The sequence below is a fragment of the Mesorhizobium sp. WSM4819 genome, from assembly GCF_055811215.1.
In genome coordinates this window covers 1-42,264 of sequence record NZ_JBVVQO010000051.1, presented here as the reverse complement: position 1 = coordinate 42,264, position 42,264 = coordinate 1, and the positions used below count along the sequence as shown (strand labels likewise).

The window sequence follows — 42,264 nt, the reverse complement described above, 5'->3', positions numbered from 1 at the left end:
CCAGCCAGCATCTTGAATCACAAAACAGACAAATCTGGAATCCCCTCGATTCCGTCAAATCTGGAAACGCTCTAGTCGACCTTTCGGCCGACGATGCGGTTGGCGGCGGAAACCACGGCTTCCAGCGAAGCGGCGACGATATTGGTGTTGATGCCGGCGCCGAACAGCTTGCCGCCGGGATGCTCCATCTCGACATAGGAGATGGCCGAGGCATTCGAGCCGCGCTGCATGGAGTGCTCCGAATAGTCGAGCACCGACATCGGCACGCCGACATAGCGCGACAGCGCGTCGACAAAGCCGTCGATCGGGCCGGTTCCGGAGCCTGATATCGTCACCTCCTTGCCGCTGTCGAGGATGATCGCCTCCACCGCGCGCCGCCCCTTGATCTCAATGTCGGGATAAGTGTGGTGGTCGAGGAATTTCAACCGCGCGCCGGGCTGATCGACGTAGGTCTCGAGAAAGCGCTCGTAGATGCGCTTGGCCGGCACCTCCTTGCCTTCGGCGTCGGTGATCGCCTGGATCGCTTGACTGAACTCGATCTGCAGGTTGCGCGGCAGATTGAGGCCGTAGTCCGCCTGCAGCACATAGGCGATGCCGCCCTTGCCGGACTGCGAGTTGATGCGGATGATCGCCTCGTAGTTGCGCCCGACATCGGCCGGGTCGATCGGCAGATAGGGCACTTCCCAGTACGGCGTGTTGGCCTTGCGCAACGCCTTCATGCCCTTGTTGATGGCATCCTGGTGCGAGCCGGAAAAGGCGGTGTAGACGAGCTCGCCGACATAGGGATGGCGCTCGGGGATCTTCAACTGGTTCGAATATTCGTAGACGTCCTTCATCCGGTTGATGTCGGAGCAGTCGAGCTCGGGATCGACGCCTTGCGTGTACATGTTGAGCGCCAGCGTGACGATGTCGACATTGCCGGTGCGCTCGCCATTGCCGAACAGCGTGCCTTCGACGCGGTCCGCGCCCGCCATCAGGCCGAGTTCGGTGGTGGCGATCCCGGTGCCGCGGTCATTGTGCGGATGCAGCGAAATGAGCAGGTTCTCGCGGTTGTCGAGATTGCGGCACATCCATTCGATGCGATCGGCATAGATGTTGGGTGTCGACATCTCGACCGTGGACGGCAGGTTGATGATCAGCTTGTTTTCCGGCGTCGGCTTCATGATTTCGGTGACGGCGTTGCAGATTTCCAGCGCCACTTCCAGCTCGGTGCCGGTAAAGCTCTCCGGCGAATATTCGAAGCGATAGAAGCCGCCGGCTTTCGCTGCCATGTCGGTGATCATCTTGGCCGCATCGGTGGCGATCCGCCTGATGCCGGCGACGTCCTTCTCGAAGACGACGCGGCGCTGCAGTTCGCTGGTCGAATTGTAGAAATGCACGATCGGGTTGGTGGCGCCCTGCAGCGCCTCGAAAGTGCGGGAGATCAGTTCCGGCCGGCACTGCACCAGCACCTGCAGCGAGACATCGTCTGATACATTGCCCTCTTCGATGCACCAGCGGGCGAAATCGAAGTCGGTCTGCGAGGCCGACGGGAAACCGATCTCGATCTCCTTGAAGCCCATGTCGAGGAGCAGGGCGAACATGCGCGCCTTGCGCTCGTGGCCCATCGGATCGATCAGCGCCTGGTTGCCGTCGCGCAGGTCGACCGAGCACCAGATCGGGGCCTTGTCGATGACTTTCGAAGGCCACACGCGGTCGGTGAGACCGACGGTCGGGTAGGGTTGGTATTTGCGGGCTGCCTCCGGCATGCCCCGGGCATCCTGGCCCATCTCCCCGCTGTCTGAGCGGATCTCTTCTCGTGCGTTCATTGTCGTCTCTCCCGGCGGCTCGCGGGATCCGCCTTCAGGCGGATTTGGTGCCGAGCGGCGCCTTTTACCAGATGTTCATTCGCTAGATGTGACTTGCCAATTTTGAGACTGGCCAAGGAGCATGCGCGTGAGCGGCGGTTCGACCGCCGGGCGCTCCTTCAGCGAACCCGGCGATCGCCGATAAGGCCGAGCAGCAGCAGAGCGGAAGCAAGCGCGCGCACGGTCTCGCCAGCAAAGCCGGTCTGACGGGAAGCGACGGAGGTGGCGCGGTTGGTCATGGCGGTTTTCATACAGGAGCAGCCAAAGCGAGGCAAGTGGGGCCGAACGACAGTGTCGTAAGCAGATGAGTTGTCCGGATTAGGTAGCACAGGAGTTGTCCGGTTTTATCGCCAGCCAATGGAGGCTGGGGATGAAACGGACAGCATGGCAACCCGGCGTCGAACACTCGCCGTCCACAGCGACATCGGCCGTCTCTCAATCGAACCTGGCGCCGACTGGAACAAAAAACGTTCCTGCGTTGTTCTCCAACCGTCCCGGTGTTCGAAGGGGCTGGGTTATACGCCGGCCAGAGGCGATCCTTGCGGCAGGCGCTCGGCGGGCACGCAAAGCCAAGGGATGGCGAGGCAAATGGATCCTGACGATCTCAACACAGAACGGATCGTCACTGTGTTCGGCGGGACAGGTTTTCTCGGGCGCCGGATCGTGAAGCGGCTCCTGGAAAGGGGTTTCACGGTCCGCGCCGCATCCCGCCACCCGGCTCGGGTGGGCCAGGTTTTTTCCTCGACGGCAAGGCCGCCCGAAGCCGTCGAGGCGGACATATTGGATGCGTCCTCGATCGGCACGGCCATTGCCGGATCACAGGCGATCGTGAACGCCGTCAGTCTCTACGTCGAGCAGGGCGCCCAGGCGTTTGAGCGGGTGCATGTGGAAGCCGCAGCTGAACTTGCCGCCGCGTCGCGCGCTGGCGAGGTCGACCGGTTCGTCCAGATTTCGGGGATCGGCTCCGATCCTCAATCGGATTCGAACTACATCAGGGCACGTGGGCGCGGAGAAGAGGCGGTGGCGAGCGCATTTCCCGGCGCCATCATCGTGCGTCCCGCCGTCATGACGGGACCTGACGACGTTTTCCTCACGACGATTGTCAGGCTGATACGTCTGCTGCCGGTTTATCCGCTGTTCGGCGATGGGGGCACACGGCTTCAGCCGGTCTATGTGGAAGACGTCGCAGACGCAGTCTGCCGGCTGATCGGCGGGCGAAACCACAAGGGCTCATCGATATTCGAATTCGGCGGCCCGCGCATCTACACCTATAAGGAACTGCTGCGCGAGATCGCCCGACAGCTCGATACCCACATCAGGCTGATGCCGGTGCCGTTTGCGGCGTGGGACGCCTTGGCCGGCGTCGCGGAACTCCTTCCGGGAGCGCCGATAACGCGAAACCAGGTCGATCTTATGCGGCACGACAATATGGCCGCAATCGGCGCGCCGGGCCTGAAGGAACTCGACATCGCGCCGCGCGACATCGAGGAGGTGATCCGCTTGATCGAACGGCGCGCGTGAGGCTGCTCGGGTCCGTCTCCTGCTTATTTAGCAAGACTCTCCTGCTTGGCAGGACTCTACGATCCTGCCGGGAACCTATCGCCATGCGGCGGGTTGGTCGAGCTTGAACCAATGAAGAAGAAGGAAAAGTACCATGGCCAGATGCGATCAATGCGGGAATGACTACGACAAGGCTTTCGAAGTGACGCTGGCTGAGGAAAGCTATACGTTCGACAGCTTCGAATGCGCGATCCAGAAACTTGCTCCACTCTGCCCGCATTGCGGGTGCCGGATCATCGGACATGGTGTCGAACAAGATGACATCATCTACTGCTGCGCACATTGCGCCGCGGAGGAAGGTGCAAGCGCGCTGACCGATCGCGCGCCTTGATCGCCCGCATTCCCAGTAGCAAGCGACGGTGCCGGTCGTCGAGCCTAGCTGTCCTTCCTCGGTCTCTCGGCGACGATATTGCCGCGCTTCTTCCACTCCGAGAAGCCGCCGCGCAGGCTGCGCGCGTCAAGTCCCATCTCCTGCGCGATCTTGGCGGCGAGCAGCGAGCGCCAGCCGGACGCGCAGTAAAACACAAAGGTCCTGGGCTCGGCGAATATCGGCTTGTGGTAGGGGCTTTCCGGGTCGATCCAGAATTCGAGCATGCCGCGCGGCGCATGGAACGCGCCGGGGATCATGCCCTCGCGCTCCAGTTCCCGCGGATCCCGGACGTCGACCATGACAACGCCGTCGGGAATGGTCGCCATGTCCGCTGCCTCGACCGAGCGGACGACCGCATCGGCGTCGGCCAGCAGGTCCTTGTATCCCTTCGGCATGGTCAGCGCCCCATCGCGTAGAACTCGTCGTTCGGCCTCATGCTGGTGACGTTGGCCAGCCGGTTTGACATGGCGAAGAAGGCGGCGATGGCCGCGATGTCCCAGGCGTCCTCGTCGGTGAAGCCATGCATCTTGAGGTCGGCGATGTCCGCGTCGCCGACCTCGTAGGCGCGCGCGGAAACCTTCATGGCGAAATCGAGCATCGCCATCTGGCGCGGGGTGATGTCGGCCTTGCGGTAGTTGGTGGCCACCTGATTGGCGATCAGCGGGTTCTTTGCGCGAATGCGCAGGATCGCGCCATGGGCGACCACGCAGTACTGGCACTGATTGGCATTGCTCGTGGCCACGACGATCATCTCCCGCTCGGCCTTGGTGATCGGGCCGGGCTTGTCCATCAGCGCGTCGTGATAGGCGAAGAAGGCGCGGAACTCGTCCGGCCGATGCGCAAGCACGAGGAAGACGTTGGGCACGAATCCCGACTTCTCCTGCACGGCGAGTATCCGTTCGCGGATGTCGTCGGGAAGGCCGGCGATCTCGGGAACGGGGAAGCGGCTTATGGCGGGCGCGGTCATCTGTGCTCTCTCCCTTGCATCAATGCGACCAGCTTTAGGCCATCGAAGGCTTTTCGGCGAGCCTCATGGAAGGGCTGGAAGAGGGCGTTGAAGAGGATGCGGTGGTCTCGCAGTCGCCGCGCGAGTTCCAATCGCTGTGGACGATGCGGGACGCCTGCGCCGACTATGTGCGCACGCGCGATCACATCATCGGCGGGGTGGAGGCGGTGTATCGCATGGTTGCGGAGAGCGGCGGGTCGATCGCGGCCGAACATGGCGCAGCGCGCACTAGCGAGGATGACAGCTATCGCTATAAAGTCGGAGCGGCCAGCCGCCGGCCAGGTTGAAAAGCGCCACCCCAGGACCATGGCTGCGAAAGTCGGGAACATTGCTCGACACGGGCTTATTGGCAGGCACGCAACCGTGCTAGCAAAACCGTGACCAGCGAAAGCAACAAAACGGCGGTTTGGCCGTTCTGATCAGCCGCACAAGCGGCGGGGCATCCGAAGACATGACTACGCCGCAAATTCTGTCGTTCGCCGTTATCTTCGTAATGATGGCGGCGCTCGTATGGGGTCGGTATCGATATGATCTGGTTGCAGCCGCGGCACTGTTGTCCGCACTCGCGGTTGGCATCGTGCCTTTTGACGAGGCCTTCAGCGGGTTCAGCGACGATATCGTAGTCATTGTCGGCAGTGCCCTGCTGGTGAGCGCGGGCATCGCACGCTCGGGCATCATGGAAGTCGCCATCAGGCGTTTCGCTCCGAACCTGTCGGGTGTTCGCTCGCAACTGGCGCTGCTGGTCATCGTGGTCACGATCCTGTCTGCCTTTGTAAAGAATATCGGTGCGCTCGCGATCATGATCCCGATAGCCTTCCAGTTCGCGCGCCGGTCGAGCGTTTCACCGTCGATATTCCTGATGCCTATGGCGTTCGGGTCGCTGCTCGGTGGACTCATGACGCAGGTGGGGACATCTCCCAATGTCGTTGTGTCGCGGGTGCGGGAGGAACTGACCGGCACCGCCTTCACAATGTTCGATTTTACACCTGTTGGAGCCGCCCTGGCCGCCGCAGGAACGATCTTCCTGGTGTTTTTCTATTGGCTGTTGCCGGTGCGCGAAAAGCTCGGCGGGTCGGTGAATGAAGCCATCGATATCAAGAACTACCTGACAGAGGCCAAAATTGTCCGCGATTCCACTGTGCTCGGCAAAACCGTCGCAGACCTCATGAAGCTTTCCGGCGGCGATGCCATCGTGACGTCGATCCTGCGCAACCGGACCATGCGGATGACGCCACTGCCCGACGTTGTCCTCAAGATGAACGACATTCTGCTGCTCGAGGGCGACCCTGGGGCGCTGGATCGCCTTGTCTCCCAGGGCAAGCTCAGCGTTACCGGCAACAGGGTCGGCGGTGACGTCACGGCCAGCGAGATGGTCGCCATCGAAGCCGTCATCGGTGAAAGCTCGCCTTTGATCGGCTGGACGGCTCAGCGCCTTGCCCTCTATCACCGCTTCAATGTCAACCTCCTGGCCGTCAGCCGTCACGGCGAGCGCCTCGACCGCAGGCTGGCCGAAGTCCAGCTGAGGCTGGGCGACGTCGTCGTGCTGCAGGGCAATGCAGCGACGATACCCGATGTACTGCGTGAACTCGGCTGCCTGCCGCTGGCAGAAAGGGCTATCCTGCTTGGCAGCGTCCGCAAAGGTGTTGTGCCGGTAACCATCCTTGCTCTCGCCATGGTGGCGACCGCGCTCGGGCTGCTCCCGGTCTCCGTCGCTTTCTTTACGGCCGCGGTCGCGATGGTGCTTTTCAAGGTCATCCCGGTCCGGGACGTCTACCAATCGCTGGATGGGCCAATCCTCGTCATGCTCGCCGTTCTCATTCCGGTGAGCGATTCGCTGCGCAGTACAGGGGCGACCGGCGTCATTGCCGGCGAGCTTGCCAAACTGGGGACCATTCTTCCGGCGCCCGGCGCTTTGATGCTCATCCTTGTCGCCGCGATGGCCGTTACGCCATTCCTCAACAATGCCGCCACCGTTCTGGTCATGGCGCCCATCGCCGCCGCGTTTGCCGGCGATCTCGGCTACAGGCCGGAAGCATTTCTGATGGCAGTCGCCATTGGCGCCGGCTGCGATTTTCTCACTCCGATCGGCCACCAGTGCAACACGCTCGTGATGGGGCCGGGCGGCTACCGTTTCAGCGACTATCCACGCCTGGGGCTGCCGCTATCGTTCCTCGTCGTCATTGTTGCCGTGCCGATGCTTATGATCGTTTGGCCGATGAACTGATATGCGGCGGACGGATCAATCCTGGCGAGACTCGGAGCCCCATGGCAGTACGTAGGCCGCTCCCGGTCAAGCAATATGGATCGCTCGTGACAAAGGCTTTGCGCCTATCGAGGATTTTGGCAAAGCGAGACGCCGGAGGGGCTCTGACGAAGTATCAGGCAACAGTCGATGAAGAGCTTGCCACAATGGGCACCTGAAAATTGGGGTCCGCTCCCGAATTTCTTGAAAGCCGGGCAGCCAACGCCGGCACGCTTCGCTGCCCTGCGGCCATAATAATTCTCGCGATATGGATTGGCCCCAAGGCGGACATCTACCGGTAACTATCTGGGTCCTTGGCCTTCCCGGCCTTGCAACTACCTTTACTCAGAAGAGCCTTACGGTAAGCGCCATTAAACACACGGACAGCTCGTTCGAATTTAGCGGGAGGCGCCAAGTGTTTATCTAGCCCCTCGTTCAACAGGAGGGGGACAGCCATCATGGCTTTTCCACTTTCGCTTGGTCTCAGCGCCGGGCACCTTTTCAATAGGCCATAGATGTTACCTGAAATTTCTGCAGCCCGATGCAATTTGCCATCTGCCATACGTGCCAAGTAATTGATGTTTTGCTCTCCCTGCCCGGCCGAAGCAGTCGATATTGTGAAGCAGATTCCTGCGATGACCGTTACCAAAATGCGGCTCAAACGTTTCCCCTCTTCTTGCAGTCAATTCGCCCTACTTATCACGCGTTATCATATCTTGGCCTGATTTCAAAAGCTCACCAATCGGCGCCAGCGGGATTACCACTAAAGCCCAGTCGCGGACCTCGATGGGCGAACAGTTTATTTGGTGGGACAAGCTCAAATTGCTCGGCTCATAGCCATTAATTGCATACAAGCACGGAAATTCTGGGTGCTATTCGTCCATCGAAAATGTGAATCGAACTGGATTTGTTTTGATTCCCGGCGGCCAACACCGTTTCACGCCATGTGCAAGGATCGGAGCAGCCTTCGCCATCGACTCTGAGTGAGGCTCGTAAGCGACCACAGCAACAGTCTGTGCCTTGTCGGCTTTATCCAGCGTGACCTCAAAAGTCATTTTGAACGGCGTCGCGATATCGACCGGAATGACTAAGCAGCCTCCAATTTTCTCGCTGAGAAGAACCTCTAATTCGCTAGCCCGTGCAGTGCCGGCGCAAATAATTAAACCCAATACGACGACTGCGCGCATTCCCTTTGATCAACGGCAGCTTTAAACCATTAGGCGGAGCAGCGCCGTTCTCCACCGTGTCGCGGACTGGAAAAGCGGCAAGGTTTGGGCGACACCACTTCGCGAAATCCATAAGCAGTTCCAGCCTCTCAATGGCGATTTTATCGAGGGCGTTCCCGCTGATCCTGGCGCGGTCGAATGGCACCTAAGCAGGTGACCTGGACTGCCCTACATCAAGAAATTGAAATCTCTGTAAGTAGCTGATTTTGCCATATAAAATAATGTTGGCTGGGGCGCCAGGATTCGAACCTGGGATTGTCGGTACCAAAAACCGATGCCTTACCACTTGGCTACGCCCCAACAGTCGCAACATGCCCGCTGCGCGCGGCCTTATAGGACGAGCCGACGGAAAGCTCAATGCCGAGAATGCGCGGAACTGATCCACCGGTTTCCGCAGATCGCAAATCATCGTCTGCTTTCGGGCGATGGCGTCTATTCACCCCAAACGGCGATTTCATTGCCGGCCGGATCGAAGAAATGGATCCGCCTGCCGCCGGGGAATGAGAAGATCGGCTTGACGATCGTGCCGCCGGCATTTTCGACGGCGCCCAGGGTTTCGAGTTCTCCGGTCAGTCCCATGGCGTTTAGTTCCTGTTTTGTGCTCTTCAACTGGCCGCCCAAACCGCAAGTCTTTTGTCATCGCTTTGTCTTAATCGATTGTAGAAGCCGGCTGGCTTGCCGACGGCTTGCCTTTCGCACTGCAGCATCATATCGCTCGTGCAGGGACACGGCGGAACTTCGGCTTCGTCAATCTTTTCAATCTCCTGCAACCGGAGAGCAAGCATGACCAAATGGGTCTACACCTTTGGCGACGGCGCTGCAGAAGGCCGTGCCGGCGACAGGAACCTGCTGGGCGGCAAGGGCGCCAATCTGGCCGAAATGTGCAGCCTGGGCCTGCCGGTGCCGCCGGGGTTCACCATCACCACCGACGTCTGCAACGCCTACTACGCCAACGGCCGCACCTACCCGGCCTCGCTGGAGGCGGACGTCGCGGTCGCATTGGATCATATCGGCCGGCTGACCGGGCGCCGCTTCGGCGATCCCTCAAAACTGCTTTTGGTCTCCGTGCGTTCCGGTGCCCGCGCTTCGATGCCCGGCATGATGGACACCGTGCTCAATCTCGGCCTGAACGACGAGACGGTCGAGGCGCTGGCCGCCGATTCAGGCGACGCCCGCTTTGCCTATGACAGCTACCGGCGTTTCATCCAGATGTATTCCGATGTCGTCATGGGCCTCGACCATGAGGTGTTCGAGGAAATCCTCGAAGACCAGAAGGGCGGCCTCGGCCATGAACTCGATACCGAACTGAGCGCCATCGAATGGCAGGGCGTGATCGCGCTCTACAAGGCCAAGGTCGAGGAGGAACTCGGCAAACCGTTTCCGCAAGATCCGAACGAGCAGCTCTGGGGTGCGATCGGCGCCGTGTTTTCGAGCTGGATGAACAACCGCGCCATCACCTACCGGCGCCTGCACGACATTCCCGAAAGCTGGGGCACCGCGGTCAATGTCCAGGCCATGGTCTTCGGCAATATGGGCGAAACCTCGGCCACCGGCGTCGCCTTCACCCGCAATCCGTCGACCGGCGAAAAGATGCTCTATGGCGAGTTCCTGGTGAATGCGCAGGGCGAGGATGTCGTCGCCGGCATCCGCACGCCGCAAAACATCACCGAGGCGGCGCGCATTGCCGCCGGCTCCGACAAGCCGTCGCTGCAGAAGCTGATGCCGGAAGCGTTCCAGTCTTTCGTCACCATCTCCGACCGCCTGGAAAAGCACTACCGCGACATGCAGGATCTCGAATTCACCATCGAGCGCGGCAAATTGTGGATGCTGCAGACGAGGTCCGGCAAGCGCACCGCCAAGGCGGCGCTCAAAATCGCCGTCGAGATGGCGCGCGACAAGCTCATTTCAAAGGAGGAGGCGGTCGCCCGCATCGATCCGGCCTCGCTCGACCAGTTGCTGCATCCGACCATCGATCCGAAGGCGGCACGCGATGTCATCGGCATCGGTCTGCCCGCATCTCCGGGGGCAGCCACCGGCGAGATCGTGTTTTCCTCCAACGATGCCGAGGAGCTCAAGACCCAAGGCCGCAAGGCGATTCTCGTGCGCATCGAGACCAGTCCCGAGGACATCCACGGCATGCATGCGGCGGAAGGCATCCTGACCACGCGTGGCGGCATGACCAGCCACGCGGCGGTGGTGGCGCGCGGCATGGGCAAGCCCTGTGTGTCGGGCGCCGGCTCGCTGCGCGTCGACTACAGGGCCGGCACCCTGATGGCGATGGGATCGACGTTCCGCAAGGGCGATATCATCACGATCGACGGCGGCAACGGCCAGGTGCTGAAAGGCGCCGTGCCAATGCTGCAGCCGGAGCTCTCGGGCGATTTCGCCGCCATCATGGAATGGGCCGATGCCGTGCGCCGCATGAAGGTGCGCACCAACGCCGAAACGCCGCTCGACGCGCGCATGGCGCGTTCCTTCGGCGCCGAAGGCATCGGGCTTTGCCGCACCGAGCACATGTTCTTCGAGGGCGACCGCATCGTCGCCATGCGCGAGATGATCCTGGCCGACACGGAAAAGGGCAGGCGAACGGCGCTCGCAAAACTCTTGCCCATGCAGCGCTCGGATTTCCTCGAATTGTTCGAGATCATGGCCGGCCTGCCGGTGACGATCCGCTTGCTCGATCCGCCGCTGCACGAATTCCTGCCCAAGACCGAGGAAGAGGTGGCCGAAGTCGCCGCCGCCATGAACCTGTCGCCCGACAAGCTCAGGCAGCGCACCGAGGCCCTGCACGAATTCAACCCGATGCTTGGCCATCGCGGCTGCCGGCTTGCGGTTTCCTATCCCGAAATCGCCGAGATGCAGGCGCGCGCCATTTTCGAGGCCGCCGTCGAAGCCGGCAGGAAGGCCGGCGCGCTGGTGGTCCCGGAAATCATGGTGCCGCTGGTCGGCCTGGTGAAGGAGCTCGACTACGTCAAGGTGCGGATCGATGCCGTCGCCAGGAGCGTGATGGAGGAAACCGGCGTCAAGATCACCTATCTTACCGGCACGATGATCGAACTGCCGCGCGCCGCGATCCGCGCCCGGGCCATCGCCGAGGCGGCCGAATTCTTCTCTTTCGGCACCAACGATCTGACCCAGACCACTTTTGGCATCTCACGCGACGATGCGGCCTCGTTCCTGGAGACCTATCGCCAGAAGGGCATCATCGAGCAGGATCCGTTCGTGTCGCTCGACATCGAAGGCGTCGGCGAACTGGTGCGGATGGCGGCCGAAAAAGGCAGGGCAACGCGGCCGGATATCAAGCTCGGCATTTGCGGCGAGCATGGCGGCGATCCGGCGTCGATCCATTTCTGCGAGGAGATCGGCCTCGACTACGTGTCGTGCTCGCCCTATCGCGTGCCGATCGCCAGGCTGGCTGCCGCGCAGGCGGCGGTGCAGGCTGCTAAGAACGGTCGCGGGTAAGCGGCCGGCAGGACACCGACTGGTCGGCAGGACAGGGCACCCTGCTCTGCACAGTGATTTTGACAGATCGGCGATCGGCAGCGACCGTCGACAATTCTCTCAGACAATTTCAGTGGCAAATCGCAAACCTCTAGGATTGGCTGAAACATCCCTCCCTTCGTCATCCCAGGGTCTGCGCCGCGTCGCTTCGCTCCTTGCTTCGCCCTGGGATGACGAAGACGTGGTGGCCTGTGGCTAATCCCAAGAGTCAGGGCTGATGGCTGCAGGCCGGCCGGCAGCGACCGACGGTCAAAGAACCAATCCCTGTGCAGAGGAACTAGGCGGCTTCGACCGTCACCTTGTTGGGATAGAACGCGCCGTGATCGCGGATTTCGATCATCTCGTCGAAAGGCCGCTCATAGGCCCACATCGCATCCTTGCCTGCTTCCGCGGCAGGCAGCACGCTCCAATAGCTCGCATCGCCCTTGAATGGGCAATGAGTCGACGAGTCCGTCCTGCGAAGCTGGTCGAAATCGATGTCTTCGAATGGAATGTAGAGGATCCCGGGGTAGGGGGATTCGGTCAACAGCTTGGCCCTCCTGGACGAGGCAATGACCGCGTCGCCGGCGCGCACGGTCACAGTTCCGCTGTAGGGCTCGATGGTAATGACTTTATCCGGGTTGCGCTGAAAGCCGGGTGACGGATTGGCGGTCTGGTCCATGACGGTTCTCCTTGCACGACCTAAAATGTGTAGGGCGTGCGCGCTACGCAAGGGCGCTGTCGAATGCGGGGCTCCATCGCCTTTTGGGGTTGAAGGATCTCTCGTCAAATTGAGCTTGGCTATGACCGATCAGGGCTGATGACCGATCAGGCGGCAGCCTGAAAGGCGTCCATCAGCCCGGCATAGGCGGCGGCGATACCGGCGACAGGATTGGTGCTTCGCGACGCGGTTTCGACCTTGAGCGCACCACCGCCGGTCGGCAAGGTAAGAAGCAGGAACTGGCGGTTGCCGCCATCGCCGACGCAAGCCGCGGCGACGTGCTGGCTTTCGCCTTCGTTCTGAACGCACATCTTGAACAGCAGCGTGCCGCCGACGGCCTCAAGGGCGCCGCCGACGACTTCAACGAATTCGTCCTCGGAAACGGTTTTGGCGTCCGGCACCAAATCGGCCAGGCTTTCGGCAAGCGAATCTTCGAGAGCTTTGTCGTCGAGCTGCGCGTCCATGCGAACCTCTTTCATTCGCCAATCACACCCCTACCATTAATCAAAGTTAATGTCGACAATGGCCGGATTGTGGCGGTTTTCGCTGCCTTTTCGAACAATGGGCTGCTTCTGCCCGGTCATGGCTGGACAATCCGCTTGTTCGTCCCACAATGGAGCGAAAACCAGTGGGGGAACGAAAACCCATGGGAGGAGAAGAATGCTCGGACTGATGCAGGAATGGCCGCTGCTTTGCCACAAGCTAATCGACAATGCAGCCAGGCAGCACGGCGAACGCGAGATTGTGTCGCGCTCGATCGAGGGCCCGATCGTCCGGACCACTTACGTCGAAATTCATCGCCGCGCCTTGCGGGTCGCTGAGCGGCTCGAGCGTGATGGCTTTGGGCTTGGCGACCGCATCGCCACATTGGCCTGGAACACGGCGCGCCACATCGAAGCCTGGTACGGCATCATGGGTGTCGGCGCGATCTATCACACGCTTAATCCGCGCCTGTTTCCCGAGCAGATCGCCTGGATCATGAACAATGCCGAGGACCAGGCGATCTTCGTCGATCTGACATTCGTGCCGCTGCTTGAAAAGATCGCCGGCGCGGTCAAATCGCTCAGAAAGGTGGTCGTGCTGACCGACAAGGCGCACCTGCCGCAGACGGCGCTGCCGAATGCTGTTGCCTATGAGGAATGGCTTGACGAAGCCGACGGCGCCTTCACCTGGAAGACGTTCGATGAAAACACCGCCGCCGGCATGTGCTACACCTCGGGCACGACAGGCGATCCGAAAGGCGTCCTCTACAGCCATCGCTCGAACGTGCTGCACGCCATGATTGCGGCGATGCCCGATGCGATGGGCCTCTCCTCGCGCGACACCATACTGCCGGTTGTGCCGATGTTCCACGCCAATGCCTGGGGCCTTGGCCAGAGCGGCCCGATGATCGGCGCCAGGCTGGTCATGCCTGGCTGCAAGATGGACGGCGCCTCGATCTATGAATTGCTCGACACCGAAAAGGTGACGTTCAGCGCCGCCGTGCCGACAGTGTGGTTGATGCTGCTGCAGTACCTGGAGGAGACCGGCAAGAAACTTCCCTATCTGAACAAGGTCGTTATCGGCGGCTCATCCTGCCCGCGTGCGATCACGGCAAAGTTCCAGGGCAATTACGATGTCGAGGTCATCCATGCATGGGGCATGACAGAAATGTCGCCGCTCGGCACGCTGTGCACCATGAAGCCGGGCTATGCCGGGCTTGAGGGCGAAGCCCGGCTCGACGTCCAGGGCAAGCAGGGTTTTCCGCCTTTCGGCGTCGAAATGAAGGTCACCGACGACGACGACAAGGAACTGCCATGGGACGGCGAGACATTCGGGCGCTTGAAGGTCCGCGGACCGGCCGTCGCGCGTGCCTATTATGGCGGCATCGGATCCGAACAGTTCGATGAAGAAGGCTGGTTCGATACCGGCGATGTCGCCCATATCGACCCGGGCGGCTACATGCAGATCACCGATCGCGCCAAGGACGTCATCAAGTCGGGCGGCGAATGGATCTCGACCATCGAGCTCGAGAATCTCGCGATCGGTCATCCTGATGTGGCGGAGGCGGCCGCCATCGGCATCCAACATTCGAAATGGGGCGAACGGCCGTTGCTTGTCGTCGTCCGCAAGCCGGGCCGCGAGCCGACCAAGACGGATATCCTCGCCTTCATGGACGGCAAAGTGGCGAAGTGGTGGATGCCGGATGACGTCGCCTTCGTCGGCGAAATTCCCCACACCGCCACCGGCAAGATCCAGAAGACAACCTTGCGCCGGCAGTTCAGGGACTATCGCCTGCCGACGGACTGACTGACATGACGTCTTTCGCCTACAAGCCGCCGCTGAACGGCTTAAGCGCCGGTCCGGGGTGAAGCAGTGCTGAAAATGATGAAAACTCCCGAGCGACAGACGTCGAGGGCCGCCGGCTGGTCGCGGCGGACAGGCGCTTTTTCGGCGGTCCTGCTGCTGACCGTTCTCGTCGGCCACCGCTATCAGCTTGTTGAAACGCCGGCTTTCCTTTGGGTGCTCGGCATTGTCGCGCTGCTTGCCGCCTTTGCGCTGTTGTTCGCCGGCCTTGCCTTTTCGAGAATTTGGAATTTCGGCGACCGTGGCGGTCGCGATCTCAGCGTCGGCGCGCTGCTGGCATTGCTGGTGCTTGTTCCTTTTGGCATTGCCGCCTATTGGGCAGCGACTTCTCCGCCGCTCAGGGACATCTCGACGGATTTCGACGATCCGCCGGTGCTCGACACCAGCACCCGGACCGCGGATATGAACGCGCTTTCGCCGCCGACCCCGGGCGAGCGGCGGCTGCAGACCGAGACCTATCCGCTTGTCACCAGTCGCAGCTACAATCTGCCTTTCGATCGGGTCCTGGAAGCCGTCGAAACCGTGCTCGGTCGTCGGGACTGGCAGCTTGCAGCGCCGTTTCCGCGTGCGATCGGGCAAAGCGAGGTGACGATCAACGCCCTGGCCAGGAGCTTCATCCTCAGCCTTCCCGCCGACGTCGCCATCCGTGTGACCGACGATGGCGATGCGGTCCTCGTCGACATGCGTTCGGCCTCGCGTTACGGCCGCTACGACCTTGGCGACAATGCGGCCCGCATCGTGGATTTCCTGGCCGAGCTGGATCAGGAAGTCGCCGGCCAGGTCGGTACGGCCCCGGCCGAGTGACGTCCAGAGCGTTTTTACAGCCAAAGCGGAATCGCTTTGACGCCACAGAAATGCGGCCGATACAATCAGTGGTTGAGTATGCGAACAGGCTATTCGGCCGGCTCGAATTCACCCTTGAGCAAAATTGTCTCCACTGTCCCAAGCGGATTGATGATCCGGCTCTCCAGGACTTCGACAAGCTTGCGTCCGACAGCCGCCATATCGACGGAATGGACTTCGATCTTTGCCGGCAGGAAGCGTGCCAGCCGCGTGCTGTCACGCGTGACAATGTGGACGTCGCTCCCCGGCGCAAGACCTCTTTTGCCAAGAGCGTGCAGCGCCCCCAGAAGGCCCAGTTCGTTGGCGCATGCCAGGCCTGTCGGCGGATCTGAGCAAGCCAGCAAGCGATCGAACCAGGCTGCGCTCGATTCCATGGTGAACATGCCATGACCGATCAGCGCTTGGTCGATTGCAATGCCGACCTCCGCCATTGCCCTTGCATAGCCGGAAAAACGCATGGCACTCGCCTGATCCTCCGGAACCAGAAGTTGCAGTGCAATGCGTCGGCAGCCCTTGTCCATGAGCCGTCGGGTTGCCTCGTAGGCAATCTGTTCATTGTCGACATCGACAAAAGGATATGCGGTATCCAGGTCGGTTCTTCCAAACGCGACGAATGGCATGCGTTGATCCAGCAGCAGCTTGACGCGCGGATCACCCGACACCAGGCGCGTGATGATCAGTCCGTCCGTGCTGCGCGCCTGAAGCTGCCGCTGCACGCTCTCGACGGGATCGTCGTCGGGCGTGGTGGAATAGATGGACAGACTATAACCGGCTTTTCGCGCCGCCAGCGTCATGCCTTCGATCAAAGGCAGCTTCAACAGATCGGACAGATGATTTTGGGTCTCCATCGGGAGTACGGCCATCATCGTCAGCGTTCGACCGGTCTTGAGCGCACGACCATGATGATTTGGCAGATAGCCGACCCGCTTGGCCGCCTCCTTGACGCGGGCAATGGTCGAGGGCTGCACTTCCGGCCCATCCTTCAGAGCGCGGGACACCGTGGTCACCGAGAGGGAAAGTTCCGCCGCGATCTGCTTTAGATTGGCCATTGTTCGCCCGACTTCATTTGCGAAAGCGCCGGCTGACTTGCTGACCGCCATAACGTTACCGGATTCGACATCCCGGTCAATCCGAACGCCCGTCGCAAGCCGCTTGACTCCTGCGTGTTCTGATGCAATCGTAACGTTACGATTACAGATAAATGGCCGTTTCAGGCAATATTTGATGACGTTGGGGAGGAGAACCTATGTCCTGGCTGCGCATTTCCTTAACAGCATTCGCGATCTCGGCTGCCGTGCCCGTCCATGCCCAAACACTCACCATCACGACTGCAGGCGGCGATTATGGCAACGCCATGAAAGAGGCCATGTGGGGCCCTGCTGCAAAAGAGCTAGGTTATGATGCCCGCGAGGAGACCCTGAGCGACGGCCTGGCCGCCTTGAAGATGCAGGTCACCTCGGGGGCAATTGCGACCGACATTATCCACCTCGGCTCGCCGGAAGGCGCCCAGGCCGCCGCACAATCGCTGCTGGAGCCGCTCGACTACAAGACCATCGATGCCAAATCCGTGCCGGAGGGTGCCGCGTCCGACTACTGCTATCCGTTCGATTCCTATGGCACCGTCCTGTCGTGGAACACCAAGACCTATGGCGACAACCCGCCGAAGACCTGGGCCGAGTTCTGGGACGTTGCCAAATTCCCGGGCCGCCGCGCGTTGCGCGCCAATGCGCAGGACTCGATCGAGATCGCGCTTCTCTCCGATGGCGTGGCGCCGGCGGACGTCTATGCCGTGCTCAGCACGCCGGAAGGGCTGGAGCGTGCCATCAAGCGGCTTGAAGCGATCAAACCGGATGTCGCCGTGTGGTGGACCTCGGGAGCCCAGTCCGCGCAGCTGCTGAAGGACGGTGAGGCGGATCTGGTCGTTACCTGGAACGGCCGGGCAGAGACCGTGAAAAAAGATGGCGGCACGGCTGACTACACGTTCAAGGGTTCGGTCATCGGCACGGACTGCCTTGGGGTGCCGAAGGGCGCGCCGAACAAGGAAGCCGCGATGAAGCTCATCGCAGCGATGACGCAGCCCGCGCGCGTTGCGAAGCTGACCGATTTCATCGCCTATGGCCCGGTCAATCCTGCGGCCTATGAGGGTGGCCTGATTCCCGAGGACCGTCTGAAGACGCTTGCGACCGCGCCTGAAAATGCCGGCACCTCGGTGTTTTCGAATTCACAATGGTGGGTCAAGAACGGCGAGGCTGCCCAACAGGCCTTCGACGAGATGATGGCCCGCTGAGCCTCGGCTGACAAGGCTGGAGCAGATGATGAAGTCGCTCCCGATCACCATCGACAGCGTCAGCAAGGCTTACGGGTCCTACGTCGCGCTGGATGATGTCTCGCTCGACATTCAAGCTGGCGAATTCCTCACGCTGCTCGGGCCATCGGGATCGGGCAAGACCACGCTGCTCATGGCCCTGGCCGGCTTTGTCCGGCCGGATTCCGGCAAGCTGTTGTTGGGCGATCGCGACATTACCCGCCTGGCGCCGGACAAACGCGACATCGGCATCGTATTCCAGAATTACGCCTTGTTTCCCCACATGAATGTCCTGGCGAATGTCGCGTATCCGCTGGCGCTGCGCAAGACGCCGAGAGCGGAGGCGCGTCAGCGGGCGCTTGGCACCCTGGCCCGCGTCAAGCTGGACGGCCTGGCGGAGCGCAATATCGCCGCACTGTCCGGCGGCCAGCGTCAACGGGTGGCATTGGCGCGGGCAATCGTCTTCGAACCGCGCGTGATGCTGATGGACGAGCCGCTGTCGGCGCTCGACAAGAATCTGCGCGAAACCATGCAGTACGAGATCCGGCGTCTGCACGATGACCTGGGGATCACCACAATCTATGTGACCCACGACCAGCGCGAAGCGCTGATCATGTCCGACCGGATTGCGGTGATGAATTCTGGCCGCATCCAGCAGATCGATACGCCGCAGCGGATCTATGATCGTCCATCGACCCGCTGCGTCGCCGAGTTCATGGGCGAGGCCAACATCGTGGCGCCGGGCTCGGTGCGCAGGATCGACGGCGCCGAAGCGTCACGCGAGACCCTGATGATTCGCGCCGAAAGCTTCCATCTTGATGCCAAGCTCGTCGGTGCAGACGCAGTGGCTCTCGAAGGCATACTGCGCGCCAAGGCGTTCCGCGGCGAGAACTGGCTTTTGACGCTGGCGCTCGACGGTGGCCAGGAGGTGCTTGTCTGCATTCCGGCAGCGCTGGCCGGCGGCTGCGCCGAGCTTGCCGCCGGTCAGCGGATGACCGCATTTGCACCAGCAGCGAAGGTTCACGCGATACCGGGAGCGCTGGCGTGACCGTCACTGTGGATCCTGCGCTCCTGGCAGATGCGCGCCGCGAGCGGCGGTTTTTCCTTTCGCTTTCGCTGCCGGCGCTGATCATCGTTGGACTGGCGGCGATACTGCCCATCCTTTGGATCATCCGGCAATCTTTTTTGACCACAGGCGGTGAGTACACTGTCGGCAACTACGCGAAAGTGCTTTCGAGCGGACTGACATGGTCGGCGCTCGTCACCACCCTCGAACTGTCCCTCGGCACGCTGGCGATCTGCATTCTTCTGGGCACCCCGCTGGCACTCGCCTTGGCCAGCGCCAGGCCAAGGGTGGCCAATGTGCTGATGGCCTTCGTCATGCTACCGTTGTGGACCGCTATCCTGGTGCGCACCTATGGCTGGCTCGTGCTGTTGCGGCGCGATGGCCTGGTCAACGCGGCCTTGACTGGTTCGGGCCTGACGGCGGAGCCTTTGCCGCTGGTCTATAATTTTACCGGAACGCTGATCGGCATGGTTCACTACATGCTGCCGATCTTTCTGCTGCCGGTCTATGCCGCGATGCGCGATATCGACCCAAACCTCGTTCGCGCGGCAGCGAGCATGGGAGCCACGCTCGGGCAGGTCATCCGCACCGTCATCATGCCGCTTTCGGCCGGCGGCATCTTCTCGGGCTCGGTCATCGTGCTCATCTATTCCATCGGTTTTTTCATCACGCCGGCGGTGCTTGGCGGCGGCAAGATAAATCCTCTCTCGACCCGGATCGAGCGTGCGCTATCGACCTTTCAGGATTGGGGGTCGGCAAGCGTCCTGGGCATTCTGCTCCTCGTTCTCATGGCGCTGATCGGTGTGATGCTGCTGGCGGCACGCCGCCTGCTGGCCCAGAACACGGTGGCAGCCGCCCATGCTTGAAGCCTATCCGCAAAACCGGCTCGCCCGCATTGTCCTGTGGAGCTTTGCTGCGCTTGTCATGGCATTTCTGATGTTGCCGACGCTCGTGGTGGTGCCGCTTTCGTTTTCGGCGTCCAATCTCCTCGAGTTTCCGCCGCACGCCTACTCGTTGCGCTGGTACGAGAATTTTTTCGGCTCGGCGACGTGGATGGCAGCACTCAGGACCAGCCTGATCCTTGGGACATTGACGGCGCTGATTGCGGTGCCGTTTGCGCTGCTCGCCTGCATCTCGATGAATCGGCTGGGCGGCAAGACCGCAGCGTCCATCCAGGGCGTTCTGCTCACCCCCTCTGTCACCCCGGGAATCCTGCTGGCGATCGGCCTGTTTTTTGTGCTGGCGGCGCAACGCCTGGTCGGAACGCTGTTCGGTGTGCTGGTCGGACATGTGGTGCTCGCCGTTCCGGTCGCGTGCATTGTATTGCTGCCCGCCCTGGCTCGCTTCGACTGGAACCAGGTTCAGGCGGCGCGCAGCCTCGGCGCGGACTGGGCCAGGGCAATTGGCGGAATAATCGTTCCGCAACTTCGGCTCAGCCTGTTGTCGGCGACATTGATGGCGTTCCTGACGTCGCTCGACGAGTCCGTGATTTCGATCTTCGTCGCAAGTGGTCGCAACAGCACGATGCCGAAGCTCATGTTCATCTCGCTGCGCGATCAGATCGATCCGACCATTGCGGCGATCTCGACATTGTGGACCGCTATTGTTGTGGTCGTCGTCGTGATCGTCGCCCTTCGTCAAAAATCCTGACCGAGCCAAAAATCCTCACCGAGCCAATATCCTGATCAAGATGGGAAGCATGCCCCAAAATCATCACGCAGCCGGTGCTCCGGCGGACCGATCGACTGACATACCTCAGGTCGGCTTGGCCATCATCACCGGGTCGGCAAACTGGGGGCTTGCCTTCCCGGAAGACGTCGGATTCGAGGGCGTGCGCACGCTGCGGCGTGACATGAGTTTTGAGACGCCTTTCGGTCGTACCGACAACTGGAAGTTGCTCGAGTTCGATGCCTCGATTTCAGCCGAAGGCAGAGCAAAGCGGGCGTTGTGCATGTATTCGCACGGCAATCCCCGCGACCATATCGACCATTCCTGCCATCGCCGCGCGTTCTGGGTGTTGATGAAAGCGGGTGTGCGGCAAGTCCTCGCCTGCTCGACCGTTGGCGCCGTCAACAAGGCGATCCAGCCCGGCGACATGGTGGTGCCCGCCGATATCATCGAACTGACGCAGACCCCGTTTTCACTGCTTCCGGATCGCCAGAGTTTTGACTGTTCGGGCAAGCAGATCGTATGTCCAACATGTGCGGCGGTTCTGGCCGAGACGGCCCGCCGGCATTGGCCGGCCGAATGCCGCGTTCATGGCATCGAACAGCAGCTGGTGGCTGCCCATTGCTATGGTCCGCGGCTGACAACCCCGGCCGAAGCCTTGGCCTATCGCGGCATGGGGGCGGATGTGCTCAACCATTCCATCGCCCCTGAGGCCACCTTGGCGCGCGAGATCGGCGCCTGCTTCGTGCCCTGTGCGTTCGTCACGGCGGGTTTCAACGACTATATGGATCGCAACCGCCAGAAATTGCTGCAGGAGGACGTGCTGCCCAATCTCTCCATGACAGCCTCGCTTGTCGCGCTGGAGACCGCCGCGCGACTTCCGGCCAATCCGCAATGCTCTTGCCAGGGTTTGAAGTCGCCTCAACCGGAAGAGCGTTCCAGCCGGTTCTGAGGTTTGAGGAGGGCGGTGCGAGTTCTGGCGGGATTTTTTAGCCAGGCAGGCTGAAAATGCCGTCGATCGCAGGGTCGCCGTCGGTGCTCGCCAGGCCGCGCGCCACCAGGTCCTCGAGATGGGCAAGCACCGACAGCCCGGCGGCGCCGTGCAGGCGCGGATCGGTATCCCGATAGATCGCCGCGACCATCTCCTCGATCGTCCGGTCGCCGCTTCTGATCCGCTCCAGGATCGCTTGCTCGCGCATCCTGCGATGCGCCTTCAACGCGCGCATGAAGCTGCGCGGCGCTGTCACCGGCCCGCCATGGCCGGGCAGCAGCAGGCGGTCGTCGCGCTCGATCAGCCGATCCAGCGAGGCCATGTAGTCGGCCATGGCGCCGTCCGGCGGCGCAACGATGGAGGTCGCCCAGGCCATGACATGATCGGCCGAGAACAGGATACCGCTTCCTTCCAACGCAAAGGCTGCGTGGTTGGCGGTATGGCCCGGCGTCAGCACCGTTCTGATCGCCCAGCCGTCGCCGTCGACCACCATATCGTTGGCAAGCGCGGTATCCGGATTGAAGGCGGTGTCGGCGCTGGCGTCGAGCGGATTGATTTCGCCTGTGCGCAGCGGCCTCGCCGGCCGATGCGGACCCTCGGCCAGGACAATTGCACCGGTGTGCTGCTTCAGCCGCGCTGCCAGCGGAGAATGGTCGCGATGCGTGTGGCTGACGAAACTATGGCTGACCGGCCTGTCTGCGATCACCTCGAGCAATGTCCTAAGATGCGCCTCGTCATCCGGCCCCGGATCGATGACCGCCAGCGTCTTGCGCCCGACGATGTAGCTGTTGGTGCCGTGAAATGTGAACGGGCCGGGATTTTCCGCGGTGATCCGAACCACGTCGGGCGCAACCTTGACGCCCTGGCCGTAGGCCGGGTCGAAGTCGGTGTCGAATTTCAGCGCCATGGCAGTTCAGCCCTGTTCCAGAGGCGGCAAAACCGATGTCAGCAAAACCGATTGCCGCATAGCACGGAAGCCAATATAGGGAAACGCAAGGCCGCGATCTGCGGCAATCCGCAATGAGGAAGACCATGGCAATTGCAACGACGCCGCTTGTTTCTCTCGCTCTGCCTGAAAAGGGCGCGGCCCGCCTGGCGACCCAGCTTTTGCTGGCGATCGTTGGAACGCTGCTGCTGACCTTGTCGGCCAAGACCAGGGTTTTGCTCGGACCGGTCGACATCTCGATGCAGACCCTGGCCGTGTTCCTGATATCAGCTGCATTCGGCATGCGCCTCGGCGTCGCCACGCTGCTTCTCTACATGGCGGAGGGCGCCATCGGCTTGCCGGTGTTCCAGGGCACGCCGGAAAAGGGCATCGGCATTGCCTACATGCTCGGCTCGACCGGCGGCTATCTCTTCGGCTTCGTGGTCATGGCGGCGATCGTCGGCTGGGCCGCCGATCGCGGCTGGGATCGCCATCCGGTCAAGCTCTTCAACGCGATTCTGGTTGCCGAAATCGTCATGATGGCGATGGGCTTTGCCTGGCTGGCGCTGCTCATCGGCCCGGAAAAGTCATGGCAGTTCGGCGTCGTGCCGTTCATCGTCGGCGACCTGATCAAGGTCGGCCTGGCGGCGAGCCTTGTGCCAGCCGTCTGGTCGCTGCTCAGGCGCCCCTGAGCTCTGGTCGGCGCAATCGCTGGCTGTAATCCTGGCATGATCCTGTTTCAGCGACGGCCCGTCGGAATCGTCAACGCAGGGCGGCTCCAGTTGGCCGGCATCTGCTCCGCAACGATTTGCTAACGATACCGTCACACTATGGTCAAGACTAACGACTAAGGACCACGACAGCCGGCGATTCGTCGCGAGCCGGTGTAACCAGGCGGCTACGCGCAATCGTTCGATACCGCTGGTTGGGTGGCTGAAAAAATAATGCGGCTCGGTAGCTTGTTAGGCACAGCTAAAATTAATGGACAAATAGCAAAAATTCGACCAACCGCCTTGATCCCCGCGACATAGCTGCTCGACCGGTATCGTTGCGCCGTCGCAATCCTTGACATCGACCATGCCGAAGACCGCCGAGAGCGAGACGCGTGATTAGCCCAAAAAAAACAACAGACAAGGCGACTCCATCGTTGCAACGGCCCGCGGTCGGCGCCGCAGCGCGCTGGTATGCCGCCAGCGTTTTTCCGGGAAAGGAAGACGTCGCCGAACGGCATCTCCGGCTGCAGGGGTTTCACCCGTTTGTGCCTCGCCGCGAGAAAACCATACGTCATGCCCGGCGCGTCGAGACGCGACCGGCAGCCTATTTTCCAGGTTACATGTTCATCGCCCTCGATGTCGCGCTGCAGCGGTGGCGCTCGATCAACGGAACGTTCGGCGTGCGCTCCCTCATCATGCAGGGCGAGCGGCCATTGCCGGTCCCCTCGGGGCTGGTGGAGCGGTTCATTGCCCTGACCGGCAAGGACGGCTTGCTTGATTTCAGCGGAGGCCTTACTGCAGGCGCTTCGGTTCGGATTCTTTCAGGCCCTTTCGCGGAGATGATCGGTCGCCTTGACCGGCTCGACCCGGCTGGAAGGGCCCGGGTTCTGGTTGCCATCATGAATGGCGAGGTCCCTGTCGACCTGGATTCAAGGGAACTCGTCGCCATCGCGTAGCCGCCACCATCAAGGCGGCGCGGTGATGTAAATTGTTGTGGTATCCGCTCTCGGGATTCACCCTGGAGTGCGGTAGCCGTCGGTTGATAAGACTTGGCGCTCTGCGACATCGTCTCATCCGCGCTGATTGGGAGTACGCGGCATGCGAATAACAATGATTGGCGCCGGCTATGTTGGGCTTGTCTCGGGCGCCTGTTTCGCCGACTTTGGCCATCAGGTCTGCTGCATTGATCGCGATCCAGAAAAGCTTGCCATGCTCAAGGGCGGCAAGATACCAATCTATGAGCCAGGGCTCGAGGAACTCGTCACCACCAACGCTTTGCAGGGTCGCTTGCGTTTCGACGACAATCTGGCGGACGCGGTTTCTCAATCGGATGTCGTCTTCATCGCCGTGGGCACGCCGTCGCGACGCGGCGACGGTTTTGCCGATCTATCCTTTGTTCATGACGCGGCGGCCGAAGTAGGCCGGGCGCTGAAGGGATTTACGGTCGTTGTGACGAAATCGACGGTGCCTGTCGGTACTGGTGACGAGGTCGAGCGAATTATCCGCGAGCAGAATCCAACGGCCGATTTTGCGGTGGTTTCTAATCCGGAATTTCTTCGCGAGGGATCGGCGATCGAGGATTTCAAGCGGCCTGATCGCATCATCGTCGGGACCGACGCCACAGCGGCCAAGGCAGTGATGGCCGAGATCTACCGTCCGCTCTCGCTGAACGCCGCGCCGATTTTCTATACGAGCCGACGTACGGCGGAGCTTGCCAAATATGCAGGGAATGCATTTCTGGCGATGAAGATCACCTTCATCAACGAAATTGCCGATCTCTGCGAGCGGTTGGGAGCCGATGTGCAGGACGTGGCGCGGGGCATCGGCATGGACAATCGCATCGGCGCAAAGTTTCTTCACGCCGGGCCGGGCTACGGCGGCTCCTGTTTCCCGAAGGATACGCTGGCGCTGGTCAAGACCGCGCAGGACGCGGCAAGTCCGATCCGGCTTATTGAAACGACGGTCTCGATAAACGACCAGCGTAAACGGGCGATGGCGCGCAAAGTCGTCGATGCCTGCGGCGGCTCGGTTCGCGGCAAGACCATTGGCGTCCTCGGCCTTACCTTCAAGCCAAACACGGACGATATGCGCGACGCCCCCTCATTAGCCATCATTCAGGCGTTGAAGGATGCCGGCGCTTCGATCAAGGCGTATGATCCGGTCGGCATGGAGCAGGCGCGCAAGTTGATCGAGGGCATTGAATTCGGGGACAGCGCCTACGCGGTAGCCGACGGCTCGCATGCGATAGTGATCGTCACCGAGTGGAATGCCTTTCGGTCATTGGATCTCAAGCGGCTCCGTGCACTCATGGCGACGCCAGTGATGGTTGACCTTCGAAACGTTTACCGAGGTGAGGATGTCGTGAAGGAAGGCATAGCCTATTCGAGCGTTGGCCGAGAGCGGCATCTTGGTAAGTGAGCGCCAGGTTTTCGCGGGACCCGGTTCGCGAGTGGCAATTTGAGCACCACCACCATCCAACTGCCTAATCGCAGGCATCTCCTGCTTCGGACGCGGTTTCAGCTGCTTGGCGGATTGACATTCGCCATTCTGCTGCCGGCTCTCATCAGGATGTCGGTCGATCCCCGCGTAATCTGGTCATCGAACATGCAGGCCACGATTTTTGCGGCATTCGTCGCTCATACATCGGGCTACATGCTTTACAAGCGGATCGGCAACTTCCCCGGCGTCGCAGCGGCTGGCTACATCTTCCCCACATTCGCGCTGACGTACGGCCTTGTGTTCGTGACCATCTTCTTTTTCAGGTTCGATTATAGTCGATTTCAAGCGGCAGCCAGCTTCATTCAATCGACCTTGTGGTATTTTGGCTTGAGCCTGGCCACGCGGCGGATGGAATCATACCGGCTGGCTATAATTCCGGGAGGCGATGTCGACAGGCTGGAGAGCATCCCGGATGTGAGTTGGCACAGAGTCAATTCGCCCAACACAATTGTCGAGTATGCCAGCGGCGTGGTTGCTGATCTGCGGGCCGATCTTTCCGATGAGTGGGAGCGATACATCGCCGACCGCGCGCTATCGGGAACGCCAGTCTATCATGTCAAACAAATAAGAGAATCGCTCACAGGCCGTGTTGAAATCGAGCATTTGTCTGAGAATACGTTGGGGTCGTTGAATCCGAACCAGGCCTACCTAAAAATAAAACAGGCAATTGACTGGATGTCTGCGTTGTTTGTGCTTGTTGTGTTCTCGCCATTGCTAGTGTTTGTGGTGATTGCCATAAAGATCGATTCACCCGGACCTGCGCTATTTAGACAGAAGCGAATGGGCTACCGAGGAAATCCGTACGAGGTCTATAAGTTCAGAACGATGAAGCTCGGCAGCGCTTCCAATGACGAGAAGGAAGAGGCTATTACGAAAATTGGCGACGCGCGCATCACTCGTGTCGGGCGGTTTTTGAGGACGTCCAGGATCGACGAGTTGCCGCAGGCTATCAATATATTGCGCGGCGAAATGAGCTGGATCGGGCCACGCCCTGAAGCACTCGTACTCTCCAACTGGTATGAGGCGGAGCTGCCGTTCTATCGATACCGGCATATCGTCCGGCCCGGCATCACTGGATGGGCGCAAGTCAATCAAGGTCATGTCGCGGCGGTAAGCGACGTTCTAGAGAAGCTTCACTACGACTTCTACTACATCAAAAACTTCTCCCCGTGGCTCGACATGCTGATCGTATTTCGTACCATCCGAACCATGCTGACGGGATTTGGCGCGCGTTGATATAGCGGCAACTCGCTAATCGACACAGCCAAGCCACTCACGAGCCTCACATCTCAAGTTTTTAAAGAATGGGTATTGTAATGTCTAAAGCCACGCTGATCAGCGTTGAGAAATATCGTTGTATCGACCTCGGAGAAGCACAATGACCAGAAAAACCGCCCTCATTACCGGCATCACCGGCCAGGATGGCGCCTATCTGGCGGAACTTCTCTTGGCAAAGGGCTATGACGTCCATGGCATCAAACGGCGTTCCTCGTCTTTCAATACCGGTCGCATCGACAATCTCTACCAGGATCCGCATGAGAAGGACGTAAGGCTGTCGCTGCACTATGGAGACATGACCGACGCCACCAACCTCATCCGTATCGTCCAGGAAGTGCAGCCAGACGAGATCTACAATCTCGCCGCACAATCGCATGTCCAGGTGAGCTTCGAGACCGCGGAATATACCGCGAATGCCGACGCGATCGGCACATTGCGTCTCCTCGAAGCAGTCCGGCTGCTTGGCCTGACAAAAAAGTCGCGTTTTTATCAGGCATCGACTTCCGAGCTCTACGGCAAGGTGCAGGAAATCCCGCAGCGGGAGACGACGCCTTTCTATCCGCGGTCGCCATATGCGGCGGCAAAGATTTATGCCTACTGGATCACCGTGAACTACCGCGAAGCTTACGATATTCATGCGTCCAACGGCATCCTGTTTAATCACGAAAGCCCGATGCGCGGAGAGACCTTCGTCACCCGCAAGATCACGCGCGCGGCTGCTGCAATCAGCCTCGGTCTTCAGGACAAGCTCTACCTCGGCAATCTGTCGGCTGAACGGGATTGGGGCCATGCCCGCGATTACGTCGAAGGCATGTGGCGAATTCTTCAGCATGACGTGCCCGACGACTACGTGCTTGCAACCGGGGTGAAGAACTCGGTCCGCCGTTTTGTCGAGCTTGCATTCAGCGAGGTGGGGACCGAGATCCAATGGGTTGGTTCCGGCGTCGACGAAAAAGGCATCGACGCGAAATCGGGCGCCGTTCTGATCGAGGTCGATCCGCGCTATTTCAGGCCGACCGAGGTAGAGCTTCTGATCGGCGACCCCTCGAAAGCGGAGGGCGTTCTCGGGTGGAAGGCAACAACCTCGCTCAATGCGATGGTCCAGGAAATGGTTCGGTCCGACCTCGAAACGGTAAGACGGGAATCCGAGCACCGGCGCCTGGATGAGGATCGCATTCGCGTTGCGGCACAGTAAGCGACGTTGGGCTGGGTCGACATGAAAATCTCGGTCTTGACCGTCTGTTGGAACTCCGCGGCGACAATCAGGCATACCATCGATAGTTTCCTGGCCCAGGATCATGGCGACAAGGAACTGGTGGTCATCGACGGCAATTCGTCGGACGAGACGTTGTCTATTGTCCGATCTTACCCTCCGGACCAGATCCGGCTGATCAGCGAGCCTGACAGCGGAATGTATGATGCACTCAACAAGGGGCTGCGTCTTTACACCGGAGACGCGGTAGGCGTGCTGAATTCAGACGATTGCTTTCACGACCGCACAGTGCTGGGACGAATATCCGCAGGGCTCGAGACAGCCGATATCGTGCATGGAGACCTGGATTTTGTCGAAGACCATCTGAGCAAACGGGTCGTACGCCGTTGGCGTGCCGCCGCCCGACCCGCCAAGGGCTTTCGGACCGGATGGATGCCCGCCCATCCAACGTTTTACGTCAAGCGAAAGGTTGCGGACGCGGTCGGTGCATTCGATCTCAGCCTCAAAGTGGCATCGGATTATGATTGGATGCTGAGAGCTGTTGAACTCCACGGATTCCAGACCGTTGCCACTAATAATATCTTGGTGGATATGATGGTGGGCGGAGCCAGCACGCGTAGTCTTGCCTCCCACCTCAAGCACAATATCGAAGCATTGCGGTCTCGACGCCAGTGGCTGCGGTCCGGTCCAGTTGACTATGCACTTGTTGCAAAGCCGGCACGGAAAATCAGGCAGTTCGTATTCACTCGGCGAGGCTAGACAAAGATGATCGGGCTGTACACGCAATATGGGTGTGGTCTGTCGTGCTCTCGCGGATTCGATGCAATTCAAGCATGAGTTCCAATCTGAAGCTGCTTACGAATACGCTGACACTCGGTTTGGGTGCCGCTTCGGCGCAACTCCTTGGCCTTATAGCTGTACCTATCCTGGCCCGTGTTTTCAACGCACAGGATTTTGGCCTGTTCGCTATGTTCTTTCTTGGCAGCCAATTGCTGGGCACATGCTTCGCGGCGCGTTATGAACAGGCGATCATGGTCGCCGAGGAAAGACATGTTCGTGCGCTTACAGCACTGTGTGTCACCCTGGCAATTGTTGCGGCCTTGGCAAGCGCACTCGTACTGATCTTGTTCGCGCGAGATTTGGACCTCATCTTCAATACGTCGCTGGGCCTGGCATGGCCAATGACATGCATTGCGGCGTTTTTCGTCTCCCTTACAGTTACATTTTCCATGTTGGCCTCGCGCAGGCAGAATTACAGAGACATCTCGGTCAGCCGCTTTTGCAAGGCAATGATCGCAATTCTGTTGCAAGCCGCGTTAGGCTTGACCATCTTGCCTGGAGCATGGGGCTTGATGATTGGAGAGACTATCGCGTCAGGTGTGGCCGCAGCGATACTTTTGTTCTCACGTCGACCGCTTTATACGGCTGATCTCCGTCTAAACTTCTTTAATAGCAGGCAGAGACGATCTCTTTTGTTGGTTGCTGATCGGTATCATTTATTTCCGAAATTTGGCCTGCCACATTTTTTGATCAATAGCCTTACTGGGTTCGCGTTGATTGCTATCATCGGAGCGAGTTTCTCGTTAGTCGAGGCCGGACAGTATTTCATGATGCAGCGTATTGTCATGTTGCCGGCTGGAATCGTCAGCGTGGCAATCTCACAAATATTGTACCTTGAGGCTCATCAGCAATTCCAAAAGTTCGGCAGGTTCGATGGCCCTGTAGTTCGGGCTATAGTAGTTCAGATGACAATAGGGGCAATATTGCTCTTAACGTTGCTGTTTTACGGTGCCACCCTCTTTTCTCTAGTACTCGGACCGCAATGGTTGCCATCAGGCCACTTGGCAGAGATATTTGCGCCATACGTCGCTGTTCACCTGGTTTTATCTTCTCTTGCGCCGGTTCCTGTCGTTGCAGGCCAACAGAGATTAGCGTTGGTTCTTTCCATAGTTCAGAATGTTCTTTTTGTCGGTGGGTTTTTTGTGCCGACTTGGCTCGGGATGCCTTTAAACAGCGCCGTGATAACATCGATATATGTTTCAATACCTTATATGATCGGTCTTATAGTTTTGTTTTTTTTAATGTCGCGAACCCCTGGATTATTTTCCGTCGTCGTCAGGAATCCTTTTCGCAACGCCGAAGGGCTAGATCCGTGAGGAAACATCTTGTTCTGTTCACGGGTAGCTACCCGTATTATCACATTGAGCCTTTTATTGGTTTGGAGTTGCCTTTTCTCAGCCAAGCATTCGAGCGCATTTCGATCATTCCAATGATTGGCAGCGGGGCTAAGCGGAAGGTGCCGGACAACGTCACCGTTGAACTACCATTTTGGGGTTCCCAGTGGTCGCGCTACAGATTCTACCTGTTGCAACTCGTGAAATTTCGAACATGGTCGTTCTTCTGCTCGGAGCTTGCATCTCTGACCAGCCGCCAGAGGCGATTTCATATCGCGCTGGCTTACCGCGTCCTTTTGTATTCTATGTATCGCGCGGCGCTCGAGCGGTCCCCTGCGGTGGCCGCGGCTCTTGCCGCACCATTGGACGTGACTGCCTACAGCTATTGGGGGCACACTCCCTCCCTGGCAATCCCCCTGCTGGCACGGGCAGGTATTCCTTGCGCAGTCCGGTATCACGGGTCGGATCTTTACGAAAACGCAGCAGAAAGTGGGCCGTATCTACATCGGAATGCTCGATGTTTTCCCTGGCGGGAGAAGATCGCGTCCGCCGCAACGAATCTGTTTATATCCGAGCATGGTTTGGCATATTTCAGGGCGAAATGGCCAGGCGTGCTCATCTCCAATGTTACCCTCAACCGTCTCGGCGTACCGGACAGGGGGCAGACCGCACAGCGCATGGCTGGAGATACGTCTTTGACGATAGTAAGCTGCTCTAACGTCATACCGCTGAAGAGGGTGCATCTGATCGCTGCACTGGTTGTCGTTCTGGCTGAACATCTAAATGTCACCTGGCACCACTTCGGCGGCGGCGATTTTACAGAGGTTAATTCCGCCCTGCGCAATAAAAACCGCAATCTTGACGTCAAACTGTGGGGGCAGACCGATAATTCGGAGGTGATGAGTTTCTACCGGAAGAACCATGTCGACGTATTTATCAACCTTAGTACGTCCGAGGGGATTCCGGTGTCGATCATGGAAGCTATTTCGTTCGGCATACCGGTCGTAGCAACCGCGGTCGGCGGCACCTCAGAGGCCGTAATAAGCGGCGAGACAGGACTGCTGATCTCTGCCGACGATGCGCTGGATCCAGAGTCCCTGGCCCGGCGCGTGACTCAGGCGCTTTCGCCAGGCGGCGATTTGGCGCGCGCCTCGCCACGTGAGATTTGGCGGACCCGCTTTGATGTAGCGACGAATGCCGGCGAACTGATTGACATGCTCCATTCGATGCAGCCGCGATCTTGCTAGGCGTGTCGAAATTACATCCGACGCTGAGCGGCTACCGTAGGGATGCCGGCTTCGAGTCAATAGATATACTCGATTGGCTCCTCCTCTTCCCACTCTTCACGGTGATTGCCACTTCGATTGAGATTAGCGGCGATCCAAGTGCGGCTGGTGTTGCATTCTTCATCCGCTCGCTGGCTGCGCTGACGTTCCTTTGCGTGATGGTTGTTCGGTTTGGGATTTCTACGTCTTCCGGCAACATCGCAGTAATCTGTGGAATTTTTCTCTACTTCTTTCTCATCAATATCGTCGATTTTTCACGATTTGCAATGATGTCGTTCGTCTTTATGGCGTGGGGCATGTTGTTCGGCATGGTTACGCAAGCGGCTTGGCGAGAGCGACTGGAGTTCCTTCTACGAGCCTATCTTGTTTTCAATGTTGTTGGCCTGGTGCTGGCCCTCTCCATTTTTCTTTTGTCTGGACAAATTGTCGATTTACACGGAATCGTGTTTCCATTCAGCGCCTCTCGCGCGGGTACAATGATGAGTCAGGTTCGCCTTTCTGGATTTCAGATAGAGCCTGGAACTTACTCGAATGTAGTCTATATACTCGTCTTGCTGAGATGCCTTTTGAGGCGGCAGGTCGTTAACCTATTAGATTTTTTTGCAATGCTCAGCACGCTAACGACCTTGGCTGCATGGGCGGTAGTGGGCGCTTCGGTCTATATAGTCTGCTTCGCAATCGAGCTTACAATACTAAATCGTAATGTTCCGAAAATTCTCCGTGTCGCGGTGGTCTTATTTTCGGTGTCTCTGCTATCGATTTCAATACCTTTAGTTCTACCCCAATTTTCCGGATCTAGGTATGTAGAATACTTCAGTAATCGCCTCAGTGTCGATGAGGGGGGAGGATCAGGTTATTATAAAGAACAGGCGTTTGATGCGTGGCAGGATTCTGTCGGCGACGGGATGCTTTTTGGTTCTCCACTTAAAGCAACTTTTTGTGACTACTGCGTATCTATACAAGATCTCGGTGTTGTATTCAATATGTTCTTCTATTTCGGAATAATTCCATGTATTTATCTGTTTGCATTATTGTTTTTTAAATTGTACCGACGATGGGGATGGAATTTCATTATTTGTTTCCTGCCGTTTCTTGTAACAAAATTGTTCTACTATGACCCGATGGTGTGGCTAACATTCGGAATTATAATGTTTAAACCTCGTCGAGATCGATACGCGCAAAAATTAGATATGGATACCAGTTCCGGGCCGAACACGCGGGCTCTTACAAAAGTTGAACTTCATCGGGGGACGATGGCCGAAGTTATCAGGAGAGGCGGAGTAGTTTCGCGGCTTGTGGCCTGCGAGTGAAGCAATCCAGAATACTTGATTTTAGGCTGCGGCAACTTAATGGTTGGGACCATCGCATCGTCGTCGATGAGCATCTATATATGCATCGAGCCAAATCAGCACATCAAAGTTTGACATCGATGCCGCACACATGAAAGCTGGTGGCTTATGAGCAAAGTTTCCAAGATTGGTTTGGTCGTCGCTGCGCTTTCTATATGGCTGACGGCGCTATATGCACCGCAGGCTCGATCGGCTCCGCAGTGCCCGGCCGCGCCCGGCTGGGACCAGGTTCAGGCATTTGGACTTGAAGGTGGACTGAGGGCATACTGGAACGTTGCCGATGGAAGTGGGGGTATCCATGCGGCGGCGGCGCTATGCCACGGCTTTCTGCCTGTGAAGATCCAGAACACCTTCGCTGATTATCCCGGGAAGCAACGGGAGAATATCGTCACATTTCTGGGAGAACTGAATGCGAACCCCTGGCGGAAGCCCGACTTCTTCGAGCGGATCATCAGGCGGAACATCGATATTAACCCTCCCCCTCCCGGTGGAATTTACGTTCACGACATAGAATTTGTATTTCAACGATCGGCCCTGAAGGCCTGGATGATCAACGCTGTCGGCGGGCAACGTTTTCCATCATTTGCCGAGTTCGAGGACTTGTATTTTAAGGAATGGGCGACTTGGTACGCATTGCCGGTCAAGTGGATCCGCGAGCGTTACAAAGACGCAGTCATTGGCATCTTTGGGCCGCAGGCATTTTTCAAAGACACGGCCAAGATTAAAGATTACACTCTCCAGGAGTTCGCCAAGAGGCATAGTTTCGATCTAAAGATGTGGAAGAGCATAGACCCTTACGTGGACTTTATTGTCACCGAAGCATATATCCCGGACGAGAAACCGGATTCAATGTTTTACATAGCGACGCACATTGAGCAAAATTATTATCGATCGGAGCAAATGAGCGGGAAGCCGATTTTTGCATACCTGTGGCTGCGCCACTATCAGGCAGATTTGAAGAAAGCGACCACTTTCGTGGATCCGTTTTTTGTTGAAGCAATGGCATTGGTGCCATATTTTAGCGGCGCTCGCGCCGTCGTGCTTTGGGGGCACGAGTCCGACGTCAAGAAGGGCGATCCGCTGCCATACACGCAGTTGCCACTGTTCACCCATACTCTGTCTCGATTGTCGGCCGTGTCAGGCCTGATGGGCCGGGGGCGCCTTGTTGCGGGAGAACCCGCTAATGTGCTTTGGAGAGAGAGACGGCCGTTGGTGCGTGTGTTCGACGTAGCGAAAGAGGGCTGCGTGGCGCTGGTTATCAACCCTTGGCAGGCGGATAGCGACGTCTCGTCGACAGAGGTCGACTGCCAAGGGCGCACTTATCCTCTGAGGATCAATGGTCGCCACGCCACGCTGGCAAAAATTAGCGGCGACGCAGTCACTTTGTACTGACGCGCGTCGCGTTTAAATGGATTCAAGTGTCACGGCGTCAGCTTTTGTTTTGCGTATCGAAAACCGTTCGTTCCTGTCGAAGCGCGGCGCGGGCCGGTCGAATAGGCAAGAGTCTCTGGTAAGAGAAAAGAGTGCGTTGATCCTCAAAATGCTCGTTGGACTGGAACTGGAGCGCCGCCGCATTCTCAGGATTGCCCAGTGTCTGCTTAGTTCGTTAATCATGGTGGGAACGTGTACACGGTCCGTGGCTCAGGCGAGGCGTTGGATCGACACCGGTTGAAACGGCGCTTCCCTCTAGAAAATTCTGCCGACCTCAAGCTTCAGTGAGCTGGCAATGGCCCTGAACGAACAACAGGAAATAGAGACATGCTGAGATTTGCGCTGGTTGGATGTGGACGAATATCGGTTCGCCACTCGCAATTGCTGGGGGAAAACGCGATCTCCGGAGCCAAACTGGCTGCAGTTTGCGACATCGACATCAACAAGGCGAAAGCGACGGCTGCAAAATACGGCGTGCCGGCCTACGCAGACATGAACGAGATGATGGAGCGTGAATCGCCGGACGTCGCTGTCATCTTGACCGAGAGCGGCAATCACGCTCGCGACGCCATCGCGCTCGCACGCTACGGCAAGCACCTGATCGTTGAAAAACCGATGGCGCTGACGCTTGCCGATGCAGATGCGATGATCCGTGCATGTGATGTCGCCGGCATCAAACTTTTCATCGTGAAGCAGAACCGGTTCAACGTGCCGGTCGTGAAATTGCGCGAAGCTCTGGTCGCCGGTCGCTTCGGCAAGCTTGTCATGGGAACTGTGCGGGTTCGCTGGTGCCGCCCCCAATCGTACTATGATCAGGATTCCTGGCGGGGCACCTGGGCGCTCGATGGTGGCGTGCTTACCAACCAGGCCAGTCATCACGTGGATTTGCTCGAATGGATGATGGGCGACGTCGAGAGTGTCTTTGCAATGACGCGTACCGCACTGGTGAATATCGAGGCCGAGGACACTGCGGTCGTTGCCTTGCGGTTCGCCAGCGGTGCGCTCGGAATAGTCGAAGCTACCACAGCGGCACGCCCTAAGGATCTTGAAGGTTCGATCTCCATCCTCGGCGAGAAGGGCTCGGTGGAGATCGGCGGTTTTGCCGTAAACCAAATGAAAGCGTGGAATTTTGTGGAGCCCAGGCCTGACGACGCCGAGGTTTTGACCAAATATTCGGTAAATCCTCCCAATGTCTATGGCTTCGGTCACCAAGCCTATTACGAGCATGTCGTCGAAAGCATCAATAGCGGAAGGCAACATTTGGCAGATGGCCTCCAGGGCCGCAAAAGCCTGGAGCTCATTTCCGCCATTTATGAATCCGTCGAGACTGGCCAGGAGGTGCCACTCCGCTTTCGTCCTCAGCGCTGCCGCCTTGGACGGCCTTCAGAGATCGCGGCGTGACCGGCGCCCATATCACCGAACCGTCTGATATGCGATCGGTCGGCATCGTCAACGTTGCCTTCGGCGAACACGTCACTGTCGTGCAGCCGGTAAACCTCTATGGCTGCACGATCGGCGACGGTGTCTTCGTCGGTCCGTTCGTGGAAATTCAGGCAAACGTTTCAGTCGGAGCCAGAACAAGAATTCAATCCCATGCCTTTGTTTGTGAACTTGTGACAATCGGGGAGGATTGTTTCGTCGGGCACGGGGTGGTCTTCGTGAACGACCTGTTCTCCGTTGGCGGACCTGCGCGCGGCCGCCGGGATTTGTGGAACAAAACGGTCATCGGCAACAGCGTTTCGATCGGTTCAAACGCCACTATCCTGCCGGTCTCCATTTGCAGTGATGTGGTGATTGGTGCCGGTGCCGTGGTCACACGAAACATAGACAAGCCAGGAATCTATGCTGGAAATCCGGCTCGGTTTCTCAGATCGGTACAATAGAATTAGCAGATTGCCGAAAACCACGAGGGGAAGATGTCAAGCGGAAATGTCAAATCAAAAGTATCGTACAGCTCGTACACTTATGATTCACCCAACAAACTAAAGCGCACCATCCATCGCAATCGTTATGAAAATATACTAAAAGGTATAAATATTAACGAGAAAACAAGAGTGTTGGACTACGGCTCTGGCGACGGACGTTTGTTTAGAATCTTGATAGACCAGCGCGGGGCAAATCCTGCAAATCTCGTCGCCTTTGACCCGGTCCCTGAGATGCAAGAACAATTCAAAATACTTGTACCTGAGGCTCGGATATTTGGCGACAGCCAAAAGATACCAACGCCGCCTCGTGATGGTGGTTTCGATTATGTCTTTTGCTGTGAGGTGTTTGAGCACCTTACTCCGGCACAAACTCAGGTAGCTATTGCGGAATTCCAGAGACTCGGTAGCGCAAAAACCGTTTTTCTTATTGAAGTTCCAATAGAAATCGGACCTTTCGGGATGATAAAAAATATTTACCGCAGATTCTATTCCAAAGTAGATATACCCTTCATTGTTATATTGATGTCCTTGCTCGCGATAGAGCAGCAGAGGAAGCCGCGCATCACTGCTTCTGGCGTGGAGACATATGAGCATCCTGGGTATTCATTTAAACAAACAAGGAAGAATCTATTTAATTTTATGGACATGGTTTCTGAATTTAACGACCCCTTTAGGCAAGCTCCGTTCCATGTAAACAACTCTCATGTATTCGTTGCGAAGCTGAAATCCTGAAAAACAGACGAAGGTTGCGGGAAATGTTGAGGACAGATGTACCTTTTGCCGATCTGCATGCACAATATCTTACCATCAAGCCGGAGATCGATGCGGCGATTGCCGATGTGATCTCCCAATCGGCATTCATTCGAGGACCATTCGTCGAAAAATTCGAGCGTGAGTTTGCCGAAGCGGTAGGTGTTTCGCATTGCGTATCCTGTGCGAACGGAACAGACGCTTTGTACATCGCCATGGTTGCTCTTGGTCTGAGACCGGGCGATGAGGTGATTGTGCCAGCGATGTCATGGATATCGACCAGCGAAACCGTGACCCAGACCGGCGCAAAAGTTGTCTTCTGTGATGTCGATCCGTTCACCTACACGATCGATGTCGCAAAATTGGCCGACAAGATCACCCACCGGACGGTCGGCATCATCCCGGTTCATCTTTATGGCCAGCCAGCCGATATGGATGGCGTGATGGCGGTGGCGGCCAGACACGGCCTGTGGGTGATTGAGGATTGTGCTCAGGCCCATCTCGCTACCTTCAAGGGCCGTCAGGTAGGCACCTTTGGCATCGCGGCGAGCTTCTCTTTCTATCCTGGAAAAAACCTTGGCGCCATGGGTGACGCCGGAGCGATCGTCACCTCCGACAAGTCCTTGGCCGACCGGATGGCAATGTTTGCCCGTCATGGTGGACTGGTTAAAGGCGACCACCAGATCGAAGGCATCAACAGCCGCCTCGATGGGTTGCAGGCCGTGGTATTGTCAGTGAAGCTAAAGCGGCTTGCCGCGTGGACCGATGCGCGCCGTGCGATAGCGGCGCAATATCAGCAGAATCTTGCCGATTTGCCGGGTCTCGATCTTCCTTACGTTGGCAACGACCGCGATCCGGTTTGGCATCTCTATGTCATAAGCCACGATCGGCGCGACGAACTGGCGGTTTTCCTCAAGTCGCGCGGCGTTCAAACGGTAATCAACTATCCGCGCGGCTTGCCGTTTCTGCCATGCTACGCCCATATGGGCAGCAAACCGGATGATTACCCTGTAGTCCATCGTATGCAGTCTCGCATCCTGTCTCTGCCGATTTTTCCGGAAATGACGGGAAGCCAGATAGAGGCTGTCGCCGATGCGCTGAAGGCCTTTGCTTAGCCGGCCTATCCGTTGATCTCAGCAATGATGTCATCGCGGGAGTATGCTTTTCTTCCGTGTTGCTGGCTGCGCACCCGTCAACTCTAGATCTAGCTCGCCAGAATGCCAGCCGCTTGGCGACAGCGTCGACGAGGCGCGCCTCCCTGCGATTCGAGATAGCCTAAACTGGCTGCCAAGAATTTTTTTGTCCACTGGCGTCATTCTCGATGCCTCAAAGAGTAAGCACATGCGGCTATTCCAGAATTCCGGCATATCGCCGAGCTATCATTCTCGGCTCGCTTCGCTCACCCAGCCGGAGGATCGGTTCGAAGCGCAGAAGCAGACCTTTTTGCACGACCGATACGGTGCCTCACATCTGCTGAAACCGGTGTTGGAGAATGCGCCGGAGGTGTTTTTCACGAACGGCGATGACGAGCGCCTGCAACGCGCCTGGGCGCATGAAAATGGCCTTCGCGACGATACGCCGCTAGCCGATATTCTGCTCGCCCAGATTGAGGCGAATCGTACAGAGGTGTTCTACAATCTTGATCCAATTCGCTTTGATAGCGTCTTCTTGAAGCGATTGCCCGGGCATGTGAAAAGAACAATTGCGTGGCGTGCCGCACCGGGCAAGGCAGACCTGTTCGGCTATGATCTCGTTGTATCGAATTTCCCGTCCATCCGTGCCGGCTACGAGAGCACGGGAATTCGTACCGCCGAGTTCTTCCCAGCTCACGACCCCGAACTGGATGCCTATGCTGGCAATGACGACCGTGACATAGATGTTTTGTTCTTCGGTGGGTTCAGCCGCCATCATCAACGCCGTCGAGAGATTCTCGATACCGTGGCACGGCTTGGCGGCCGTTATCGAGTTGTCTTTCATCTCGATAACTCGCGCTACACGAGACTTGCAGAAACGCCGCTTGGTTGGTTTGGGCCGCTAGCGGCAGTACGGCGGCCAACTTCGATACGGCGCGTAGCAAATCCACCAGTCTTTGGGCGAGAGATGTATGCACAACTCAGCCGTGCCAAAATCGTTATCAATGCCGCTATCGACATGGCGGGCGGGGATCGCGGCAACATGCGTTGCTTTGAGGCGATGGGGGCGGGAGCGTTACTTCTCACCGACCCTGGGAATTATCCGCCTGGAATGGTGGATGGTCGGACCATGAGTGTCTATGCAGATGCCAAAGTCGCTGTCGGGTTTATTAAGCAAAGCCTTAGCGACGGGTCCTGGCGAAACATTGCAGCGGCAAGCCATTCCATGATCCGAAGCGAATACAGCAAGGAGAAACAGATGGCAAAATTTCTTACTCTTGTTTGAGTGGAGGGGGCTGTTCTGCCGTCACATTGACGATTTCGATTCGGTAACGATTGACTAGTTCGCAGAAGCGCCTCGACAATCCTGCCGATCAGGTCACAAACCGGGACTTAACTTAACTTATAGGCTGAAAGATTCTGTTATGGGTAACCGTCGGCTGCGAGGTCATTGTGAGCCTTTCCGGACGAGAAATTGTTCATCCGGCCGCCCACGTGATCCTGGACGACGGTGTATTGGATGTCGAGGACACCGCCCTGTGGAACTTCTGGCGTCAGGACCGACGCCTGCTCGAACGCGATCGGCGGTTCCCGGTCGAGCGCCGATGCTTCAGGCAAGAGCGGCAAGGGCGGGACGCGCATCGACGATGGCGACGCGACGGGTTCCATGCTCGGAAATATCAACTGCCAGCTGTGTGCCCGATCGGTTCCAGCGCGGGTGCAGATCGGATCGCAGATGTCCGTTCCTCCATCTTACGCCGTGATCGAATGTCGCGATCTCCACCTTCGTGTCCCTTTGGGGATGATAGAGATAGAGGTGAAGGCGGTTGCTTTTGTCCGGGTAGGTGTCGCCAACAATCAGCGGCAAGTCCGGATGCCGCGAAAAATGCCCGTTCTCTTCAATCAGGCCGCGCGCGATCACACGCTTTGAACCGGCATCCGCTATCGAGATCCGGGTCAGCCCTTCCTTCAGAAAGGCGTTGCGCATCCCGCCCTGCCAGCGTCGGACGAGTCTCACCAGCCGTCGCATCAATGGGTGTCGCAACAGCGGATGGCCCCGAGCAGCAGCCACCAGTCCGGAATTACGTGCCCAAACGAGGATTTCGCCGTCTTCGAACCAGCCTGGATGGCTGGCGAGTTCGCTCACGAGATATCGCAGATGATCGCCTGTTGAGCCGACAACGGGGAGTCGCTGGATCAGTCCGCCGGATGCGGCGGGAGTAGCATGGGAAAACATCACCGTGGCACCCGTGGGATCGACCCACGGGTGCGAGACGATATGCCATTGGTCGCTGGTTGTTCCGGAGACCTTGGCCAGCACATCGAGAGACACGACGAGGCGCACCGCACCGCTGGCGATGTCGATCGACCACAAGCCATCGTCGGCCGGATGCGGGTCGTCAACGGAAGGAGCTGTCGCGCCGGCATACCCATAACTTGGATGGTATAGCCCGACTCTGCCGTAGGAAGGTGCAAATCCCAGCCCGCCATCGGGCGTCACCGTGTGAACTCCCTTCGGAAGCACACGAATTGGATCACCGTTGGCGGTCACGATGCGGGCGATTTCCCGGCCGTCGACGACATCGTTGAACAGGACCGATCCGTCGGGCAGCCACTGCTGGCGTGCGCCTTGCTGGTAGTTCCAGGCGCGCGTTTCCGCGATCGCCGTCACCAGTCCTGACGCCGGATCCCAAATGCAGACTTCCGCGATATCGGTGCCATCCGGAAGCCGATCCAGACTCGTGGCCAGCCGCACCAGCAGCAGCTGATTGTCGACCTGATCCCAAGGGCACAGACCAGCGCGGTGTCGGGCCGCGCGAAGCCGATATCGTTGCGGTTCTCGAAATACTGTATGATTGCCCCGAGGCGCCTAAGTGCTTCACCGATCCATCGGCAGCGGCTCATGCTCTGGTGCCGATCGACAGGCGTAGGAACTGGGTAATTCAACGTGAACAAGATGCTGAGCTTTGGTGCAATGCTGTCGATTCTGTTGGCGACGGCCGCTGCTACGCGCTCCGAAAACGCCGCGTGGCAAGCCAAAGTCAACGAGTTCCGTCAATTCCAAGGACATGCCGACATCGTCATGTTTGGCGATTCTCTGACTGCGAGTGGCCATTGGCAGGAGATGTCTCCCAGGCTGTCGATTATCAACCGCGGCATATCTGGCGAGCGCGTCGATAGCGCGCTTCTCAGGCTCGACCAGATCACTGTCGCACGACCCCGGCTGGTTTTCATGATGCTCGGGGTCAACGATATTCGCAGGTCAATTAGCCCTGACGACGTGGCCGCATCCTACGGCAAGATCATCAATCGTCTGGCGGATGTGGACCGCATTTTTGTTCAGACCACATTGTTAACAAGCGACGTGGTCCACAACGCCGCAATAAAGCGTTTGAACAGCGCGCTCGCGGCGCGGTGCTCACAAGCTGCAAACTGCCGCTTTCTCGACCTGAACACAGCTCTTTCTCGAGATGGCCGCCTTCGTCCGGAGTTCACGACCGATGGCATCCACCTCAACGGCGACGGCGACCGGGCATGGGAACATCAGATCCGCCCGATAATAGCCTCGATTTCAACGCCACGATGACCAATCCCCCAACGGGCTTTGGGAAGTTCTGAAAAGTGGCGGCCTCAACGAGGCCGACGTCATTCGGAACGCATTACGCCTGCCGAACTAGCCGATGCGGCCCCTGGCACTCACCACGTCCAACCAAGGACTGGGAAAATAAGCGCAAAGGGGAGAAACAGCAGGACCATCATGAGAAAGAACGGCCAAAATCCAGGGCCAGAAAAGTACCCTTCGACCTTGTTGCGCAGCTCTCTCATGGCTCCTTCTCCTTCGTCGGCCGTGAACTATCCGCAAACCGTTGATCTGGCATGCTGATTAGGGCGGAGGTCGGCTTTGGAATTGCAGGATT

The 42,264-nt window shown here is 58.6% G+C and carries 37 protein-coding genes, 1 tRNA gene and 3 pseudogenes; 28 read left to right on the top strand and 13 right to left on the bottom strand.

Features of this window, described 5'->3' with window-relative positions; translation table 11 throughout:
• Positions 1-71 precede the first annotated feature (71 nt).
• Positions 72-1,808 (bottom strand): 2-isopropylmalate synthase, encoded by a 1,737-nt coding sequence (gene leuA / locus AC0L18_RS29880; RefSeq protein ID WP_473495370.1) that lies wholly within the window; start codon positions 1,806-1,808, stop codon positions 72-74.
• 627 nt (positions 1,809-2,435) lie between these two features.
• On the opposite strand from leuA, the gene AC0L18_RS29875 reads away from it, so the two are divergent.
• Entirely contained in the window at positions 2,436-3,368 is a 933-nt protein-coding gene (locus AC0L18_RS29875; protein WP_473495369.1) for a complex I NDUFA9 subunit family protein, read from the top strand.
• A 133-nt stretch (positions 3,369-3,501) separates the two neighbouring features.
• Positions 3,502-3,738, top strand: coding sequence for a hypothetical protein (locus AC0L18_RS29870; protein ID WP_023797920.1), 237 nt, complete (start codon positions 3,502-3,504; stop codon positions 3,736-3,738).
• A gap of 44 nt (positions 3,739-3,782) precedes the next feature.
• On the opposite strand, the gene AC0L18_RS29865 is transcribed toward AC0L18_RS29870, so the two are convergent.
• Together AC0L18_RS29865 and AC0L18_RS29860 are read right to left on the bottom strand one after the other, a co-directional pair.
• Positions 3,783-4,172, bottom strand: coding sequence for a rhodanese-like domain-containing protein (locus tag AC0L18_RS29865; RefSeq protein ID WP_473495368.1), 390 nt, complete (start codon positions 4,170-4,172; stop codon positions 3,783-3,785).
• A gap of 2 nt (positions 4,173-4,174) precedes the next feature.
• Positions 4,175-4,744 (bottom strand): peroxidase-related enzyme, encoded by a 570-nt coding sequence (locus AC0L18_RS29860; RefSeq protein ID WP_473495367.1) that lies wholly within the window; start codon positions 4,742-4,744, stop codon positions 4,175-4,177.
• Between the two features lie 65 nt (positions 4,745-4,809).
• Here AC0L18_RS29860 and AC0L18_RS29855 point away from each other — a divergent pair, with 65 nt between their 5' ends.
• Both AC0L18_RS29855 and AC0L18_RS29850 read left to right on the top strand, forming a co-directional pair.
• Entirely contained in the window at positions 4,810-5,070 is a 261-nt protein-coding gene (locus AC0L18_RS29855) for a hypothetical protein (RefSeq protein ID WP_473495366.1), read from the top strand.
• Between the two features lie 164 nt (positions 5,071-5,234).
• A complete protein-coding gene (locus AC0L18_RS29850) occupies positions 5,235-7,007 on the top strand; it encodes an SLC13 family permease (RefSeq protein ID WP_473495365.1) in 1,773 nt (590 codons plus the stop codon).
• Positions 7,008-7,897: 890 nt separating this feature from the next.
• Here AC0L18_RS29850 and AC0L18_RS29845 read toward each other — a convergent pair.
• From AC0L18_RS29845 to AC0L18_RS29835, 3 genes and pseudogenes are all read right to left on the bottom strand, one after another.
• Entirely contained in the window at positions 7,898-8,212 is a 315-nt protein-coding gene (locus AC0L18_RS29845) for a hypothetical protein (RefSeq protein WP_473495364.1), read from the bottom strand.
• Positions 8,213-8,476: 264 nt separating this feature from the next.
• Positions 8,477-8,551, bottom strand: a tRNA-Gln gene (locus AC0L18_RS29840).
• 132 nt (positions 8,552-8,683) lie between these two features.
• Positions 8,684-8,809, bottom strand: a pseudogene (locus AC0L18_RS29835) (VOC family protein); the annotation flags it as partial.
• Between the two features lie 225 nt (positions 8,810-9,034).
• On the opposite strand from AC0L18_RS29835, the gene ppdK reads away from it, so the two are divergent.
• A complete protein-coding gene (gene ppdK, locus AC0L18_RS29830) occupies positions 9,035-11,713 on the top strand; it encodes a pyruvate, phosphate dikinase (RefSeq protein WP_473495363.1) in 2,679 nt (892 codons plus the stop codon).
• Between the two features lie 316 nt (positions 11,714-12,029).
• Here the strand turns inward: ppdK and AC0L18_RS29825 are convergent, their stop codons facing one another.
• Both AC0L18_RS29825 and AC0L18_RS29820 read right to left on the bottom strand, forming a co-directional pair.
• Positions 12,030-12,413, bottom strand: a complete 384-nt coding sequence (locus tag AC0L18_RS29825) for a DUF427 domain-containing protein (RefSeq protein WP_473495362.1) — start codon at positions 12,411-12,413, stop codon at positions 12,030-12,032.
• Positions 12,414-12,559: 146 nt separating this feature from the next.
• Positions 12,560-12,916 (bottom strand): hypothetical protein, encoded by a 357-nt coding sequence (locus tag AC0L18_RS29820; RefSeq protein ID WP_023797902.1) that lies wholly within the window; start codon positions 12,914-12,916, stop codon positions 12,560-12,562.
• 196 nt (positions 12,917-13,112) lie between these two features.
• Here AC0L18_RS29820 and AC0L18_RS29815 point away from each other — a divergent pair, with 196 nt between their 5' ends.
• Positions 13,113-14,741 (top strand): fatty-acid--CoA ligase, encoded by a 1,629-nt coding sequence (locus tag AC0L18_RS29815; RefSeq protein ID WP_473495361.1) that lies wholly within the window; start codon positions 13,113-13,115, stop codon positions 14,739-14,741.
• Positions 14,742-14,816: 75 nt separating this feature from the next.
• On the top strand, positions 14,817-15,602 hold the full coding sequence (locus AC0L18_RS29810) for a DUF1499 domain-containing protein (protein WP_473495360.1): 786 nt from the start codon (positions 14,817-14,819) through the stop codon (positions 15,600-15,602).
• Positions 15,603-15,691: 89 nt separating this feature from the next.
• Here AC0L18_RS29810 and AC0L18_RS29805 read toward each other — a convergent pair whose 3' ends face one another.
• The gene (locus AC0L18_RS29805) at positions 15,692-16,435 is read right to left on the bottom strand and encodes a substrate-binding domain-containing protein (RefSeq protein WP_473495373.1); all 744 of its coding nucleotides are present in this window, start codon (positions 16,433-16,435) and stop codon (positions 15,692-15,694) included.
• A gap of 171 nt (positions 16,436-16,606) precedes the next feature.
• Positions 16,607-16,690 (bottom strand): annotated as a pseudogene (locus AC0L18_RS29800) (hypothetical protein); the annotation flags it as partial.
• Positions 16,691-16,887: 197 nt separating this feature from the next.
• Between AC0L18_RS29800 and AC0L18_RS29795 the strand changes: the two are divergent.
• From AC0L18_RS29795 to AC0L18_RS29775, 5 genes are read left to right on the top strand one after another with little or no spacing between them, the layout of a single operon-like run.
• A complete protein-coding gene (locus AC0L18_RS29795) occupies positions 16,888-17,928 on the top strand; it encodes an ABC transporter substrate-binding protein (protein ID WP_473495359.1) in 1,041 nt (346 codons plus the stop codon).
• A gap of 28 nt (positions 17,929-17,956) precedes the next feature.
• Positions 17,957-18,994: an ABC transporter ATP-binding protein gene (locus AC0L18_RS29790; RefSeq protein ID WP_473495358.1), complete on the top strand. Its 1,038-nt coding sequence runs from the start codon at positions 17,957-17,959 to the stop codon at positions 18,992-18,994.
• Positions 18,991-19,878, top strand: coding sequence for an ABC transporter permease (locus AC0L18_RS29785; protein ID WP_473495357.1), 888 nt, complete (start codon positions 18,991-18,993; stop codon positions 19,876-19,878). Before AC0L18_RS29790 ends, AC0L18_RS29785 begins: the two co-directional genes overlap by 4 nt.
• Complete coding sequence (locus tag AC0L18_RS29780; protein ID WP_128248014.1) at positions 19,871-20,662, top strand: ABC transporter permease; 792 nt, start codon at positions 19,871-19,873, stop codon at positions 20,660-20,662. The genes AC0L18_RS29785 and AC0L18_RS29780 overlap by 8 nt, the downstream gene beginning before the upstream one ends.
• A gap of 49 nt (positions 20,663-20,711) precedes the next feature.
• Positions 20,712-21,632: a phosphorylase family protein gene (locus AC0L18_RS29775; protein ID WP_473495356.1), complete on the top strand. Its 921-nt coding sequence runs from the start codon at positions 20,712-20,714 to the stop codon at positions 21,630-21,632.
• A 37-nt stretch (positions 21,633-21,669) separates the two neighbouring features.
• On the opposite strand, the gene AC0L18_RS29770 is transcribed toward AC0L18_RS29775, so the two are convergent.
• The gene (locus AC0L18_RS29770) at positions 21,670-22,578 is read right to left on the bottom strand and encodes an MBL fold metallo-hydrolase (protein ID WP_473495355.1); all 909 of its coding nucleotides are present in this window, start codon (positions 22,576-22,578) and stop codon (positions 21,670-21,672) included.
• A gap of 125 nt (positions 22,579-22,703) precedes the next feature.
• On the opposite strand from AC0L18_RS29770, the gene AC0L18_RS29765 reads away from it, so the two are divergent.
• The 15 genes and pseudogenes from AC0L18_RS29765 to AC0L18_RS29695 all read left to right on the top strand — a co-directional run bounded on the left by AC0L18_RS29765 (position 22,704) and on the right by AC0L18_RS29695 (position 39,632).
• Positions 22,704-23,288 (top strand): biotin transporter BioY, encoded by a 585-nt coding sequence (locus AC0L18_RS29765; RefSeq protein WP_473495354.1) that lies wholly within the window; start codon positions 22,704-22,706, stop codon positions 23,286-23,288.
• 455 nt (positions 23,289-23,743) lie between these two features.
• Positions 23,744-24,265 carry a transcription termination/antitermination protein NusG gene (gene nusG / locus AC0L18_RS29760; protein ID WP_473495353.1) on the top strand — a complete coding sequence of 174 codons (522 nt, stop codon included), beginning with the start codon at positions 23,744-23,746 and terminating at the stop codon, positions 24,263-24,265.
• A gap of 142 nt (positions 24,266-24,407) precedes the next feature.
• Positions 24,408-25,727, top strand: coding sequence for a UDP-glucose dehydrogenase family protein (locus AC0L18_RS29755; protein ID WP_473495352.1), 1,320 nt, complete (start codon positions 24,408-24,410; stop codon positions 25,725-25,727).
• Between the two features lie 39 nt (positions 25,728-25,766).
• Positions 25,767-27,044, top strand: a complete 1,278-nt coding sequence (locus tag AC0L18_RS29750; protein WP_473495351.1) for a sugar transferase — start codon at positions 25,767-25,769, stop codon at positions 27,042-27,044.
• Positions 27,045-27,186: 142 nt separating this feature from the next.
• Positions 27,187-28,306 (top strand): annotated as a pseudogene (gene gmd, locus AC0L18_RS29745) (GDP-mannose 4,6-dehydratase).
• The gene (locus tag AC0L18_RS29740; protein ID WP_473495350.1) at positions 28,303-29,058 is read left to right on the top strand and encodes a glycosyltransferase family 2 protein; all 756 of its coding nucleotides are present in this window, start codon (positions 28,303-28,305) and stop codon (positions 29,056-29,058) included. Before gmd ends, AC0L18_RS29740 begins: the two are co-directional and overlap by 4 nt.
• A 74-nt stretch (positions 29,059-29,132) precedes the next feature.
• The gene (locus tag AC0L18_RS29735; RefSeq protein ID WP_473495349.1) at positions 29,133-30,455 is read left to right on the top strand and encodes an oligosaccharide flippase family protein; all 1,323 of its coding nucleotides are present in this window, start codon (positions 29,133-29,135) and stop codon (positions 30,453-30,455) included.
• The gene (locus tag AC0L18_RS29730; RefSeq protein ID WP_473495348.1) at positions 30,452-31,720 is read left to right on the top strand and encodes a glycosyltransferase; all 1,269 of its coding nucleotides are present in this window, start codon (positions 30,452-30,454) and stop codon (positions 31,718-31,720) included. Before AC0L18_RS29735 ends, AC0L18_RS29730 begins: the two co-directional genes overlap by 4 nt.
• A 2-nt stretch (positions 31,721-31,722) precedes the next feature.
• Positions 31,723-33,069, top strand: coding sequence for a hypothetical protein (locus AC0L18_RS29725; RefSeq protein ID WP_473495347.1), 1,347 nt, complete (start codon positions 31,723-31,725; stop codon positions 33,067-33,069).
• 147 nt (positions 33,070-33,216) lie between these two features.
• Positions 33,217-34,500 (top strand): hypothetical protein, encoded by a 1,284-nt coding sequence (locus AC0L18_RS29720; RefSeq protein WP_473495346.1) that lies wholly within the window; start codon positions 33,217-33,219, stop codon positions 34,498-34,500.
• 366 nt (positions 34,501-34,866) lie between these two features.
• Complete coding sequence (locus AC0L18_RS29715) at positions 34,867-35,940, top strand: Gfo/Idh/MocA family protein (RefSeq protein ID WP_473495345.1); 1,074 nt, start codon at positions 34,867-34,869, stop codon at positions 35,938-35,940.
• 29 nt (positions 35,941-35,969) lie between these two features.
• On the top strand, positions 35,970-36,422 hold the full coding sequence (locus AC0L18_RS29710) for an acyltransferase (RefSeq protein ID WP_473495372.1): 453 nt from the start codon (positions 35,970-35,972) through the stop codon (positions 36,420-36,422).
• Positions 36,423-36,455: 33 nt separating this feature from the next.
• Entirely contained in the window at positions 36,456-37,196 is a 741-nt protein-coding gene (locus AC0L18_RS29705; RefSeq protein WP_473495344.1) for a class I SAM-dependent methyltransferase, read from the top strand.
• 23 nt (positions 37,197-37,219) lie between these two features.
• Positions 37,220-38,329, top strand: a complete 1,110-nt coding sequence (locus AC0L18_RS29700) for a DegT/DnrJ/EryC1/StrS family aminotransferase (RefSeq protein ID WP_473495343.1) — start codon at positions 37,220-37,222, stop codon at positions 38,327-38,329.
• 226 nt (positions 38,330-38,555) lie between these two features.
• Positions 38,556-39,632: a glycosyltransferase family protein gene (locus AC0L18_RS29695; protein WP_473495342.1), complete on the top strand. Its 1,077-nt coding sequence runs from the start codon at positions 38,556-38,558 to the stop codon at positions 39,630-39,632.
• Between the two features lie 324 nt (positions 39,633-39,956).
• On the opposite strand, the gene AC0L18_RS29690 is transcribed toward AC0L18_RS29695, so the two are convergent.
• Positions 39,957-41,102 (bottom strand): hypothetical protein, encoded by a 1,146-nt coding sequence (locus AC0L18_RS29690; protein WP_473495341.1) that lies wholly within the window; start codon positions 41,100-41,102, stop codon positions 39,957-39,959.
• A 201-nt stretch (positions 41,103-41,303) separates the two neighbouring features.
• On the opposite strand from AC0L18_RS29690, the gene AC0L18_RS29685 reads away from it, so the two are divergent.
• Positions 41,304-41,933 (top strand): GDSL-type esterase/lipase family protein, encoded by a 630-nt coding sequence (locus AC0L18_RS29685; protein WP_473495371.1) that lies wholly within the window; start codon positions 41,304-41,306, stop codon positions 41,931-41,933.
• A gap of 110 nt (positions 41,934-42,043) precedes the next feature.
• Here AC0L18_RS29685 and AC0L18_RS29680 read toward each other — a convergent pair whose 3' ends face one another.
• Positions 42,044-42,172 (bottom strand): hypothetical protein, encoded by a 129-nt coding sequence (locus AC0L18_RS29680; RefSeq protein WP_473495340.1) that lies wholly within the window; start codon positions 42,170-42,172, stop codon positions 42,044-42,046.
• Positions 42,173-42,264 lie beyond the last annotated feature (92 nt).

Coding starts and splice junctions, on each gene's coding strand:
- leuA (WP_473495370.1), bottom strand. CDS start 1,808: ATGAACGCACGAGAAGAGATCCGCTCAGACAGCGGGGAGATGGGCCAG.
- AC0L18_RS29875 (WP_473495369.1), top strand. CDS start 2,436: ATGGATCCTGACGATCTCAACACAGAACGGATCGTCACTGTGTTCGGC.
- AC0L18_RS29870 (WP_023797920.1), top strand. CDS start 3,502: ATGGCCAGATGCGATCAATGCGGGAATGACTACGACAAGGCTTTCGAA.
- AC0L18_RS29865 (WP_473495368.1), bottom strand. CDS start 4,172: ATGCCGAAGGGATACAAGGACCTGCTGGCCGACGCCGATGCGGTCGTC.
- AC0L18_RS29860 (WP_473495367.1), bottom strand. CDS start 4,744: ATGACCGCGCCCGCCATAAGCCGCTTCCCCGTTCCCGAGATCGCCGGC.
- AC0L18_RS29855 (WP_473495366.1), top strand. CDS start 4,810: ATGGAAGGGCTGGAAGAGGGCGTTGAAGAGGATGCGGTGGTCTCGCAG.
- AC0L18_RS29850 (WP_473495365.1), top strand. CDS start 5,235: ATGACTACGCCGCAAATTCTGTCGTTCGCCGTTATCTTCGTAATGATG.
- AC0L18_RS29845 (WP_473495364.1), bottom strand. CDS start 8,212: ATGCGCGCAGTCGTCGTATTGGGTTTAATTATTTGCGCCGGCACTGCA.
- ppdK (WP_473495363.1), top strand. CDS start 9,035: ATGACCAAATGGGTCTACACCTTTGGCGACGGCGCTGCAGAAGGCCGT.
- AC0L18_RS29825 (WP_473495362.1), bottom strand. CDS start 12,413: ATGGACCAGACCGCCAATCCGTCACCCGGCTTTCAGCGCAACCCGGAT.
- AC0L18_RS29820 (WP_023797902.1), bottom strand. CDS start 12,916: ATGGACGCGCAGCTCGACGACAAAGCTCTCGAAGATTCGCTTGCCGAA.
- AC0L18_RS29815 (WP_473495361.1), top strand. CDS start 13,113: ATGCTCGGACTGATGCAGGAATGGCCGCTGCTTTGCCACAAGCTAATC.
- AC0L18_RS29810 (WP_473495360.1), top strand. CDS start 14,817: ATGATGAAAACTCCCGAGCGACAGACGTCGAGGGCCGCCGGCTGGTCG.
- AC0L18_RS29805 (WP_473495373.1), bottom strand. CDS start 16,435: ATGACGCTGGCGGCGCGAAAAGCCGGTTATAGTCTGTCCATCTATTCC.
- AC0L18_RS29795 (WP_473495359.1), top strand. CDS start 16,888: ATGTCCTGGCTGCGCATTTCCTTAACAGCATTCGCGATCTCGGCTGCC.
- AC0L18_RS29790 (WP_473495358.1), top strand. CDS start 17,957: ATGAAGTCGCTCCCGATCACCATCGACAGCGTCAGCAAGGCTTACGGG.
- AC0L18_RS29780 (WP_128248014.1), top strand. CDS start 19,871: ATGCTTGAAGCCTATCCGCAAAACCGGCTCGCCCGCATTGTCCTGTGG.
- AC0L18_RS29775 (WP_473495356.1), top strand. CDS start 20,712: ATGCCCCAAAATCATCACGCAGCCGGTGCTCCGGCGGACCGATCGACT.
- AC0L18_RS29770 (WP_473495355.1), bottom strand. CDS start 22,578: ATGGCGCTGAAATTCGACACCGACTTCGACCCGGCCTACGGCCAGGGC.
- AC0L18_RS29765 (WP_473495354.1), top strand. CDS start 22,704: ATGGCAATTGCAACGACGCCGCTTGTTTCTCTCGCTCTGCCTGAAAAG.
- AC0L18_RS29755 (WP_473495352.1), top strand. CDS start 24,408: ATGCGAATAACAATGATTGGCGCCGGCTATGTTGGGCTTGTCTCGGGC.
- AC0L18_RS29740 (WP_473495350.1), top strand. CDS start 28,303: ATGAAAATCTCGGTCTTGACCGTCTGTTGGAACTCCGCGGCGACAATC.
- AC0L18_RS29735 (WP_473495349.1), top strand. CDS start 29,133: ATGAGTTCCAATCTGAAGCTGCTTACGAATACGCTGACACTCGGTTTG.
- AC0L18_RS29720 (WP_473495346.1), top strand. CDS start 33,217: ATGAGCAAAGTTTCCAAGATTGGTTTGGTCGTCGCTGCGCTTTCTATA.
- AC0L18_RS29715 (WP_473495345.1), top strand. CDS start 34,867: ATGCTGAGATTTGCGCTGGTTGGATGTGGACGAATATCGGTTCGCCAC.
- AC0L18_RS29710 (WP_473495372.1), top strand. CDS start 35,970: ATGCGATCGGTCGGCATCGTCAACGTTGCCTTCGGCGAACACGTCACT.
- AC0L18_RS29705 (WP_473495344.1), top strand. CDS start 36,456: ATGTCAAGCGGAAATGTCAAATCAAAAGTATCGTACAGCTCGTACACT.
- AC0L18_RS29700 (WP_473495343.1), top strand. CDS start 37,220: ATGTTGAGGACAGATGTACCTTTTGCCGATCTGCATGCACAATATCTT.
- AC0L18_RS29695 (WP_473495342.1), top strand. CDS start 38,556: ATGCGGCTATTCCAGAATTCCGGCATATCGCCGAGCTATCATTCTCGG.
- AC0L18_RS29685 (WP_473495371.1), top strand. CDS start 41,304: ATGCTGAGCTTTGGTGCAATGCTGTCGATTCTGTTGGCGACGGCCGCT.
- AC0L18_RS29680 (WP_473495340.1), bottom strand. CDS start 42,172: ATGAGAGAGCTGCGCAACAAGGTCGAAGGGTACTTTTCTGGCCCTGGA.